The 48,119-nt window shown below is 64.4% G+C and carries 35 protein-coding genes and 5 tRNA genes; 9 read left to right on the top strand and 31 right to left on the bottom strand.

The features are described from left to right. Nucleotides 1-9 precede the first annotated feature (9 nt). The 4 genes from QUW00_RS08565 to QUW00_RS08550 all read left to right on the top strand — a co-directional run bounded on the left by QUW00_RS08565 (nt 10) and on the right by QUW00_RS08550 (nt 759). Nucleotides 10-85 (top strand) — tRNA-Gly (locus QUW00_RS08565). A 44-nt stretch (nt 86-129) separates the two neighbouring features. Further along, nucleotides 130-203 (top strand) — tRNA-Cys (locus QUW00_RS08560). Nucleotides 204-563: 360 nt separating this feature from the next. Continuing rightward, a tRNA-Gly gene (locus tag QUW00_RS08555) sits at nt 564-639 on the top strand. A gap of 46 nt (nt 640-685) precedes the next feature. After that, a tRNA-Cys gene (locus QUW00_RS08550) sits at nt 686-759 on the top strand. 404 nt (nt 760-1,163) lie between these two features. Here the strand turns inward: QUW00_RS08550 and QUW00_RS08545 are convergent. The 26 genes from QUW00_RS08545 to QUW00_RS08420 form a co-directional block, all read right to left on the bottom strand. Beyond that, the gene (locus tag QUW00_RS08545) at nt 1,164-1,919 is read right to left on the bottom strand and encodes an anti-sigma factor antagonist (protein ID WP_289613963.1); all 756 of its coding nucleotides are present in this window, start codon (nt 1,917-1,919) and stop codon (nt 1,164-1,166) included. 90 nt (nt 1,920-2,009) lie between these two features. Further along, a complete protein-coding gene (locus QUW00_RS08540) occupies nt 2,010-4,340 on the bottom strand; it encodes a SpoIIE family protein phosphatase (RefSeq protein WP_289613962.1) in 2,331 nt (776 codons plus the stop codon). Between the two features lie 126 nt (nt 4,341-4,466). Beyond that, nucleotides 4,467-4,556: transfer RNA gene (locus QUW00_RS08535), tRNA-Leu, on the bottom strand. Between the two features lie 120 nt (nt 4,557-4,676). Continuing rightward, the gene (locus tag QUW00_RS08530; protein ID WP_289613961.1) at nt 4,677-6,383 is read right to left on the bottom strand and encodes an ABC transporter substrate-binding protein; all 1,707 of its coding nucleotides are present in this window, start codon (nt 6,381-6,383) and stop codon (nt 4,677-4,679) included. A 181-nt stretch (nt 6,384-6,564) separates the two neighbouring features. Further along, nucleotides 6,565-7,593, bottom strand: a complete 1,029-nt coding sequence (locus QUW00_RS08525) for an ABC transporter ATP-binding protein (protein WP_289613960.1) — start codon at nt 7,591-7,593, stop codon at nt 6,565-6,567. A gap of 1 nt (nt 7,594) precedes the next feature. Further along, a complete protein-coding gene (locus QUW00_RS08520; protein WP_289613959.1) occupies nt 7,595-8,725 on the bottom strand; it encodes an ABC transporter ATP-binding protein in 1,131 nt (376 codons plus the stop codon). A gap of 4 nt (nt 8,726-8,729) precedes the next feature. Beyond that, nucleotides 8,730-9,635: an ABC transporter permease gene (locus tag QUW00_RS08515; protein WP_289613964.1), complete on the bottom strand. Its 906-nt coding sequence runs from the start codon at nt 9,633-9,635 to the stop codon at nt 8,730-8,732. A gap of 52 nt (nt 9,636-9,687) precedes the next feature. Beyond that, nucleotides 9,688-10,725 carry an ABC transporter permease gene (locus QUW00_RS08510; RefSeq protein WP_235422522.1) on the bottom strand — a complete coding sequence of 346 codons (1,038 nt, stop codon included), beginning with the start codon at nt 10,723-10,725 and terminating at the stop codon, nt 9,688-9,690. A gap of 87 nt (nt 10,726-10,812) precedes the next feature. Continuing rightward, nucleotides 10,813-12,483 (bottom strand): peptide ABC transporter substrate-binding protein, encoded by a 1,671-nt coding sequence (locus QUW00_RS08505; RefSeq protein ID WP_289613958.1) that lies wholly within the window; start codon nt 12,481-12,483, stop codon nt 10,813-10,815. 503 nt (nt 12,484-12,986) lie between these two features. After that, the gene (secG, locus tag QUW00_RS08500; protein ID WP_289613957.1) at nt 12,987-13,241 is read right to left on the bottom strand and encodes a preprotein translocase subunit SecG; all 255 of its coding nucleotides are present in this window, start codon (nt 13,239-13,241) and stop codon (nt 12,987-12,989) included. Between the two features lie 213 nt (nt 13,242-13,454). Beyond that, a complete protein-coding gene (locus tag QUW00_RS08495) occupies nt 13,455-14,201 on the bottom strand; it encodes a transposase (RefSeq protein WP_289613956.1) in 747 nt (248 codons plus the stop codon). Between the two features lie 351 nt (nt 14,202-14,552). Then, entirely contained in the window at nt 14,553-16,109 is a 1,557-nt protein-coding gene (gpmI, locus tag QUW00_RS08490) for a 2,3-bisphosphoglycerate-independent phosphoglycerate mutase (RefSeq protein ID WP_289613955.1), read from the bottom strand. A gap of 3 nt (nt 16,110-16,112) precedes the next feature. Further along, nucleotides 16,113-16,880 (bottom strand): triose-phosphate isomerase, encoded by a 768-nt coding sequence (tpiA, locus tag QUW00_RS08485; RefSeq protein ID WP_289613954.1) that lies wholly within the window; start codon nt 16,878-16,880, stop codon nt 16,113-16,115. Next, nucleotides 16,870-18,063 carry a phosphoglycerate kinase gene (locus QUW00_RS08480; RefSeq protein WP_289613953.1) on the bottom strand — a complete coding sequence of 398 codons (1,194 nt, stop codon included), beginning with the start codon at nt 18,061-18,063 and terminating at the stop codon, nt 16,870-16,872. The genes tpiA and QUW00_RS08480 overlap by 11 nt, the downstream gene beginning before the upstream one ends. A 130-nt stretch (nt 18,064-18,193) precedes the next feature. Then, the gene (gene gap, locus QUW00_RS08475) at nt 18,194-19,219 is read right to left on the bottom strand and encodes a type I glyceraldehyde-3-phosphate dehydrogenase (protein ID WP_235422529.1); all 1,026 of its coding nucleotides are present in this window, start codon (nt 19,217-19,219) and stop codon (nt 18,194-18,196) included. A 164-nt stretch (nt 19,220-19,383) separates the two neighbouring features. After that, nucleotides 19,384-20,337 (bottom strand): DNA-binding protein WhiA, encoded by a 954-nt coding sequence (whiA, locus tag QUW00_RS08470; RefSeq protein ID WP_289613952.1) that lies wholly within the window; start codon nt 20,335-20,337, stop codon nt 19,384-19,386. Between the two features lie 64 nt (nt 20,338-20,401). Next, nucleotides 20,402-21,337, bottom strand: coding sequence for an RNase adapter RapZ (gene rapZ / locus QUW00_RS08465; protein WP_289613951.1), 936 nt, complete (start codon nt 21,335-21,337; stop codon nt 20,402-20,404). Nucleotides 21,338-21,422: 85 nt separating this feature from the next. Beyond that, the gene (gene uvrC, locus QUW00_RS08460; protein WP_289613950.1) at nt 21,423-23,408 is read right to left on the bottom strand and encodes an excinuclease ABC subunit UvrC; all 1,986 of its coding nucleotides are present in this window, start codon (nt 23,406-23,408) and stop codon (nt 21,423-21,425) included. Then, nucleotides 23,409-24,683: a carboxylate--amine ligase gene (locus QUW00_RS08455; protein ID WP_289613949.1), complete on the bottom strand. Its 1,275-nt coding sequence runs from the start codon at nt 24,681-24,683 to the stop codon at nt 23,409-23,411. 10 nt (nt 24,684-24,693) lie between these two features. Then, nucleotides 24,694-25,713, bottom strand: coding sequence for a lipid II:glycine glycyltransferase FemX (locus QUW00_RS08450; protein ID WP_289613948.1), 1,020 nt, complete (start codon nt 25,711-25,713; stop codon nt 24,694-24,696). A gap of 177 nt (nt 25,714-25,890) precedes the next feature. Further along, the gene (locus QUW00_RS08445; RefSeq protein ID WP_289613947.1) at nt 25,891-27,075 is read right to left on the bottom strand and encodes a DegT/DnrJ/EryC1/StrS family aminotransferase; all 1,185 of its coding nucleotides are present in this window, start codon (nt 27,073-27,075) and stop codon (nt 25,891-25,893) included. Between the two features lie 36 nt (nt 27,076-27,111). Then, complete coding sequence (locus tag QUW00_RS08440) at nt 27,112-29,181, bottom strand: murein biosynthesis integral membrane protein MurJ (RefSeq protein ID WP_289613946.1); 2,070 nt, start codon at nt 29,179-29,181, stop codon at nt 27,112-27,114. Beyond that, on the bottom strand, nt 29,174-29,683 hold the full coding sequence (gene ybaK / locus QUW00_RS08435) for a Cys-tRNA(Pro) deacylase (protein WP_289613945.1): 510 nt from the start codon (nt 29,681-29,683) through the stop codon (nt 29,174-29,176). The genes QUW00_RS08440 and ybaK overlap by 8 nt, the downstream gene beginning before the upstream one ends. An 80-nt stretch (nt 29,684-29,763) precedes the next feature. Next, on the bottom strand, nt 29,764-31,080 hold the full coding sequence (locus QUW00_RS08430; protein ID WP_289613944.1) for an NlpC/P60 family protein: 1,317 nt from the start codon (nt 31,078-31,080) through the stop codon (nt 29,764-29,766). A gap of 414 nt (nt 31,081-31,494) precedes the next feature. Further along, nucleotides 31,495-34,368 (bottom strand): excinuclease ABC subunit UvrA, encoded by a 2,874-nt coding sequence (gene uvrA, locus QUW00_RS08425; RefSeq protein WP_289613943.1) that lies wholly within the window; start codon nt 34,366-34,368, stop codon nt 31,495-31,497. Nucleotides 34,369-34,506: 138 nt separating this feature from the next. Then, the gene (locus QUW00_RS08420; protein WP_289613942.1) at nt 34,507-35,778 is read right to left on the bottom strand and encodes a sirohydrochlorin cobaltochelatase; all 1,272 of its coding nucleotides are present in this window, start codon (nt 35,776-35,778) and stop codon (nt 34,507-34,509) included. Between the two features lie 112 nt (nt 35,779-35,890). Here QUW00_RS08420 and QUW00_RS08415 point away from each other — a divergent pair, with 112 nt between their 5' ends. After that, on the top strand, nt 35,891-36,439 hold the full coding sequence (locus tag QUW00_RS08415; protein WP_289613941.1) for a GNAT family N-acetyltransferase: 549 nt from the start codon (nt 35,891-35,893) through the stop codon (nt 36,437-36,439). A 147-nt stretch (nt 36,440-36,586) separates the two neighbouring features. Continuing rightward, a complete protein-coding gene (locus QUW00_RS08410; RefSeq protein ID WP_289613940.1) occupies nt 36,587-39,166 on the top strand; it encodes an FAD-dependent oxidoreductase in 2,580 nt (859 codons plus the stop codon). A gap of 125 nt (nt 39,167-39,291) precedes the next feature. On the opposite strand, the gene QUW00_RS08405 is transcribed toward QUW00_RS08410, so the two are convergent. Further along, complete coding sequence (locus QUW00_RS08405; RefSeq protein ID WP_289613939.1) at nt 39,292-39,723, bottom strand: type II toxin-antitoxin system VapC family toxin; 432 nt, start codon at nt 39,721-39,723, stop codon at nt 39,292-39,294. Next, nucleotides 39,716-40,000, bottom strand: a complete 285-nt coding sequence (locus tag QUW00_RS08400) for a type II toxin-antitoxin system RelB/DinJ family antitoxin (RefSeq protein ID WP_289613938.1) — start codon at nt 39,998-40,000, stop codon at nt 39,716-39,718. Before QUW00_RS08400 ends, QUW00_RS08405 begins: the two co-directional genes overlap by 8 nt. Nucleotides 40,001-40,207: 207 nt before the next feature. On the opposite strand from QUW00_RS08400, the gene QUW00_RS08395 reads away from it, so the two are divergent. From QUW00_RS08395 to QUW00_RS08385, 3 genes are all read left to right on the top strand, one after another. Next, nucleotides 40,208-41,053, top strand: coding sequence for an Mrp/NBP35 family ATP-binding protein (locus QUW00_RS08395; RefSeq protein WP_289613937.1), 846 nt, complete (start codon nt 40,208-40,210; stop codon nt 41,051-41,053). Continuing rightward, entirely contained in the window at nt 41,054-42,343 is a 1,290-nt protein-coding gene (locus QUW00_RS08390) for an FAD-dependent oxidoreductase (protein WP_289613936.1), read from the top strand. Between the two features lie 76 nt (nt 42,344-42,419). Next, entirely contained in the window at nt 42,420-44,072 is a 1,653-nt protein-coding gene (locus QUW00_RS08385) for an NAD(P)/FAD-dependent oxidoreductase (protein ID WP_289613935.1), read from the top strand. Between the two features lie 367 nt (nt 44,073-44,439). On the opposite strand, the gene uvrB is transcribed toward QUW00_RS08385, so the two are convergent. The 3 genes from uvrB to coaE form a co-directional block, all read right to left on the bottom strand. Next, nucleotides 44,440-46,671, bottom strand: coding sequence for an excinuclease ABC subunit UvrB (uvrB, locus tag QUW00_RS08380; protein ID WP_289613934.1), 2,232 nt, complete (start codon nt 46,669-46,671; stop codon nt 44,440-44,442). A gap of 17 nt (nt 46,672-46,688) precedes the next feature. After that, on the bottom strand, nt 46,689-47,270 hold the full coding sequence (locus QUW00_RS08375; protein WP_289613933.1) for a lytic transglycosylase domain-containing protein: 582 nt from the start codon (nt 47,268-47,270) through the stop codon (nt 46,689-46,691). Nucleotide 47,271: 1 nt separating this feature from the next. Further along, a partial coding sequence (gene coaE / locus QUW00_RS08370; protein WP_289613932.1) for a dephospho-CoA kinase occupies nt 47,272-48,119 on the bottom strand: 848 nt, incomplete at its 5' end.

Raw genomic sequence — 48,119 nt, 5'->3', positions numbered from 1 at the left:
TCCTCGCAAGCGGACATGGCTCAGTTGGTAGAGCACAACCTTGCCAAGGTTGGGGTCGCGGGTTCGAGCCCCGTTGTCCGCTCCATCGCATGATTCGAGCCGGTTTTCAAATCGGCTCTTTTCATATCAGGCGAAGTGGCCAAGTGGTAAGGCAGAGGCCTGCAAAGCCTTTACCCCCGGTTCGAATCCGGGCTTCGCCTCCAGGGATACTGATAGGGCTCCGGCAGCGGGGCCCTTCTTTTTTGGAAACCGGATTCGAACCGCGCTGGCGGCGCGGAGCAGCCCCCGAAACCCCTACCCCCGTTTAGGGGACGGTTTTCATAGCATCCTTCAAGTAGACGGGTTGATATAAGTACTAGACTCGCTGGTCAAGGCATTGCCCAGTTCGGGTGTACTCGGCACTCGCTTCAAAAACCGTCCCCTAAACGGGGTTACGGTTTAACCCGAGGTGTCGCAATACGCCTTTGGCGCTTCTCCGCACGATCGGATACTTTGAACAACGTGTGCAGAGCAAAATGCTTCTTGCGCCGCCCCCCGAAATCGCGTATAGTACATCCTCGCAAGCGGACATGGCTCAGTTGGTAGAGCACAACCTTGCCAAGGTTGGGGTCGCGGGTTCGAGCCCCGTTGTCCGCTCCATCGCATGCAAGGAGCCGGTTTTCTACAATCGGCTCTTTTCATATTCGGCGACGTGGCCAAGTGGTAAGGCAGAGGCCTGCAAAGCCTTTACCCCCGGTTCGAATCCGGGCGTCGCCTCCAGAGAAACTGACTGGGCTCCGGTGACGGGGCCCTTTCGTTTTTGGAAAACCGGATTCGAACCGCGCTGGCGGCGCGAGCGTGAAGCGGGCGCGCGAGCGCCCGTAGCGAGCGGGCGAGGGCGCGGTCAGCGCCCGAAGCCGGTGCGGGCGCCGCGAGGCGCACGCGGAATCCGGGCGTCGCCTCCAGAGAAACTGACAGGGCTCCGATGACGGGGCCCTTTCGTTTTTTGAGAAACCGGGTTCGAACCTTGAGAAACCGGGTTCGAACCGCGCTGGCGGCGCGAGCGTGAAGCGGGCGCGGCCAGCGCCCGCAGCCGGCACGGGCGCCGCGAGGCGCACGCGGAATCCGGGCGTCGCCTCCAGAACGCATCAGGGGTCCGGAAGGACCCCCTGATGCGTTCGCATCTATGCCGCCCTGTCCGGAGCCCCCGTCTCGTTCAGCAGCTTGATGAGGCGCACCAGGGTACCCGTCGTGTCCCGTCGACGGCGCACCTCGACGCTATCCACCAGCATGCGCATAAGCCTGATACCGCGACCGCGCTCGACGCTTTCGCGCGGCTCCTCGTCCGGAGCGATCTCGTAGCCGCAGCCGCAGTCACGCACCTCGATCACAACGCGATCGGGATAGGCCATCACCATCATCGTGCAGCCGGCGCCGTTTCCACCATGGTCGTAGGCGTTCGAGAGCGCCTCGCCCACGGCAAGCGCCGTATCGAACCGGTCGTTTTGGCTCATGGGCAGCGCGGAGATCATGTCGGCTATGCGGTGCCGATAGTACCCGAGATTTTCCACGCCCTCGCGGACGGACACGCTCTTGCTCCAGAGCGGCAGCTCGCCCGGCTTGAGCACGGGCACCGGCGGACGCACGGCGGCGGTCACATGCAGGGCATCCAACAGACGTGCGATCTGAATGGAACGCGTCACGCCCGGCGATGTGTTGACAAGGGACAGCATGCCCCCCAGCCGAGCGAGTTCGCGGGAGCGCGAAAGCAAGCAGGCGATCCCCGAGGAATCGATATAGGTGACATCCTGGCAGTTCACCAAGATACGGCGAACGCCCGACTCGACGAGTGCGTCGATCTGGCTGCGCAGGGACGCAACGGTCGAGATATCGATATCCCTCACCGGCGAGATGACCGCTATGTCATTCCATTCGTTCATACGCTCATGGTTCCCCGTTCATGCGCACCTATTCATGCAGGAGCCCTGTTGCGCAACCCAAAGGCGCCCAATGGCGCATCGCGGCCGCCATCATGCATCGAACCGCAACGCCACGAGCGCGATGTCGTCATCCAGCGTCGAGGAGGTGAACTCGTCCAGCTGATCGAGCACGCTCGCGCACAGGCCGTGCACACCGGATGCGGACTCGTGAAGCACCAAGTCGAACAGGCGCCGCTCGCCGAAGAACTCGCCCGATGCGTCCCTGGCCTCGATCGCCCCGTCTGTGTACATGAACAGGATGTCCCCGGCGGAAAACGAGAACACGCCGCTCTCGTACGCCATGGACTCAAACGCGCCCACCACACCCGACTGGACGCTGAGAAGCTCCATTTCGCCCACTGCATCGGCATCGGAAGAGCCGGGTACGGCGGGGTGGATGAGCACCGTCGGCGGGTGCCCGGCGGAACAGTAGGTCGCCACGTGCGAGCGCAAATCGATCTTTGCCACGAACATGGTGGCGAACGTCTCGACCCGCGAGAAGCTCATGAGCATGTTGTTGAGCGAGCGCACCATGTGCTGCGGGCTCGCGCCCTCCCACGCGTACGCGGTGAGTGCGGTCTTGACCAAGGCGGACATGGAGGCGGCCTCAACGCCCTTGCCCGACACATCGCCGAGCACCATGACCGCGCGGTCGTCGGGCAGACGGATGAGCGTGTAGAAGTCGCCGCCGACCATGGCCTGCTGCGTGGCGGACGAGTAGAGGGAGTCGGTGGTGATACCCGGAACGCTCCCCAGGCTGTTTCTCATCCCCACCTGCAGCGTCTGGGCGATACGCCGCTCCGAGTTCGCCTTCTGCATGCCCTGGCACATGATCTCGAAATCGTGCGCCAAGCGGACGAGGTAGTCGTACTCAAGATTGTCGATGGGCTCCTGCGTGCTGTCGCGCAGAAGGAGCACCATGCGGGGCACGCCGCCCTCGGCGGCATCCTCCCCCGCCTCGCCCTCGTCGTCTGCGCCCGCGTCGGCAAACGTCTCACGGAGGTCAAAGAACACGCCTTGGCTCGGCAGCCCGCGCGAGGCGAGCCACTCGCCCGCCCAGGTGGTCGTATCGACGCGCACCAGGCGCACGGTCCGCAGGTCCTCGGGAGCGCAGGACCAGGCGCTCTGGTCGTGGACGAGCGGTATGCGGTCCAAGGGGTCCACGCGCGCTGCAGGGGCCGTGGTCGAGAAGAACATCTCCTCGATGGTCCCCGGAAGGCACACGCGACTGCCGCCCTCAAAGTCGAGGACGTAGCAATGGTGCTGGGTATCGGGCAGGATGGCGCACACACGGCACTGCAGAACCCGATGGACCTCATCGGTCATCCCGTCCCACACGGCACGACGGCTCATGTTCTGGGAGAACATGAACTCCCTCGTGCGGTTGAGCGAACGCGTGAGCTCCTCGGTGCGCTGCGAGCGCAGACTGCTCACCAGGCCGACGAGCTCGATCGAAAGATAGTCGCAGATGACCTCGAGCACGCGAGCATCGAGGGCGCGCGGCAGGCGCGGCCGCTTCCACCCGAGCTCGAGGATGCCGAGCACCTGGGTACCGAAAAACACGGGAACCGCGATAAGCGTACGGTAAGGTGGCATGTTCTCGACACGAAGGCGCGTGCTCTCACGGGTATCGATGTCATAAAAGACATTCGAATCGGCGCCCCTCCCATACGACGAGGGAACGATCGCCAGGTTGCACGTGCGCTGCTCGCGCAGCACATAGGTGGGAACGCCGGCGCCGAAGGGAATGAACTCGGGAACGTAGTCGCGCGTCAGGCCGTAGCTGATGCCGCGCAGCTTGAATCCTCCGCTCTCGGAGAAGTAGATCGAGGAGCCATCGGCATCGAGGGTCTCGACGAGCTTGTTGAGAACGGCGTCCAGAAGCGACGGAAGGTCCTTGGAGCCCGCAGCGGTCATGATGACCGAGAGCGTGCCCGAAAGCCTTCTGTTGACGGCCTGAAGCTCTTTGAGGAGGCGCTGCGTCTGCCGATCGTGCGCGTACTGCTCCTCGAGGCTCCGCACGACCATGAGAACGCGCTTGCCCCCATGGGAAAACGGTCCGAACGTGCGCGCCGAGACCTCGGACGCACGCACCGAGACGGGTATGAACGAACCTTCGGGCAGCTTGAGACGACAGGTGGACGCCCGACCGTCCAGCGAGAAGGGAAACGACCCGCCGGGGGCACGCTCGAAAGCCTCGCTGTACAGATAGTCCTTGATGTCCTGCCCGACGATGCGCTGCCGCGCCTGCTCGACAAGCGAAAGCATCTGCTGGTTCACATGGAGCACCGTGCCGTCACGCTCGCAGAGCGCGACGGCATCGCTTGTCAGCTCGACCAGGTTCGCAACCTCGCCGAATGCGCTTTTGTCCTTGGACTCCACTTGAGCACCCCCATCGCACGGCCCACAGGCGCCGTGGCGCTCGGGCCGAGAATCCTCGTGCCGTATATCATGACATGTCCGATGGGTAAAAAGAAAGCCTCCCGAACGGAGGCTCGAAGAATTCGATGGTGTCGGAGGCGGGACTTGAACCCGCATGACCGAAAAGTGGTCACTAGCACCTCAAGCTAGCGCGTCTGCCAATTCCGCCACTCCGACTTGCTTTGCAGCGAGAAAGATATTAACCCAAGTCCGCGACTCTTTGCAAGAACTTTTTTCCAAATCGGGCAAATCGCGTGACGGGTCGCTCCTGCAAATCATAACAGCGCAGGTAGACACCTATACAAGCTCGGCTTCATCCAGATGTGCATAGCCAAAGGAGTCAAAGGGAAGGCGCTCGATGGCCCGCGTGCCCACATGCGCCCGCGCACCGAAGAGATAGGGGATCACCGGGCAGTCGCGCGCCACGATATCCTCCGCCTGCTGGAGCAACGACGTGCGCTCGGCAGCGCGCCGCTCAGAACGGGCCTCGTCAATGAGCTCGTCGACCTGCTCGTCGGCGAAGCGGGAGTAGTTGGAACCCCCGATGCACGACGAGTGGAACAGCGGGAATAAAACGTTATCCATGCTCATGGCATCCATCGTCCAGTCGACGCGGGCGAGCTGGAAGTTGCCGTCGGCAAGGCGGGCATGCAGGTCTTCGAACTCGACCGGCTCGAGGGCGCAGGTGACGCCGACGGCCTCGAGGTCGCGGGCGATCGCCTCCATGGCGTTCTCGTGTCCCCCGCCCGAGCCGAAGACCAACGAGATCTCGACGCCGCGCTCGCCGTCGGCACCGCGCGGGCAGGTGGCGTCGAGCAGATCGGATGCCGCTTGGGCATCGTAGACGGCATAGGGCCACGCCTCAGGGCGATAGCCGGGAACCATGGGCGCGACGATACCGTCGGCGGGCATCCGCGCGTCGCGAAACACGCTCTTGACGAGCCCGTCACGGTCGATCGCCATCGATAGCGCGCGGCGGAAGGCGGGACTGTCAAACGGTTCGGTAGCGGTGTTGCATACCAGATACGAGACGACGGGACTCGCGGCCAAGACGGTATGGCGACCCCGGTTGAGCTCCAGGCGCTCGTCGTCCGAAGACTTCCAGTCTGCGGCGTTGGCGTCCACGTTTTCTATCGGGCAGCCTGAGACGGCGACATCGCCCGCCTCAAACGCGCGGTACACCTCGGAGAAGCGATCGAAGACAAGAAACGTCACGCGCTCGAGCGAGGGCGCGGCGAGCGCGTACCCGTCGTAGCGCACGAGCGATATCTCCTCATCGCCCTGCTCGTACGGCGACTCGAGCATGAAGGGACCGTTACCGATCGGAAGACGGGCGAACCCTTCCGGGTCGTCGTCGGCAGCCGCAGGCACCGGGGCCAGGCACAACGCTGCCGCGACGAAGGGGAAATCGGCATAGGGCTCGGCGAGCTTCACGATGAGCGTCCGGTCGTCGGGACAGGTGACGCCGGACAGCCCCCATGCGTCACCGGCGCGAAACGCCTCATAGCCCTCGACAAGGGAGAGCAGGTAGGAACGGTCCGCAACAGGGGCCGCGGCATCCGAAACCGCGGCGCCCGGGGACGCCAAGCGCTCCCACGCCCGCTTGAAATCGGACGCGCGCACCGGGGTGCCGTCGTGGAACGTCGCGTCCCTGAGCGCGAACGTGAACGTCATTTGGTCCTCGGACGCCTCGTAGCGCTCGGCAGCCAGGCACGTCAGGGTCCCCGTCTCGCAGTCGAAGCGCGTCAGCGGGTCGAACAGCTGGTGGGCAACCTGCTCGCCCGACGCGTCGACCACGCGATAGGGATCGATTGCCGCCGGCGCCACAAGACCGAACGCAAGCGATGCGGCCTTCTGCGCGGCGAGGGCGTCGCTGCCCTCGCTCGCCTGCCCCTCCCCCGCCTCAGTGCCCGTACAGCCCGCAAGCGGAACGAGCGCCGACAGCGCAAGCATGCGGACAAGGGCGTCCCTGCGGCTGATGGGGTGGGTAGCGGGATCGGACATGGCGGATTGCTCCTAACGAATAGGCCTGACGCGGACGGGGCCACGGTTTTTCAGGTATTGTCCCGCACGGCACCGCATCGTTTCAAGCGCGACGGCGCGACCGCGCCCCAAGCATGCAAAATGACCCGAATTCGCACGCGGCGAATCCGGGTCACATAAAAGCTCCTGGGCGCGGCGAGCGCTACAGGTCGATATGGGTCTCCCTGATGGGGAACGGACGGGCGCAATGGCATGCGCAGAAGTGTCCGGGTGCGACCTCCTTGAGCTCGGGCTGCTCGCTGGAGCACGCCGGCTGGGCGATCGGGCAGCGCGTATGGAAACGGCAGCCGGTCGGAGGATCGATCGGCGACGGCGGGTCGCCGGCCAGGATGATGCGCTCGCGGGTCTTCTGCACGTCCGGATCGGGCACCGGGACCGCCGAGAGCAGAGACTGCGTGTACGGATGGTGGGGCTCGGTGTAGAGCGTCTTCCAGTCGGAGAGCTCGACCATCTTGCCCAGGTACATGACGGCCACGCGGTCGGAGATGTGCTGGACGACGGACAGGTCGTGCGCAATGAACAGGTAAGCGGTGCCGTACTTGTTCTGCAGCTCCTTGAGCAGGTTCAGGACCTGCGCCTGGATGGATACGTCGAGCGCCGAGACCGGCTCGTCGCAGATGATCAGCTTCGGCTTGAGCGCGAAGGCGCGGGCGATGCCGATACGCTGGCGCTGACCGCCGGAGAACTCGTGCGGGTAGCGGTTGATGTGCTCGGGGTTCAGACCGACGACGTCGAGGAGCTCGCGCACCGTGCGCATGCGCTCCTCCTTGGTGCCCACGTTGTGGATGGTCATGGGCTCGGAGACGATCTCGCCGATCGTCATGCGCGGGTTGAGCGACGCGTAGGGATCCTGGAAGATGAACTGCATCTCGCGGCGCATCGCCTTGAGCTCCTTGTGGCTCATGGCGGCGATATCCTGGCCCTGGAAGTACACCTTGCCCGCCGTGGGCTTGGTCAGGCGCATGATGCAGCGGCCGGTCGTGGACTTGCCGCAGCCGGACTCACCGACCAGACCGAAGGTCTCGCCGGCGTGGATCTCGAACGAGACATCGTTTACCGCGGAGACGACGCGCTTGGAGAAGCGGCTGGCGAGCATGCCGGCCTCGGCGGGAAACTCCTTGGTGAGGTGCTCGACCTTGAGCAGAGGCATGTTATCGGTGTTCGAGGCCATCTTATGCCTCACCTCCCATCTGGCTCTCATCGAGCGTGTCGGGCGTACCCGTGGCGATCTTGCCACGCGAACGCGAGGTGTCCGGCGCAAGCTTCAGGAAGTCCGGATCGTCGGCGAAGTGGCACGCGGAGTAGTGGCCGGTCTCGGTCACGACGTGCTCGGGCAGCTTCTCATGGCAGATGTCCACGGCATATGGGCAGCGCGGGGCGAACGGGCAGCCGGAAGGCAGGTTCACGAGCGACGGCGGATTGCCGTTGATCGGCGTGAGCGGCTTCTTCTCGTCGGTCGCCTGCTCGGGAATGGAGCGGATGAGACCCCACGTGTAGGGGTGGCGGCTGTCGTAGAAGATCTCGTCTGCCGTGCCGAACTCCACGGGGCGACCGGCGTACATGACCATGATCTTGTCGGCCATGTCGGCCACGACGCCCAGGTCGTGCGTGATCATGATGATCGCGTTGCCGTTCTTGGCCTGCATCTCCTGCATGAGTTCGATGATCTGCGCCTGGATGGTCACATCGAGGGCCGTCGTGGGCTCGTCGGCGATGAGGATGTCCGGGTCGCAGGCGAGCGCCATGGCGATCATGACGCGCTGGCGCATACCGCCCGAGAACTGATGCGGGTACTCGTTGACGCGCTTCTCGGGGTTCGGGATGCCCACGAGGCGCAAAAGCTCGGTGGCGCGCTCGAGCGCCTGCTCCTTGGTGTAGCCGCGATGTAGGCGCAGTCCCTCGCCCACCTGACGGCCGATCTTGTAGACCGGGTTCAGGGAGGTCATGGGGTCCTGGAAGATCATGGCGATGTCGTTGCCGCGCACGTGCTGCATCTGCTCTTCGGTCATGTCGAGCAGGGACTCGCCACGATAGTAGACGTGGCCGCCCTCGATCTTGCCCGGAGGCATATCGATGAGGCCCATGAGCGTCATGGCGGTCACGGACTTGCCGGAACCGGACTCGCCCACCACGCCGAGGGTCTCGCCGCGATCGAGCGTGTAGGACACGCCGTCGACCGCATGGACGATGCCGTCCTCGGTGTGGAAGTACATCTTGAGGTTGTCGACCTCGAGCAGGTGCTTGCCCTCGGGAATGGGCTTCGTCTTGAGGTCGACGTAGTTCGTATTCTTCTTCTTGGCCATGGCGTTACGCGTCCTTCATCTTGACATCGAGGGCATCGCGCAGGCCGTCGCCCAGCAGGGTGAAGGCGAGCACGGTGGTGAGGATGGCGAGACCGGGCATGATCATCATCCACGGAGCCGTCGTCAGGAAGGTCTGGCCCTCCTGGATCATGGCGCCCCACGAAGGCTGCGGCGGCGTCACGCCCATGCCGAGGTACGAAAGGGCGGCCTCGGTGAGGATGGCGGAGCCGATGTTCATCGTGGCGTACACGACGATCGAGGCTACGGAGTTCGGGAAGATGTGACGCGCGACGATGCGGACGTCAGAGGCGCCCATGGCGCGCGCGGCGTCGACGTAGTCGTTCTCCTTGACCGACAGGATCGCGGAGCGGAACACGCGGGCGATACTCGGCCAACCGAGGATACCGATGGCGATGAACACGTTTTGGATGCCGTTGCCGATGACCGCGATCATCGCGATGACGAACAGCGTGTACGGGAACGCCAGGAAGATGTCGGCCAGACGCATGATGATGGTGTCGAAGATGCCGCCGTAGTAGGCCGCGAGCGCACCCATCACCAGACCGATGGCCGTCGAGATCGCCGTGGCGATGATGCCGACGGACAGCGAGATGCGCGAGCCGTAGATGACGCGGCACAGGATGTCACGGCCGGTGACGTCGGTGCCGAAGGGATGCTCGAGCGAGGGCGCGAGCAGTGTGTTCTTGGACATCTCCGCGGTGCTTGCGTACAGCGGGTCACCGAGCAGCTGCTGGGCCCACAGATCGCAGGTGAGCGCGATGATGGCCACTAACACGATCCAGATGACCGCGATGACGGCGAGCTTGTTGCGGCGCAGGCGCTTCCAGGCGTCGCCCCACAGGGTGCGGCTCGCGCCGTCGCCCGTCGTCGCCTTCGAGACCGTATGCATGGTCACCGTCCCCGCCTCGGGGATAGGCTTCGGGTACTTCATGGTTTGCCTCCTATCCCTCGTTCTTGGAGCTGCCCAGGCGGATGCGCGGATCCAGGAAGGCGTAGCTCACGTCGACGATCAGGTTGATGACCATAACCACCACGACGATGATGGTCACGCCGCCCATGACGATGGGCCAGTCGCGCGCCGTGATGGCGCGGTAGATCTCGTAGCCGACACCCGGCCAGTTGAAGACCGTCTCGGTCAGGATCGCGCCGGCGAGCATGCCGCCGAAGTCGATGCCGATGTAGGTGACGACCGGAATCAGCGCGTTTTTGAGCGCGTGGTGCACGATGATGTCGCGCTTGGACAGACCCTTGGCCTTAGCCGTGCGGATGTAGTCCTGGTTCATGACGTCCAGCAGCTGCGAGCGCATGATGCGCGCCGTGTAGGCCGTCGAGACCGCCGCCAGCGTGAAGGCGGGCAGGATGTAGTGCATCCAGTCGTAGTACGGCGAGCTCGGTCCGCCCGCGCCCGAGATGGGCATGGAGAAGGCGCCGCCCGTCCACTGCTTCATGAGGATGCCGAAGAACCATTGCAGGAGCATGCCGAGCCAGAACGCCGGGATCGCCACCATGATGGAGGTGAACAGCGTGACGAGGATGTCCCAGAACGAATAGCGCTTGATCGCCGATAGCACGCCCGCGCCGATACCCATGATCGCCTCGAGCGCGATGGCGCATGCGGCAAGACGGACCGTATAGGGATACTTCTGCGCGAAGATGCTCGTGACGGAGACCTTCTTCTGATACGACGTGCCGAGGTCGCCGTGGAACAGCTTGTTCATGTAGTTGAAGTAGCGATCGACGAGCGAGGTCGGGATGTACTCCCCGTTCTCGTCGCGCAGGGCCTTGCCGTTCTCATCCACCTGAATGAGGTGGTTGTTGATGCGCATGATCTCCTCGGTCTGCTCCGGAACGGCGCGGCCGCCGGTGATCAACCTGATGGGGTCGCCGGGCACGACGTTTTGCAGCACAAAGAGGATGATCGTGACACCGAGGAAGACCGGGATGAACTGAAGCACGCGCTTCGCGATGTAAGTTCCCATGTAGTTCCCCTCTTACCGTAATTCAACAAGCGCGCCGACCCTTCCGGGTCGGCGCTTGCTATCAGGCGTACGTTGTACGCGAAAACACTAGGCCGAAACGAGCTCGGTCTTGGACATATCCGCCTTCTTCTGCGGGTCAAGGTAGAACTTGGCCACGTTATCGCCCACGACCGTGGTGTGGGTGTAGAACATCAGCGGGATCATCCAGCACTGCTCGCCAAGCTCGGCGTCGAGCTTCTGGTACTTGGCGATACGCTCGTCGTCATCGATCGTGGCGCGGGCCTCGAGCAGGGCGGCGTCGATGGCGTCGTCACCGATCTGGGAGTAGTTGTCACCCGAGGTCGAGAAGAACAGCGGGTACATGAAGTTGTCCATGATCGGGTAGTCAGCGACCCAGCCGCAGCGGCCGATCTCGTAGTCGCCGGAGCTGTAGCGGTTGAGGATCGTGGCCCACTCGTTGGTGTCGGCCTCGGCCTCGATGCCGACCTCCTTGAGGGAGGCCATGACGACGTCCATGATCTCCTTGTGGCCGCCGTCCTGGTTGTAGGTCAGCGTGATGGTGGGATAGTTGCCGTCAGGATAGATCTCCTCGAGAAGCGCCTTGGCAGCATCCTGGTCGAACTTGCAGTACGGCCACACGCCCTCCTCGTAACCGGCGATTCCGGGCGGGACGATGTTGTCGGCCGGGGTGCGGGTGCCGTGGAAGACCTCCTCGCAGATGGCCTCGCGGTTGATGGCCATGGAGACGGCCTGGCGGAACTTCACGTTGTCCCACGGAGCCTGCGCGCAGTTGATGGTCAGATAGTAGGTGGAGGGCTCGCCGCCGAGCAGCAGCTGGTGATCCGGAGTGGCGGTGTAGCCGTCCTCGGACTCGCCGTAGGTCTCGCGGGCATCGGGGATCTGGGTGGCGGGCACGTCGCAGACGTCGAGGTTGCCGGCCTGGAACTCGCGGTAGGCGGTCTCCACGTCCTTCTGGATGACGAAGTTCACGCCGTCGAGGATGGCCTTGTCGCCATAGTAGTCATCGTAGCGGACGATGTTGATGTACTGGCCGTCCTCCCAGTTGCCGTCCATCTTGAACGGGCCGTTGCCGATCGGCGACAGGAAGAAGGTCTGGAAGTCCTCGAGCGCGACCTCGGGAACCGGCACGAGCGCCGGGTGGGAGGCGACGTAGGGGAAGTCAGCGTAGCTGTAGGCGAGCTTGACGACGAGGGTGTTGTCATCCGGGCAGGTGACGCCGGTCAGCTCGTCGGCCTCACCGGCGGTGAAGGCGTCGTAGCCGTCGACCATGGCCAGGTGATAACCGATGCCCGAGGGGCTCTCGGGGTTGGTCTCGGGGTTCAGGATGCGCTCCCAGCCGCGCTTCCAGTCAGCGGCGACCACGGTGTCGCCGTTGTGGAAGGTCGTGCCCTCCTTGAGGTGGAAGGTGAACTCGGTGGCGTCGTCGTTGACCTCCCAGGAGTCGCACGCGAGGGCCTTGATCTCGCCCTTCTCGAAGTCGTACTGGGTCAGGGAGTCGAACAGCTGGAAGCCGACCTGCGTGCCCTGGTCCTCCATCAGGTTGTACGGATCGATGGAGACGGGGTTGTTGATGTAGTAACGCAGGGTGCCGCCCGAGGCGCCCTCTCCGCTCGTGCTACCAGCGGCGCTGGGGTTACCCTTCTGGCCGCAGCCAGCGAGTACGCCGAGCACGCCCGTTGCCAGAGCGCCACCGACGAACGCGCGGCGGCCCATCGGCTTGTTCATGAATTCAGCCATGCCATCCTCCTTAATACAGGTACGGTGCGGGGTGGACCCCGCCCATGTAACGTTGGAATCGCATGGGTCCAGGCTGACAGGCCCATGCTTGCAACGTAGGCAATACCTTAACCCAACTTGACCGCAGTAAAGCGCTCATTTTGGGTAAACAGCAGATATTTCTTTAGGCAGAAAAAGCAATTGCGTGCAGGTTTTAAAAAATGACCACCACTTTAATGCATAAAAGCAGCAGTTTTGTGGATGCGTCGTCTGCCCTGCTCGCCCGGCGGCGCCGGTGGCCGTGCCGGACCCTTGAGCAAAGTTTTACAATTCGGCAACATTGCCCGACAAGATGGTGCCAGGTACAAACTTGTCACCCGACAAGATGGCAAGATGGTGCCAGGTACAAACTTGTCACCCGACAAGATGGCAAGATGGTGCCAGGTACAAACTTGTCGCTTCGCAAAACAGGGGCCGCTGTGACGGCCCCTGCCAAGATGCTTGGTTTTTCCAGCGACGCCCGCTTAGATGCCCACGATGCCCTGAGGGAAGAAGAACATGGCGAGCACGACGCACGCGGCGAAGACGACGGCCACGATGACGGTGAGCTTGTCGAGGTTCTGCTCCATGATGCCGGTGGCGGCGCTGGCGTTATACAGCGAGCTGGCGATCATGTCGGACACGCCGGTGCCCTTGCCGGAATGCATGAGGACGAGCGCGATAAGCGCGAGCGTGGACAGTGCCCACACAACGAAAAGCAAAATCTGGAACGGACCCACAGGGACACTCCTTCTACGTACGTACGAACAGTCCGTATGGTACCACACCGCCCGCCCCCGCACCCAATCGCCACATGGGTTGGTTGGGGACGTGGGTTGGTTGGGGACGTGTTCCGTTCAACCCAAAAGGGGTTGGTTGGGGACGTGTTCCGCTCAACCCAAAAGGGGTTGAAAGGAACACGTCCCCAACCGACCCAACCGACCCATAGCGCACTAATCTTTTGTTACACGGGAGATGGTGTTATGACCAATGCCCGTGAGACGTTCCAGCTGCTTCACTGTTATGCCGGCCGCACGAAGCGACCGCAGCGCCTCATTCCGTTGCATCTTTCCCATTTCCTTCAGCTTCGCTGGATCCATATCTCCCAGCGTATAGCGTGCCACCTCGAGTGAGTCTTCATCGGACACCCGTTTCGTCGTCCGATAGCAGCATGAATCGAATCTTCCGTCTTCGGAAAAGCGCAGGAAACCTTCAACTCCCCCGACCATGTCGAGTACCGTCTCCGTATCTGCAACCCCCGCGCAGCTAAGGTACTCTCCATAGCTGCTCCACCGATACGCATCAGCAGAACCCACGCCAGCCTTGGCAGGATTATCATGAATATAGCGAACCGCCTGAAGAAGCTGGCCGTCACTTGTTATGGGAACGCTTGTAAATCTACCTTGAAACACTGAGCCAACATGGCCTGACTTTTCGTTAAAGTAGCGTGCATACGCCGTGGAAATCGCATGCATGAAGTGACTCAGCGAATCCTTTGGGTCATCAACCAGCAAGTGGACATGGTTGCTCATGAGGCACCACGCAATGATTCTCACGCCGTCGGTCGCCGATTTCGCCTTGAGCTGTTTCAAGAACACCAGACGGTCTGAATCGTCTTCAAAAATAAGCTGCTTGCCGTTTCCCCGCAGCACAACATGGTAATAGCCGGATTCCGAATACTCTCGAGACGTTCTTGGCATGGAAACACCCCTTTCCCGACGGCGCCGAGCGCGAAGAATGGGTTGGGAGGAACACGTCCCCAATCAACCCATCCCAAGCTTTCCGAACAGGGTGTTCATACCCTTTATTTCCGCAGGTAGTATGGCGTTTCTATGTGTTGGGTTCCGGTAAGGATTCGCCGGTTTCCGAAAGGTCGAACGGAGCACGTCCCCAACGACCCCAAAATGGGTTGAACGGAGCACGTCCCCAACGAACCCAAAATGGGTTGGAAGGAACACGTCCCCAATCAACCCATAATAAAGGGGGGCCGCCGACTTTGCGCGTCAGCGGCCCCCAAAATGGGTTGGAACGAACACGTCCCCAACGAACCCCTATTCCTCGGTGGCGAGAACGCGGCCGGTCATCTCGGGCGAGGGCTCGAGACCGGCGAGCGTGAGCATCGTCGGGGCGATGTCGGACAAGCGTCCGTCCTCGATGCCGGTGAGCTTGGCGGCCGGATCGACCACGATGAACGGCACGCGGTTGGTGGTGTGCGCCGTGAACGGGTGCTTCTCGCCCTCGGCGTCCACGTCGAACATGTGGTCCGCGTTGCCATGGTCAGCGGTAATCAGAGCGAAGCCGCCCTTGGCGAGGATCGCCGGAATCACACGGGACAGACCGTCGTCAACGGCCTCGACAGCCTTGACCGCCGCATCGAACACGCCGGTGTGACCAACCATGTCGCAGTTGGCGTAGTTGACGATGTAGAAGTCAGCGCGGTCCTCATTGATGGCGGCCACGAGCTTCTCGGTGACCTCGGGTTCGCTCATCTCGGGCTGCAGGTCGTAGGTTGCAACCTTCGGCGAGGGCACGAGCACGCGCTCCTCCCCCTCCTTGGGCTCCTCGACGCCGCCGTTCAGGAAGAACGTCACGTGGGCGTACTTCTCGGTCTCGGCGGTGTGCAGCTGCTTCAAGCCGTTCTGGGCGATGACGTCGGCGAGCACGTTCTCGGGGAACGTCTTGGGGAAGGCCACCTCGACGTTCTTGAACGTGTCGTCGTACTCCGTCATGGTCACGAAATGCGACAGCTTGGGCGCAACCTTGCGCTCGAAGCCATCGAAGTCGTCCTCGGTAAACGCACGCGTCATCTCGCGGGCGCGATCGGGACGGAAGTTGAAGAAGACCATGGCGTCGCCGTCATGCACGCCCTCGTTGTGGCAGGCAAACGGCTCGACGAACTCATCGCCGCGCTCGTCGCGCTCGTAGTATGCCTTCACGCCCTCGACCGGGTCGGTATCGGACTCGCTCGGCAGCGTGATGACATCATAGGCGCGCTCGACGCGCTCCCAACGGTTGTCGCGGTCCATGGCCCAGTAGCGGCCGGAGACCGTGGCGATGCGGGCGTCGACGCCCGCATAGGTGGAGAGCGCCTCGAGGTTCTGCTTCAGGGTCTCGATGTAGCCGGCACCGGAATGCGGGTCGACATCGCGGCCGTCCATGAAGCAGTGGAAGCGGATGCGCTCGACGCCGTGGATGGCGGCGATGGCGGAGAGGTTCTCACCGTGGCGCTGCATGGAGTGCACGCCGCCCGGGGACACGAGGCCCAGCAGGTGCAGGGTGCCGCCGTTCTTGGCGACATCGTCCATGGCGCGGGCGAGCGTCTCGTTCTCCTGGATCGAACCGTCCTTGATGGAGTTGTTGATGCGCGACAGCTCCTGGAACACGATGCGGCCGGCACCGATGTTCAGGTGGCCGACCTCGGAGTTGCCCATCTGGCCGTCGGGAAGGCCGACGTCCTCACCGGACGCGCCGAGGGTGGTGTGGGGATACTGCTCGTACAGGCTATCCAGAAACGGCGTGTTGGCGGCGGCCACGGCGTTATCGGCGCCCTCGGGCGCCAGGCCGCAGCCGTCCATGATCACGAGCAGGGCGGGAAGATGCTTAGCCATGCGCTACTCCCCCGCCTTCTCAACCATGGCAGCGAAGTCATCGGCCTTGAGCGAGGCACCGCCCACGAGGGCGCCGTCGACGTCCTCCTCAGCGAGGAAGCCGGCGATGTTCTCGGGCTTGGCCGAACCGCCGTACAGCACGCGGATGCCACCGGCGAGCTCCTCACCGAAGATCTCGACGAGGGTGGCGCGGATGGCGCCGCAGACCTCCTGGGCATCGGCCGCCGTGGCGGTCTTGCCCGTGCCGATGGCCCAGATGGGCTCATAGGCGATGACCAGCTGGTCGGCGGACTCGATGGCCACGCCCTCCAGGCCGGCGCGAATCTGCGCGGTCACGAACGCGACGTGCTCGCCGGCCTCACGGGTCTCGAGCGACTCGCCGCAGCAGAAGATCGGGGTGATGCCGGCGGCGATGAGCGCTTTGGCCTTCTTGTTCTCGTCGGCGTCGGTCTCATGGAAGTAGTCGCGGCGCTCGGAGTGACCGATGATGCAGTACTCGGCGTCCACGGACTTCAGCATGGCGCAGGAGGTCTCACCGGTGTAGGCGCCCTTCTCCTCCCAGTACACGTTCTGGGCACCGAGCTTGATGGCGCTGTCGGCGATCTTGTGGGACGCGCAGGCCAGATCGATGGTGGGCGGGCAGATGACGACCTCGACGCCGTTGCCCGCGGGGACCTTCTCGACGAGCGCCTCCGCCAGCTCCTTGGCGGCGGGCACGTCGTTGTTCATCTTCCAGTTGCCTGCAATGAGGCGGGTGCGGCTACTCGGCATCGTTGAGGGCCTCCACTCCGGGAAGGGCCTTGCCCTCGACGAGCTCCATGGAAGCGCCACCGCCGGTGGAGATCCAGCTCATCTTGTCAGCAAGGTCGAACTTGTTGATAGCGGCCACGGAGTCGCCGCCGCCGATGATCGAGGTGCAATCGGAGTCGGCCACGGCGCGGGCGACAGCCTCGGTGCCGTGAGCGAACTGATCCATCTCGAACACGCCCATGGGGCCGTTCCAGAACACGGTCTTGGCGCCGGCGATGGCCTCGGCGTACAGGGCCTCGGTCTTGGGGCCGATGTCCATGCCCATGCGGTCATCGGGAATCTTGTCGGAGTCGACGACCTCGCCGACAGCGTCCTCGCCGAAGTGGTCGGCAACGATGTTGTCCACGGGAAGCAGGATCTTGACGCCCTTGTCCTCGGCCTTCTTGAGCATCTCGCCGGCGCGCTCGACCCAGTCCTCCTCCTTGAGGGAGGTGCCGACGGTGTAACCCTTGGCGAGGAAGAAGGTGTAGGCCATGCCGCCACCGATGATCAGGGTGTCAGCGGAGTCGATCAGGTGATCGAGAACGCCGATCTTGGAGGACACCTTGGAGCCGCCGACGATGGCGACGAAGGGACGCTCGGGCTCGGCAAAGATGCCGGTCAGGGTGTCGACCTCCTTCTCGAGCAGGAAGCCGGCGACAGCGGGCAGGTACGCGGCCGGGCCCACCACGGAACCCTGGGCGCGGTGCGCGGTGCCGAAGGCGTCGAGCACGAAGACGTCGCCGTAGGAGGCGAGGATCTTGCCGATCTCGGGGTCGTTCTTCTTCTCGCGCTTGTCGAAGCGGACGTTCTCGAGCACGAGGATGTCGCCCGGCTCGAGGGCGGCGACGGCCTCGGCGGCCTTCTCGCCGTAGGTGTCCTCGACGAACTTGACGTCATAGCCGGTGAGCTCGGCGAGCTTGTCGGCAGCAGGCTTCAGGGACAGCGCCGGCTCGAAACCGTCGCCCTTGGGACGGCCGAGGTGGCTCATGAGGATGATCTTGGCGTTGTGCTCCTTGAGGTACTGGATGGTGGGGATGGCGGCGCGCACGCGGGTGTCGTCGGTCACGACGCCGTCCTTCAGGGGCACGTTGAAGTCGACACGCATGAGAACGCGCTTGCCGTCGACGTCGATGTCGCGGACGGTCTTCTTGGTGAAAGCCATGGCAACTTACCTTTCTCTTTCGGGCCCGCGCATCGCGGAGCCCTAAATAAGAAGGGCGCGGCCTTTGGGGCATACGCCTTCAAGGCCGCGCCCTCTCAACACAAGACGCTGGAAGCTCTAGGGGCGGATGTTAGCCGATGAACTTCTCGAAGTACTTGATGGTGCGGACCATCTGAGAGGTGTAGGAGTTCTCGTTGTCATACCAGGAGACAACCTGCACCAGGGTCTGGCCGTTGCCCAGATCGGAGCACATGGTCTGGGTGGCGTCGAAGATGGAGCCGTGGGTCTCGCCGATGATGTCAGTGGAGACGATGTCGTCGGTGTTGTAGGCGAAGGTCTCGGGGATGGTCTCGGCGTAGGCCTTCATGGCGGCGTTGACCTCGTCAGCGGTGACCTGCTTGTCGACGACGGCGTAGAGGTTGGTCAGCGAGCCGGTCGGGGTCGGGACGCGCTGGGCGGCACCGATGAGCTTGCCGTTGAGCTCGGGCAGGACCAGGCCGATGGCCTTGGCGGCACCCGTGCTGTTGGGGACGATGTTGACAGCGCAGGCGCGGCTGCGGCGCTTGTTGCCCTTGCGCTGCGGGCCGTCGAGCGGCATCTGGTCGCCGGTCCAGGCATGGATGGTGGTCATGATGCCGGACACGATGGGAGCGAAGTCGTTCAGACCCTTGGCCATCGGGGCGAGGCAGTTGGTGGTGCAGGAGGCGGCGGAGATGATATCGTCCTCAGCGGTCAGCTGCTCGTGGTTGACGTTGTAAACGATGGTGGGCAGGTCGTTGCCGGCCGGAGCGGAGATGACGACCTTCTTGGCGCCAGCGTTGATGTGGGCCTGAGCCTTGGCCTTGGAGGTGTAGAAGCCGGTGCACTCGAGCACGACGTCGACACCGAGCTCACCCCACGGGAGGTTGTTGGCGTCGGCCTCCTTGTAGATGGTGATCTCCTTGCCGTCAACGGTGATGGAGTCCTCACCGGCGACGATCTCGTGATCGCGGGAGTAGTTGCCCTGCGTGGAGTCGTACTTCAGCAGGTACGCGAGCATGTCCGGGGAGGTGAGGTCGTTGATAGCGACGATCTCGGAGCCCTCGTGACCGAACATCTGACGGAACGCGAGACGACCGATGCGGCCAAAGCCGTTAATCGCAACCTTTACTGCCATGCTTGTCTCCTTTCGCGAGGCCTCCGCAGGTTCCCTTGCCTGCCGCCGAGGCCTACAAACAAACCTCTTAGAATATACCGTTTTTTCGGTGCGAGTATCACGACAATAGGGGTCGATTTGAGATTTTCAGAGCTTTGATTCGCTTCAAAACCCCAGCGTATGGCCTATTGAAGCGTTTCATCGTTTTTCTGGCGCGCCTCGCCGGCAAGCTTTTCCAACCTGAGCACCCGATGGTACAGCGCGGACTTGGAGAGCGGGGGGTCGCATATTTGCCCGAGATCGCGCAGGGACAGGTCGGGGTGTGCACGGCGAAGCGCGCAAAACGACAGGAGCGCCTCGGGCAAACCGTCGAGCAGCCCCTGGCGGTCAAGCTCGTCGATAAGCTCGATCTGGCGCTGGGCGGCGCCTGCGCTCCTCCCCTGGTTGGCGAGCTCGGCGTTCACCCTTCGGTTCACCTCGTTTTTCACCGACTTGACGCTGCGGGCGTCCTCGATCTCGGCCACGCTGCGCGGTGCCCCCACCTGGCGCAGCAGCAACACGATATCCTCGGCGCTCTTGATGTAGACGGCATATGAAGAGCGGCGCCTGTTGACGCGGGCGTGCACGCCGACCTGACCGATCAGATCGGCCAGGGCATGGGCAAACGCCTCGCCCTGGACCGAGATCTCCAGATGGAAGTCGCCGCGCGGATCGGCAACGAAGCCGCCGGCGATGAGACTGCCCCTGATGTAGGCGAGCCGGCAGCAGTCGCGCGCGACCACGTGGTGCGGAATGCCCGCCACCAGGCCGCCCGAGCGGTCGAGGATGCCCAGAAGCACAAGGGCTTTCTCGAGGTCGGGCTGATCGGGCAGGGCGATGAGGTAGTTGCGCACGCGGTGCAGGACGCTTTTGCGAACGGTGAACTCCGTTTTGAGCTTCAGGATCTGATGGGTGAGCCCGATCATCGTCCGCGCGACGGCGCCCGTTTCGGTCGCGACCTGGAGCCGATAGCGACCAGGTCCAGCGATGCCCAGCGTACCGCACACGCGCGTCAGCGCCGCGAGCGTCGCGAGGTTGCAGTACTCGCAGGTCGGCGCACAGCGAGACAGTTCATCGCGCACCTCGGCCGTAAACGACATCGGCAAGCCCTCCTTCCATCAGATATCCCAGGCGTCCCAAAACGCTCCCACCCCTTTCGGGGTATCAGTGCGGATCCCCCGTTGCCGTCCTGTTCGCCCGCGACAGATCGCGATGGGAGATGCTCACGTGGTACTGCTGGCGCTCGAGGTAGCGCGCCGTGGCCTCTGCGATAGCCACGCTGCGGTGCTGGCCGCCGGTGCATCCGATGGCGATGGACAGCTGCGGTTTGCCCTCGGCGACATAGCCCGGCATGACCGCATCGAGCAGCTGGCACCAGGCGCGCCAAAACTCCTGGGTCTTGGGGTGCTCGAGGACAAACGTCGACACCTTCTCGTCAAGCCCCGTCATGGAGCGCATCTCGGGGTCGTAAAACGGGTTGGGCAGGAAGCGCACGTCGATCATGAGATCGGCCTCCACGGGCATGCCGTGCTTGAAGCCGAAGGAGAACACGTGCACGTCCATGAGCTGCTGGTCGGCAAGCTCCGAGAAGGCATGGCGCAGCTTGGTGCGCAGGGCGCTCGTCGCCAGGCGGCTCGTGTCGATAATCATGTCCGCGCGCTCGCGGATGCTTTTGAGGCCCAGACGCTCGCGCTGGATGGCGTCGGCCGTGGTCTCCCCCGGTTTGGCCAGCGGGTGACGGCGGCGGTTCTCGTTGTAGCGGCGAATGAGGACCTCGTCGGAGGCCTCAAGAAACACCACCTTGCAGCTCATCTCGTGATCCTCGAGCTGCTTGATGGCATCGAGCAGCTCGTCGAACAGCCCCTGGCTGCGCAGGTCGCTCGTCACGGCGAGATGCCGGCCGATGCCCGCGTTGATGCCCACGAGCTCGGCGAGCTGCAGAATCAGACGGGGCGGCAGGTTGTCGATGCAGAAGTAGCCCATGTCCTCGAACACGTGCATCGCCTGGGTGCGCCCCGAGCCCGACATGCCGGTGATGATCACGACATCGGGCACGCGGTCGGCAAGCTCAGCGGAAGTGATGGGATTCATATCGGACATGCGCGGCCTCCTCGCTCGACAGTCTGTCCACCAGTATACCCACCCGCGCGGACGGGCGTGAACGCGGGCGCGGCGGACCTATCCCTTACGCACGCAGGGTATCGTACACCGCTTGGGCGACCGCGGTGGGAATGCCCTTCACGGACGCGATCTCCTCGACGCTTGCCGCCCGCAGGCGCTTCATGGACCCAAAGTGGCGCATGAGCGCCTTCTTGCGCGTCGGCCCCACGCCCTCCACCTCGTCGAGCACCGATACGGTCATGGCGCGATCGCGCAGCTCGCGATGGAACGTGATCGCAAAGCGGTGGGACTCGTCGCGCACCTGCTTGATCAGATAGAGCGAGGCCGACCCGCTCGGCAGGACGACCGGCGTGTCGTCCCACGGGACGAACACCTCCTCGTCCGCCTTGGCCAGACCGCACACCGGGATGTCCAGCCCGAGCTGCTCAAGCTGCCGCATGGCAGCGGTGAGCTGGGGCTTTCCGCCGTCGACCACCAGCAGGTCCGGACGGCTGCCAAAGCGCTCGTCGGCCATGCGCTCGGGCGCATAGCGACGGCCCAGCACCTCGGACATGGACAGGAAGTCGTTCGCCTCGTCGAGCTCGGCACGAATCTTGAAGCGGCGATACTGACTCTTGTCGGGACGCCCGTTCGTAAACACCACCATCGAGGCCACGGTAAAGCGGCCGTGGAGCGTAGAGATGTCGAAGCACTCGATGCGCATCGGCGGGCCGTCGAGCGCAAGGGCGCTCTCGAGCTGCAGCAGCGCCTGGTTCGTGCGGTCGTCGGCATAGCCGGTGCGCACCATGTAGCGCATGAGGGCGTGGCGCGCATTGCGCTCGCAGGTCTCGAGCAGGTGGCGCTTCTCCCCGCGCTGCGGGCGATGCAGGGTGCAGCGGCGACCGCGCTTGTCGGAAAGCCACGCGGCGACCACGTCGGCATCCTCGAGGTCGATGGCGATGTCGACCTCGGCGGGGATATCGGCGGTCTCGTCGTAGTAGCGCTTGACGAATCCGCCGACCAGCTCGTCCTCGGTGACATCGAGACCCTTGTCCAAAATGAACTCGCAGCTGCGGACCGTACGCCCCTCGCGCACGACGAACACGCATGCGCCGGCGATGGTCTCTTCGCGATAGAACCCGATAAGGTCGATGTCCACGCTCGTCGGGAACACGACCTGCTGCCGGTCGTCCAGGCCGTCGATGACCTCCAGGCGGCGTTTGATGCGCCCCGCCCGCTCAAAATCGAGCTCCGCGGCGGCCTCGGCCATATCGTCCTTCAGCTCGCGAACAAGCTCGCTGCGATGCCCCGACAAGAACCGCTCGACCCGGCGGACGCTTTTCGCGTACTCATCGGGCGCAATCATGCCCGCGCACACGCCGGGGCCGCGCCCCACGTGGTAATCGAAGCACGGACGGCCCTTTTGCGCACAGATCAGGCCGATGATGTCCGCATCGTCGGGCCGCTTTTGGATGAGCCGGCGTACGCGCTTCCACTCCGCGCAGGTGGCAGAGCAGATGGGCGTCACCTTGCGCAGGGTGTCGATGGTTTCGCGTGCGGCCTTCGCGTCGGTGTAGGGGCCGAAATAGCGCGTGCCGGGACGGTGTTTCTCGCGGGTGTACTTGATTGCGGGAAACAGGTCGCCATGGGTCACGGCGATATAGGGGTAGCTCTTGTCGTCCTTGTAGTCGACGTTGAAGTACGGGTGGTACTGGCCGATGAGGTTGCGCTCGAGCACGAGCGCCTCGTGCTCGTTGTCCACCACGATGTAATCGAACCCCGCCACAAGCTGCATCATGAGCGGAATCTTCTCGCGGTCGTCGGTGAGCTGGACGTACTGCTTCATGCGGGCGCGCAGGTTTTTGGCCTTGCCCACGTAGATGACCTCGCCCGCAGCGTCCTTCCACAGGTAGCAGCCCGGATCGGTGGGGACCAGCGCCACCTGCGCGGCCAGCGAGAGGCCTCCGCCCTCCCCCGCCTCGGCGACATGGCGCGCCGCCGCGGCGGCATCGTGGGCATCCACGCTCACGCGACGTCCGGGCAGGCCGCCCGGTCCGAGCGGCGTCGTCATCTAGTGCGCCTTCTCGCGGCGAACATCGCCCACGTAGCGCTTGAATTTCTCGATCTGATGGAAATAGGTGATCGTCGACCACAGCTTGTGGGCGAGCGTGTCGCCCTTCCAGTTGTACGGATAGTCCGCCTTGCCCGCACGGTACATGGCAAGGACGCGGCGGCGAAGCTCGGGGTCGGGAACGGACGTCTTGATCACGCGCGCGGGAACGCAGGTGTACAGCACGTCGCCGTACGCCTCCTGATAGGGGATCTCGCGGCCCAAGATGTACTCGTCCACCAGCAGCTTGGCGATGTTGGCGCCGCCCTGTGCCACGTAGTAGGTGTTGCGGCCGGGCCTGGTGTTGATCTCGAAGAACTTGTACTTGCCGTCACGCTCATCGTACTTGATGTCGAAGTTTCCGAAGCCGCGATATCCCACATGGCGGCAGAACCGCTTTGCGGCCTCGATGATCGGCTCGACGCGCTCGGGCAGGATGCACATAGGATTGCCGATGCGCGCCGGGGAGTGGTCCTGGAGCACGACCTGGCCGCCGGACACGACGCGAACCTCACCGGAGGCGTCGGAGAACGTGGTGAGCGATCGGATGGCCGCGTCGTCGCCCGGGATGAAATCCTGGACGACCAGCTCGCGGTCGTAGCCCGCGTCGCGCAGCAAATCGAAGATGCGCACGAGCTCATCAGGGCCCTGCACCTCATAGACTTTCTCCTTGCCAGGAAAATCCATGAGATCATAGCGCGCGGAATTGGACGGCTTCGCGATGAGCGGATAGGTGAACGCCGACGGATCGATGCGGACATCGGGGTCGGAGCAATCGAACGACCACGTCTTCGGGTAGTCGATGCCCAGCTCCTCGCAGATCTCGTAGAAGCGCTCCTTCTGCGTAATCTCGTCGAGCAGCTCGAAATCGTTATAGGGCACCGCGAACCACTGCGAGAGCTCCTGCTTGTTCACGGACAGGATGCGCGCGTGCCAGTCCGCGCTGCCGAAGATGATGGCGACCTTGCCAGCCGCGGCGAGCTCGGCGCCCAGGCCACGCAGGTACTCCATGATGGCCTCGTCGCCCTGTCCCATCGCGGGAACCACGCGGTAGTCGGTCAGGCGGCTCGAGGAGGTCGCGCGCACGTCGACCGCGGAAAGAACCATCGTCTTGACCCCGTACGCCTCGTAAAAACAGCGCGCGAACGAGTAGGACATGATCTCTCCGCCGAGCGCGACCGGAACGAGGCGCTCGGGAAGCTCGGACTCGGAGATGGTGCGGATGGCATCGGTCATGGCGAAACCCCTATTTGTCGTGTTTGGCCGAGCGAAGGGCGTTGCGGGCGGACTTTGCCGCCACGAGCGCACGGTAAAACGTCTTCTTGATGGGAACGTCCCGATCGGGGGCGACGGTGCGAACCCCGTCTTTGGCGAACTTCGTCTTGAAGGTGTTGAGCCCCATCGTCGCGGGCTGGAACTCGCTTCCGATACCCATCTGATCGTATTCGGCGCAGCCCATGCGTCCAAGCTCGCAGCACTCGAAATAGATGAGGCGGTCGGTGGCGAGGTTGCGCGCCGCACCGGAACGCGAGGCGCCGTAGTAGCGCGTCGCATGCGTGCCCGCGATGGTGGCGATGGTCCAGGTGATCACCCGGTCATCCTCGTCGCGACCGGCGAACAGACGGCAGTGATCGTGACCGAGGATCTGCAGCATGTTGCGGTAGTCCTCCGCAGGAGCGGGGGTAAAGCCATCGCGCGCGGCGGTCTCGACCATGACCTCGTAGTACTCGTCGAACGACGCGATGGCGCGCTCGGTCTCATCGGAGAAGGTGAGCGTGCACTCGCGCAGGGCCTTTCGCACATCGCGGCGGCCACGCGGCTTCATGCGGGCGAGAATCTCGTCGTCGCCGCCGGTGAGGTCGATCACGACGGTCGTGTCGTAGGGAAGCGTCGACAGGCACGGTGCGGTCAGGGGCAGCTCGTGCGCGACCGCCAGACGCATGAACACCTGCTTGCCGTCGCGACGACGCACGAAATCGGCCAGCGCCTCAAGCGCCTCGGACTCCTGCTCGGGCGTGGGCTCCTCCGCCCACACGGGAGCGTGATGGGCACGCAGATACCGGTAGCCGTGGGTCTCGTACTGGACGAGCGAGATCAGGGCGAGCTCGCGCTCCCCCTCCATGATCGCGGCGTACCCCCAGGCCGAACGGCCGGGAACGGTATCTTCCAAGTCCTGCCACACGGGCAGCTGCTCTATGGGTACGGGTACGGGAAAAGCTGCGGCCCGCTGCTCGTAGTCGGTGCGCGAGAGCTCTATAACCTGCATCGCGTCGTACTCCATCCTTCGATGACGTTTGGTTACCAACAGCTCATCATACTTCATGGAGCGCATGGCCCCGCGGATGCAAGGCTCAATCTATGAAGAGACCACGGCCCGTCGCATAAGCCCCGCAGGCATCCGGCCATCCGGAAGCCTGCGGATGGCAGCGCGAAACGCCCGCCCCTATCTTGCGGCGATATCGCGTACGACCTCTACGACCGCGCGTGCGCCCTCGGCGCCCGCATGGCACGGCAGCGTGGCGAGCGTATCCACGATATGCAGGCACACCGCGACCGACGACGTGTCCTCGGGGACGCAATACACCTCCTCGTCGAGGACGCCCGGGCCCAGGTACGGGCGATACCAGGCCTCGGTGTAGTACCCCGCCTCGCAGGCACCCGATACCGCGCGCTCGGCACGGTCGCGGTCGGCCATGAGCACCGGAAACTTAAGAAGCGGCTGCACCGGACCGGACATCGCGGACGAGAAGGTCTCGACGCCCGGCATGTCGGCGAATGCATCGCGGTACACCTCCACGGCCTCGGCGCGCACGCGCTCGCGATCCTCGAGCCCCGCGAACGCCTCGATGGCGCGACGGCACACCTCGGCGCTCGGACGAAGCGGCTCGTGAGACACCCGACCGCGGCGCTCCTCGTCCGACACCGCCGGCTCGAACAGCCCGGCTGCGGCAACCGTACGCCTGAGCCAGCGCGACACCCCGGTCGGCAGATGGTTGAAGACGCGATTCCAGAAGATGAAGGTCTTCGTACGCGCGGTGAGGGCAGCGCCGGCGACAGGCAACGACGCCAAGCGGTCGCGAAGATCGCGGCACACGTCGGCAAAGGGCGAATCCGGGTTCACCCACACCGCGCCGCCGTACTGCGAGTCAAGCATCTTGGCGACGCCGAAGGAGTGCACCGAGATATCGGCGAGCGGGGCCGAGCCGCGTCCGCGCGCCATGCGCCCTACGCAGTGGGCGCAGTCCTCGATGACCGGAAGCCCCGCTTCGTGGGCGATGCGAACCAGGTTCTCGCTGTCCGTCTCGTCGATCAGACCGTAGGTATGCTGCAGGACGACCGCCCGGTCATCCGGGAGCAGCGACAGCTTCTCCGGACAGATCGACGCCGCGCAGCGGGACACCTCGGCATAGCGCGGCGTCAGGTCCGCCGCGATGATGGGATCCACCGCCGTGCAGCACGTCAGCAGCTGCGTGACGACCGTTCCGGGACCCATCTGCCCGCGCACCGCACGAAACGCCAGGAGCATCGCGTGGCGCGCCTTGAACGTCAGGTACCAATCCTGCGGTCGCGTTCCGGTGAGGCCGGCCAAAATCTCGGCGATGCGATCCTCTTCGGGCAAACGATTCATCGGGTGTCCTTTCCTTGCGCCGTACGAAGCGGGGCCTTATGAGCGGCGCGGCAAAACGCTCGACACGAGCGAGCTGATGAACGAGACCTCGGGAAGCTTGAGAGCGATGCCCGCACCGAACGTGATCAGCACGGCGGGCACGCCGCCGGCGACGGCATAGGCGAGCGCGCGCAGGATTCCGCCCTCGGCGAGCGGACCCACGAACATCTGAAGACCGGTGAGTATCGCCAGGCCGACACCGGCTCCCAGAAGGCCCAGAGCAAGGGCGCGCACGCCGGCGACGATCATGGACATAAAACCGATGTGGCCGAGCTCATGGCGCAGGAACAGCAGGGTGACCAGGTCGATCGAAACGAAGAAGAACGTCGAGCTGAAACCGACGACGTTGAAGCCGAACACCGGGGTGAACACCAGGCACATGACGATCTGGATGGTGCCGGCGATGCACTCCGCGACCGCGAAGAGCTTCATCTTGCGCAGCGAGGAGCACGCCTTCTGCAGATACGTGCACAGACCGTACCCGGGAAGCGATATGGACAGCCACACGATGTACGTGGAGAGGATGTCGACGTCCTCGGCGGACATACGGCCGCTCTTGAGGATATTGGACAGGCACGGCGCGAACACCATGAGGTAGAGGGCGAAGGGAATGAGCAGGAACAGAATCTGTCCCGACCCGTTGGCAAGGCCGTCGACAAAACGCTTCATGCGACCGCTTGCCACATACGAGGACAGCTCGGTGAACATGGCCGTCGTGATCGGGATGGCAAACACCGAGTACGGAAGGATATACCAGATACGAGCGTAGTACGTGATCGACGCGCCTCCCGGATTGACCGACAGGGCGCAGGCGCTCTGCACGGACGTCGTCGCGAACGACACGACCGCCACGACAAAGGTCGGGATACCGATGGAGAGCGTCTCGCGGATGAGCGGGTCATGGATGTCGATGCGCGGCGACAGGTGCACGCCATGGCGCGCAAGGGCGGGGACCTGCATGAAGACCTGCACCGCCACACCGAGCGGATTGGAGATGGCGAGGACGAGGATGCCCGCCTGGGGATTCGATTCGACGATCAGTCCGTAGATGAGAAACGCCACCGTGATCACCACGTTGTTGGCAATCGGCGCCGCTGTCGACCAGAAATAATCGCGCTCCGCGTTGAGGATGCTCGAGATGACCGAGGACAGCGCGTAGAGCACGATCTCGATGGCGAAGAAGCGGAAGAAATACGTGGCGAGGTCGAAGTTGAACTCAGAGGACGCGTTGAACGCCTGTGTCCAGATGATCTCGGAAGCGAAGATGAACGACAGGACCGACAGCGCACCCATGAGCAGCGTCACAAGCGAAAGGAGATTGGACGCATACGCGCAGGCTCCCACGCGCCCCGCCTTCTTCTTGGTCGACACGTACACCGGCAGAAACGCCGTGACGAGCATGCCGCCCATGACGAGCTCATACAGGGCGTTGGGCATGTTGTTGGCGACGGTGAAGGCGCTGGCGACCAGCGTCGTGCCCATACCGAACGCCTGGGCCCACGTCCGGAAGAAACCGGTGATGCGGCTGATGATGACCAGGCCGCTCATGAGCGCAGCGGAACGGCCGACATCGGCAACGCTCGCCTCCTCATCGTCATGGTGCTCAATCGCCTCGTCTACGCCTTCGTGCGATTCGGTCTCTATGCGCGCGCTGTCGACGAAGGGGCCGTCGTCGTCCCACGCGTCGGGCGTGGGGTCTCCCACGAGCGCGAACTGCGCGGACTCGTCGGGGCGCGGCGCGTTGAACCCGACGGAGGCGGCAGAATCGTATTGGGTTGCCGCCATGAACGCCGCCGTCGTTTCGGGCGAAGGTGCAGGGGCGACCCCGAAGACCTCGTCGTCGGAGGCGCAGGGCCCGTCAGCCGGGGTGGCGCCTATGCGTGCGGGGTCGACGCCCGCAGAGATCAAGAAAGCAGTCGTCTCATCGGGTGAAGCGCCCGGGCGCGCGGCGACATGCGCGCGCGCAGGCGCCGAGCCGTCATCGCCCGCCGACGCAGCAGCATCCGTCGTTTTGAAATGACGGCCAGGGGCTTTCCGCTCGATCTTGGTATCGAACTCATCAGTCATGCGAACTCTCGCCCTTTCTGCACAGCGCGACGACGGTCGCGCCGGTATGGGAAATCAGGTCATGCGGATCGAGCATCAATTGTATGCCGCGCCTGCCGCCAGAGATGAAAATCCGCTCATAGCGCATGCAACCCTCATCGATCAGGGTGGGGAACCGCTTCTTCATGCCCACCGGTGAGCATCCGCCGCGAACGTAGCCGGTCGTGTCGAGCAGATCGCGAACGTGCATCATCGCCAGCGACTTCTCGCCCGCAGCGCGTGCGGCGACCTTCAGGTCGAGCTCTTCGGCGACCGGTATGCAGCACACGACGTGATTCCCGTTCGGAGCGACCGTGACCAGCGTTTTGAATCCCTGCCCGGGATCCTCTCCTAGCTGTTCGGAAACGTGGATGCCCGACAGGTCGTCCTCGTCGACCTCATAGGTTTTGACCTCGAAGGGGATGCCGGCTCGCTCCAGCTCCCGCATGGCATTGGTCTTCTGGACCTTCTCTTTGCGACCCATGGTCCTCCCCTCTCATATCAAAACGGCCCCAAGGCGCGATGCCCTGGAGCCGTCTGCGTCCACGTTTGCGGCCCGAGCTGCTAGACGATGGAGCCGCCGCCGATGAAGCCGCCGATGTAATCGAGCGTGCGGTAGCCGACGCCAGCGCCGGGGATGGAGTCGATCATGGAGCCGCCGCCGATGTAGATGCCGACGTGGCCGCAATAGCGACCGCTCGAGGTGAAGAACACGAGGTCGCCGTATTTCAGGTTGCTCACGCTCGTGGTCCACGTGCCGCGCCTCTGGACCTTGCCCATAAGGGACTCAGGGCTGTTCGACCACGGACCGAGGCCGAGCGCGTAGTCGACAACGCCCGAGCAGGTGAACCAAGAGGTGCTCGGGTCGCCCGTCCAGCTGTAGCCGGAATAGGAGTAGCCCGAGCCGATGATGCTCGTGGCGCGGCTGACCATGGCGCTCGCGCTCGAGGTCGGACCGCTCGAAGTTGAGCCACCGCCGGAGCCGGAACCGCCGCCGGAACCCGAGCCGCCGCCGGAGCCGGAACCGGAACCGCCGCCGGAGTTGGAACCGCCGCCGGAGCTCGTGTTGCCACCGGAGCTGGTGTTGCCGGAGTCAGAACCGCCGTCGGAGTCGGAACCGGAGTCAGAATCATCGTGCGAGCTGTCGGAGCCGCCGCCCTGGTTGTCGCTGCCGCCGTCGGTCGAGGAGTCCTCGGAACCGCCATTGGCCGCAGCCTGCTGCGCGGCCTGCTCGGCCGCAGCGCGGCGAGCGGCCTCCTCCTCGGCAGCCAGCTGCTCCTTCAGCTCATCGGAGAGCTGGTCGTAGTAGGCCTGCGCCTCAGCCGCCGCCGCGTTCGCCGCATCGGATTTCTCCTGCTGCTCGGCGACGAGCTTCTCCTGCTTCGCCTTCTCCTCCTCCAGGCTCTGCCTGTTCTCCTCGAGGGAGGTCATGAGCTCATGGGTGGTCGTGATGACGTCCTGCTTGTGCTCGGCCGCCTTGTCGGCATAGTGCAGGTTGGAAATCAGGTTGGTGAAGCTGCCGGAGTTGAGCAGCACCGAGACGATGCTCGCGTTGCCACCCGTCTTGTACTGGTTGGTCACCAGCTCGCTGAGCTCCCCCTGGGAGATGGCGAGCTGCTCTTCCTCCTCAGCGATCTGGGCCTTCGTGTCCTCGATCTTCTGCTTGGTCTCGTTCAGGTCGTTGTTGACCGTGATGAGGTCGTTCCCCGCCTGCTCGGCGGCGGAATACAGGGAGTGAAGCTGCTCGGAAGCGACATCCAGCTGCTGTTGGAGCTCGGCCGACGATGCCGCCATAGCGGGAACGGGGCCAAGCCCTGCCATGAGCGCGAAGCTCAGGCCGAAAACGGGAATGGCGGTGAGGCTACGTTTAAAGTGCGCCATGAAGTACATCTCCTAACGGTGCGCTGCGCTTCTGTCTGCGAGCGCTCGTGTCGGTCATCGTCCTTTCTCGTGCGAAAGACTCAATGTAGGCCACATTCTATCAGCAGCCGGCGCCATCCCCAAAACGATTCATCCGCACTCCACACCAAGTTAAGCTTCAAGTTGAGCTTCAACCCCAGTTCGCAGGGGGTGTCAGGCGAACAGAACAGTCGCCAAACAGACCCTTGTCCCTGCGCATACGGGCAAGTCGAACCCCTCGGGTCGGCCGGTGACGTGGGCTGGTTGGGGACGTGTTCCGCCCAACCCATTTCTCAATAACAAAAGGCCTCTGGGGCATTTTCACGCAAAAATGGGTTGGATGGAACACGTCCCCAACCAACCCATGGAACACGTCGCCGGCCAACCGCGGCGTCTCTAGATCAAGCCCGCCTGCCGCTCGCGGTCGCGCGCAAGAATCGGACCCAGGAACCGTCCCGTATAGCTCTCGGGGCACGCCGCGACCTGCTCGGGCGTACCTGCCACCACGATGCGACCGCCGCCGTTACCGCCTTCGGGACCAAGATCGATGATGCGGTCGGCGACCTTGATGACGTCGAGGTTGTGCTCGATCACGAGCACCGTGTTGCCGGCATCGACCAGGCGCTGCAGCACGTCGATGAGTTGACGGACGTCTTCGAAGTGCAGACCGGTGGTCGGCTCGTCGAGGATGTAGAAGGTCTTGCCCGTCTGCTTGCGGTGCAGCTCCTTGGCGAGCTTCACGCGCTGCGCCTCGCCGCCCGACAGCGTCGTGGCGGGCTGTCCCAAACGGACGTAGCCCAAGCCCACGTCATACAGCGTCTGAAGCTTGCGCTTGATCTGCGGGATGTTGCCGAAAAACGCCAGCGCCTCGGTCACGGACATGTCGAGCACGTCCGAGATGGACTTGCCGCGGTAGAGCACCTCGAGCGTCTCGCGGTTGTAGCGCTTGCCGCCGCAGACCTCGCACGGCACGTAGATGTCGGGCAGGAAGTGCATCTCGATTTTGATCTGGCCGTCACCTTTGCAGGCCTCGCAGCGGCCGCCGGAAACGTTGAAGCTGAAGCGACCGGGCGAATAGCCGCGTGCCTTGGACTCCGGTACGCTGGCGAACAGCGCGCGCAGGTCGTCCCACAGCCCGATATAGGTCGCCGGGTTCGAGCGCGGCGTGCGCCCGATGGGCGACTGGTCGATGTCGATGACCTTGTCGATCTGCTCCATGCCCTCGATGGCGCGATAGGGACCGACCGGGCGGGCGGAGTGGTGGATGGCGTTGGTGAGCGCCGGCGCGATGGTGTCGGTCACCAGCGAGCTCTTGCCCGAGCCGGACACGCCGGTGACCACGGTGAACGTGCCAAACTCGATCTTGGCCGTAACGTTTTTGAGGTTGTTGGCGCGCGCCCCGCGGACCACGAGGGCCCCGCGGCCGGGATTCCTGCACTCGTCGGGCAGGCGCACCATGCGCTTGCCCGTGAGGTAGGCTCCGGTGAGCGAGGCCGAGCAGGCCATGATCTCGTCGGGCGAGCCGGCGCACACCACCTCGCCGCCGTTCTCGCCGGCGCCCGGTCCCATGTCCACCACGAAGTCCGCCGCGCGGATCGTATCCTCGTCGTGTTCGACCACGATGACCGTATTGCCCAGGTCGCGCAGGCGCTCGAGCGTGGCGATGAGGCGCTCGTTGTCGCGCTGATGCAGGCCGATGGACGGCTCGTCCAAAATGTAGAGCACGCCCATGAGGCCCGCGCCGATCTGCGTTGCCAGGCGGATGCGCTGCGCCTCGCCGCCCGACAGCGTCGCCGAGGCGCGGTCGAGCGTGAGGTAGTCCAGACCCACGTCCACCAGAAAGCGCAGGCGCTCCATGATCTCCTTGACGATACGCCCGCCGATGAATTGCTGGCGCTCGGTGAGCTCAAGGGCCTCGAAGAACTCGAGCGACTCGCGGCAGCTCATGCAGCACACGTCGTAGATGGACTTGTCCCCCACCGTGACGGCGAGCATCTCGGGACGCAGGCGAGCTCCATGGCAGGCGTGGCACGGCTCCTCGCGGATGTACTTCTCGAGTCGCGCCTTGGTGTTGTCGTTGGTCGTCTCGATATAGCGCTCGTACAGGATGTTGCGCACGCCGGAGTACTTGGTGAACCAGTGGGTGTCGCGCCCGTCCTGCGTGTGATAGTCGACGCGCATCTTCTTGTCGCCCAGGCCGTCGAGGAAGATCTTGCGCACGCGGGCGGGCAGGTCGCGCCACGGCGTCGTGGGGTCGACCTTCAGGTGCTTGGCGAGCGCGCGGAAGATCTGCGGGTAGTAGTTGGACTTGCCGAAGAAGCTTCCGAACACGCCCTCCTCGATGGAGAGGTTCGGGTCCTCGATGAGCGCCTCGGCATCCACGACCTTCTTGAAACCCAGGCCGTCGCACTCGGGGCACGCGCCGTAGGGAGCGTTGAAGGAGAAGTCGCGCGGCTGCAGGTCGTCGATGGAGTGGCCGTGCTCGGGGCACGCGAGCGCCAGCGAGTACGAGAGCAGATCGCCCGGCGTCCCTTCCGGCGCGTCGCGGTCGGGCAGCAGGTACACCGCCACGCGACCGCTCGCGAGCTTCGTCGCCTGCTCGACCGCCTCGGCGATGCGGCCGACGCTGCCCTCGCGGATGACGATGCGGTCGACCACCACCTCGATGGTGTGCCGGTACTTCTTATCGAGCTCGATGGGATCGTCCAGGCTGTGGACCTCCCCGTCGATGCGCACGCGGGAGAAGCCCTCGCGGCGCAGGTCGTCGAGGAGCTTGGCGAACTCGCCCTTGCGGTCGGTGACGACCGGCGCGAGCACCAGGGCGCGACGGCCCGAACCCGCCGCCATGATCTTGTCGGCGACCTGGTCGGTCGTCTGGCGCTCGATTACGCGGCCGCACTCCGGGCAGTGCGGCGTGCCCACGCGGGCGAACAGCAGGCGCAGGTAGTCGTAGATCTCGGTGACCGTGCCCACCGTGGAGCGCGGGTTTTTGCTCGTGGTCTTCTGGTCGATGGACACCGCCGGGGACAGGCCGTCGATGGAATCGAGGTCGGGCTTGTCCATCTGCCCCAGAAACTGGCGCGCGTAGCTGGACAGGCTCTCGACATAGCGGCGCTGGCCCTCGGCGTAGATGGTGTCGAACGCCAGGCTCGACTTGCCCGAGCCCGACAGGCCGGTGATCACGACGAGCTTGTCGCGCGGGATCTCGACGTCGATGTCGCGCAGGTTGTGCTCGCGGGCGCCGCGGATGACGATGGATGATTCTGACATGGGAATCCTTTCGGAACGCCATGGGGATATGCGGGCACCAGTCTACCCGTTTTGATACCGGACATGTGTTCGTATGCGCGTTCGAACACGGGAAGCCCATGTCGTGTTCGGCGCACATCGCCCGTACGCGATCCGTCTCTAAGGCAGGATGGCGCGGATCTGCGCGGCGACCCGCGCGGTCAGGGCATGGCCGTCCGGCGTGGCATCGCGCGAGACGACGCCCGCGACCGCATGGGTCCCCTCGCAGAGGGCGGGGAAGAAAAACGTGCACTCGTCGGGCGCGTCCGCCACCGACACCGGTATGCCGAGGCGGCGGCAGCGCTCGCCCAGCATGCGGTTGACCGCGCGATCGTCCGTGGCGGCGACCGCCAGCGCGCACCCGTCCTCGTCACCCGCACGATAGGGACGTGCGAGCAGCTCGGCGGCGACGCGGCGGCCCTCGTCGCGGAAAGCGGGGTCCACCAGCGTCACACGGGCCCCGAAGCGCGCGAGCGCGGCGGCGCGGCGGCATCCGACCTCCCCGCCCCCGACCACCAGGCAGCGTGCGCCCGCAAGGTCGACAAAGAGCGGGAACCGGCTCGCGCCGCATGGCGACACGGGCCCATCCTCACCCGCGACGACCTGAACCGAACGGTCCAGGTGCTCGCACGCCAGCGCCCGGACCTCGGGCCACGCCCCCAGGCCGTCTGCCGCCGCCCGCACGGTGAACCCGGCAGCCTTGAGACAGCTAGCCCAGCTCTCGCATTCAGTGCCGAGGACATCACGACGCGCATGGCGTCCGGCGGCAACCATGAGCGGGACAAGCGTCACGGTCTCGACGCCAGCGGTCGCGAGCTCGGCTGCCACCGCAGAACACGACGGGTCCCCGCGAAGCACCCCGATCGCCGCGTCACTGCGGCCCCGGGCATGCAGCTCGTAGCCGAGCGCCAGGTACGCAAGCTGCCCCGCCCCATCGGAACCGTGCCCGACGAGCACGACCGCCTCGCGCTCCCGACGCGGATAACGGCTGTCGACGGCTCGCGCGAGGGCGGCCGCATCGGACGCGGACGAGAGCAAGGGAGGCATCAGGCGCACCGCGTCGAACAGACGCACCTTCGTGCGCACGGCTCGCCGCACCCCCTCATACGATGCGCCGTCGATCAGGTGCGTCGGGGCGACCGTCACATCGCGCACGCCCGCAGCCCAAAGCTCCTCGAGCGCGGCGGCGACGTCCAGCCCCGCAGGGCCCGCCCCTGCGTGCGCATGGGTGCCCGCAGAGGCGATGCGGACCGGTACCGCGTCGGTCGTATCGCGGTAAAAGGCGTCGATCAGCTCCCGCTCGAGCGGCTCGACGTAGGTAGCGCGGACATGAGAATCCGCATACCCGCTCTCGACCACGAGCAACCCGCGATGCCCTTCCGGCCGCTCCATGGCAGCACCTCCCCCGTGTTACATCCTGAAGCCAATTCCGTCGGCAGGATGGCTCTACCTTACTCCTCAACTAGACTGAAGGCCATATCGCAACCGTCACGGGAGGAGCTGCATGGATACCGCAGCGAACACCCTTCATCTGCCGGGTGCGCCGGCGACTTTCGAGGCCGTCGCGTTCGAGCAAGCCGATGCGCTCGCCGCGCTCGCGGGCACCATCTGGCGCGCGTATTGGCCGGCGCTCATCGGTGCGGACCAGACCGAATACATGATCGAGCGCTTCCAGAGCCCCTCCGCGATCCGGCGCGATATGGTCGAGCACGCGTACGAATACTGGTTCGTGCGCGCCGCCGACGACGGCCGCATCGTCGGCTACACGGGCGGACACGTCGAGTCCGAGACGTCGCGCTTCTTCATCAGCAAGATCTACCTGCGCGCCGACGAGCGCGGCAAGCACTTCGGGAGCGCCGTGGTCGCCTTTTACGAGCAGCTCTGCCGCGAGCGCGGCCTGCGCGCGATGTACCTCACCGTCAACAAGGGCAACGAACTCGGCATCCGCGCCTACAAGGGAACGGGTTTCGAGACGATCGACGCCGTGCGGACCGATATCGGCTCCGGTTTCGTCATGGACGACTACATCATGGAGAAACGCGTCGCCGGCTGACACGCCTCCCTTACAGCCCGACGCGCTCCCCCTTCGGAGTATTTCCCACCCGTCCCGACCGCGCCGCGGGCCTATCATAGACACACGGGTATACGGGCGCGCACGGCCAACCCGACCGCGCGTCCTGTCTCAGAGAGGGGACGTCATATGAAGTACCTGGTCGTCGGCGGCGTGGCAGCCGGAACCAAGGCCGCCGCCAAGATCAAGCGCTGCGATCGCTCCGCCGAGGTGAAGGTCGTCACCAAGGGCGCTGACATCAGCTATGCGGGCTGCGGGCTGCCCTATTACGTAAGCGGCGACATCCCCGCGCGCGAGGACCTCATCGTCAACACGCCCGCCGCGTACGCCGGCCTCACCGGCGTCGAGGTGGAGACCGGCACGGAGGCCACCGGGCTCGACGCCGCCGCGCATACGGTGCGCGTCCGCCGCGCGGACGGAAGCGAGGGCACCGAGACCTACGACAAGCTGGTCATCGCCACGGGCGCGGCGCCGTTCGTGCCGGATGTGGCGGGATGCGACCTTGCGGGCGTCTTCTGCCTGCGCACGCCTGACGATGCCTGCGGCCTGCGCGACTATGTGGAGCAAAACGCGTGCCGGCACGCCGTTGTGGTGGGTGCCGGCTTTATCGGCCTTGAGGTCGCCGAGAGCCTGCTCGCCCGTGGCCTCTCCGTCACCGTGATCGACGCGATGCCCCAGATTCTGCCCAACGTCTTCGACCCCGAGATGGCCGACTTCGCGAAGCGTCAGCTCAAGGCGGCGGGCGTCCGCGTGGTCACCGGCGCCGCGCTCACCGGCATCGCGGGCGACGGTCGCGTTGCAAGCGTGCAGACGGCAAACGGCTCGTTTGCCGCCGACGTCGCGGTGCTCGCCATCGGCATCCGCCCCGCCACGGCATGGCTCGAGGGCTCCGGCGTCGAGATGCTCAAGGGCTGCGTGCTCGTGGATGAGCACATGGCAACCAACCTGCCCGACGTCTACGCCGCCGGCGACTGCGCCGAGGTGAGAAACTTCATCACCGGCAAGCCGCAGTGGAGCGCCATGGGGTCCACGGCCAACATCTGCGGCCGCGCCCTCGCCCGTACGCTCACGGGTGCGCCGACCGCCTATCCCGGCGCGCTCGGCACCGGCGTGGTGCGAATCCTCCCGACGCTCAACGGTGGCCGCTGCGGCCTCACCGAGGCTGCGGCGCGCGAGGCCGGCTTCGATCCGGAGTCCATCGTCTGCATCGTGGACGACAAGGCCCACTACTACCCCGGCTCGGCGAGCTTCTTCATCAAGCTCATCGCCTGCAAGCAGACGCATCGCCTGCTCGGCGTACAGGTGCTCGGCGCGGGCGCGGTCGACAAGGTCGTCGACGTCGTGGTGGCCGCCCTGTATCAAAAGCTCGCGGTCGAGGATCTCGACATGATGGATTTCGCCTACGCGCCGCCGTTCTCAACCGCGATCCACCCGCTCGTCACCGCCGGCTACATCCTGGAAAACAAGCTCGCCGGCGAGCTCGAAAGCTTCACCCCCGCCGAGTACGCCGCGGGCGCCGCCACAGACTACGAGGTCATCGACGTTCTGCCCGCGCCCACGATCCCCGGCGCACAATGGGTGGACCTCACCAAGATCGGCCCAGACGGGCTGCCCGGTCACGAAAAGGACGAGAAGCTCCTGCTCGTGTGCGCCAAGGGCAAGCGTGGCTACTTCGCGCAGAACCGCCTCAAGGCGGCCGGCTACACCAACACGCGCGTGCTCGAGGGCGGCATGACCTTCAACGAGGTCAAGGTCGCCCGCAAGCCGGGCAACAAGCTTCCCGCCGCCGAGATCAAGCGCCTGAAGGGCTTGGGCTGCCTGCAGGACAAGCGCTTCGACGACGTGTTCAACATTCGCGTGATCACGCGCAACGGCAAGCTGACCGCTGCAGAGCAGAAGATCGTGGCCGAGGCGAGCGAGACGTTCGGCTCCGGCGAGGTCACGATGACCACGCGCCTCACCCTCGAGATCCAGGGCGTCCCCTACGACAACATCGAGGCCTGCATCGCGTTTTTGCAGGACCACGGCCTGGATGCCGGCGGTACCGGCTCCAAGGTGCGCCCGGTCGTGAGCTGCAAGGGCACCACGTGCCAGTATGGTCTGATTGACACCTTCGAGCTGTCCGAGAAGCTGCACGAGCGCTTCTACGTGGGCTACCACGGCATCGAGCTGCCGCACAAGTTCAAGATCGCCGTGGGCGGCTGCCCCAACATGTGCGTCAAACCCGACCTCAACGACCTGGGCATCGTCGGTCAGCGCGTGCCGCAGATCGATCTTGAGAAGTGCCGCGCCTGCAAGGTCTGCCAGGTCGTGAAGGCATGTCCCATGGGCGACGCGCAGGTCGGACCGGACGGAAAGATCACCATCGACGGCTCTGCGTGCAACCACTGCGGGCGCTGCATCGGCTCCTGCCCGTTCGATGCCGTGACCGAGGGACTCGCCGGCTACAAGGTCTACATCGGCGGCCGCTGGGGCAAGAAGACCGCGCATGGCCGAGCGCTGGATAAGATCTTCACCAGCGAGGACGAGGTCATGGACGTCGTGGAGCGCGCCATTCTGTTCTTCCGTGACGAGGGAATCTCAGGCGAGCGCTTTGCCGACACCGTCGCGCGCCTGGGCTTCGACTATGTGCAGGACAAGCTCCTGACCGCCCCCATCGACAAGGAGGCCATCCTCAACAAGCAGGTCGTGGGCGGGGCAACCTGCTAGGACCCGAGCGGGCGATCGACACGGAAGGCGGGGTGCAGTCCACGATCCGGACTGCACCCCGCCTTGTATCCCGCCTTATGCTACCGACAGAAGGGCGACCGCCTTGCGCCGTGCCACCCTCGCCGTCACCCTTCGCAGATCTCGAGGTACTTCGAGCACGTCATCGCGCGCACCTTGGATGCACGATACGCCGCAGCATCACGCGTGAGGATGAAATCGACGTTGTTCAGCTCGGCGCATGCCCGCACGAGCCCGTCCTCAAAATCTGGCTCGTTCGAATGGATGGAAAGCTCGCATTCCTCCACCCCCATCGGCGCGATGACGAGCAGCTCCATGAGCGTCTTGACCGCCTGACGCGCCTCGGCTTCCTTCCCATAACGGCAGAGCACATAGTACGCATCCTTAAGGGAACCCGAGGTGACCATACCCAAATCCCCGCCGCCGTTGCATCGACACAAGACATCCCACGCCTCATGGGATTCAGGCCTGCCCTCGACGATTGCATCGAGCAGTACGTTCGTATCGAAAAGCAGCGTTCGATCGTTGAAGTTACGCATATCTGCTCGCAATCATCTCTCTCATCTGTTCATCGGTAAGGTGCTTGAGCTCCTCCGACGAACCGAACGATACGCGAAGCGCCATGAGCTTCTCAAGCGGGTCTTCTTCGACAGCTGCCTCACGCCCCTCGTCGACGGGAATCTCCCCGGTACGGGCGATGCGCTCCCACACCTGGCGGATCACGTCTCCCGCCTGGAGCCCGGCAGCACGGAGGTACGCATCCGCGCGCTCTTTGATGCGCTCGTCAACCCGACCGGAAATAACAGCTGTGGCCATGGCTCCTCCTTTGTATACACGTCTACACCATACAAACACTGCCTGCATCCGTCAAGAGCGTGCACTGGGAAAGTCCGCCCCGCCATCGCGATGCATCCCGCGCGCAATCGCCCGCTGCGGACGGGTACAATGGACCCGTGCCAACCATTGAGTGCCCGGCGCCGCGCACGGTATCGTCGCGCCGGGTTCTATCGAAAGGATCATCCCATGAGCACCTGTGAACACGCCCAGGCTGCCGGCGGGCAGAGCGCCCCGATGCAGTTTGAGGAGAACAACCTCTCCGAGGTCAAGCGCGTCATCGCCGTACTCTCCGGCAAGGGAGGCGTCGGCAAGTCGCTCGTGACCGGTTCGCTTGCCGTCGAGCTCGCCCGCGGCGGCGCCAAGGTCGGCATCCTCGACGCCGACATCACCGGCCCGTCCATCCCCCGCATGTTCGGCATGGGCGATCGCCGCGCCCACGGCCTGGGCAAGCTGCTGCTGCCCGAGATCTCCGAGGGCGGCGTCAAGGTCATGTCGTCCAACCTGCTGCTCCAAAACGAGACCGACCCCGTGCTCTGGCGCGGCCCGGTCATCGCCGGCGCCATCAAGCAGTTCTGGAGCGACACCTCCTGGGGCCCGCTCGACTACCTGCTCGTCGACATGCCCCCGGGCACGGGAGACGTCGCGCTCACCGTGTTCCAGTCTCTGCCGGTCGACGGCATCGTCGTCGTCACGAGCCCGCAGGACCTCGTGTCCATGATCGTCGCCAAGGCGGTCAACATGGCTGACAAGATGAACGTGCCCGTGCTCGGCATCGTCGAGAACATGAGCTACGTGCAGTGCCCCGACTGCGGGCGCGCGATCGAGATCTTCGGCGCAAGCAAGCTCGACGACGTTGCCGCCACCTACAGCCTGCCCGTTCTCGACCGTCTGCCCATCGACCCGGCGCTCGCCGCCGCCTGCGATGCCGGCACCATCGAGACCGAGCTTCTGGCCGGCACCCTGCCGCTCGCGCTCGCCGCGGTCAAGGCCGTCGAGTCCCATGAGGGCGACGAGCCCTCCGAGCAGGCCTAAGTGCCCGCACCCATCACATACGACGTCGCGATCGTCGGCGGCGGCGCCTCCGGGCTCGCCGCCGCCATCGCTGCCGCGCGCGCGGGGGACTCGGTCATCGTCATCGAACGCGATGTCGAGCTCGGGCTGCCCATCTTGGCTACCGGCAACGGGCGCTGCAATCTGTCGAACGCCCACCTCGACCCCGCGCGCTACCGCCATCCCGACATCGCCCGCACCGTCATGGGCGAACATCCCGAGGACGAACTCGCCGCCTTCTTCGACTCGATCGGCCTTTTGACCTGCGAGGTCGACGGCAGGCTTTACCCCTACAGCAAGCGAGCCGACTCCGTGCGCGACGCCCTGCTCATGGCGGTGGCGCCGCATGCCGAGCTGCGCACATGCACGGATATCGTCGGTGCCGGCTTCGATGAAGCGGATGCTTGCTGGCGTCTCGAGATCTCAAGACCGACCAAGCCCCTATCGCCGCCGAAAAAGCCGATCACCGAGTTCAAAGCTCTTGTTCGCGCGCTGCGCAAGGAGCTTCGCTGCGCCGAGCGCACGCGCGAGACCGTATGCGCGCGCCGTGTCATCATTGCCTGCGGAGGATCGTCGGAACACATGGCCGAGATGTTCGGTCTTCCCCATATCGCTGAGGAACCTGTGCTGTGCCCCGTCGCCTGTCGACCCGCAGACTTCCTCCGACACGATCCTCGCTCCATCGCATTCGATCATCTCGACGGTCTTCGCGTCGACTGTCGGCTCTCCCTCATCCGCGACGGCGCGCCGTTATGGACAGAGGACGGCGAGGTCCTCTTCCGCTCGTACGGCATCTCGGGCATCGTCGTCTTCGACCTCTCACGCCGCTGCTCCGCCGGCGATGTCGTGGAGATCGATCTGTTTCCCATCTATGGCGAAGCGGAGCTTGTGCGACTTTTCGAAGCGCGCGCCGCCGTCTTCGGCGATCCCGCCCAGATGACTGCCCCCTGGTTTTGCGGCCTGCTCGACGGCCGACTCGGCGCGTATATCGCCACCATCGCCGAACCGGACGGGCACACCTGCGGCGCCTACGCGCACCTTGCCAAGCACCTTGCCCTCGAGGTCCTGGGCACGTCCGAGCACGCGAGCGCCCAGGTGCGGCGCGGCGGCATTCCCTTTAGCGCCGTCACCCTGTCCGACCTCACGGTTCGCCCCGACATCGCCCCGGCGCTGACCATCTGCGGCGAAGCCCTCGACATGGATGCCGACTGCGGCGGGTTCAATCTTGCCTGGGCATGGCTTTCCGGCCTGCGCGCCGGTGCAGGACGGTAGGCACGCGCCCAGCAAACGATATGCGGTACCATCGGTACCATGACCGCTTGGCACCGATGCAACAGAAAGGCGATTCATGCTCGAACTCTCGCAGATTCGCGCGAACCTGGACGAGGCGACGACCGAGGCGTCCTGTCTTGCGGTGTGCCGTGCTGCTGCAAAGCGGCTTCTGGGGCTCCCAGAGGCTGATATCGCCCGTATCGAGCTCCATCGCAAGTCAGTGGACGCCCGCAAGAAGCATGACGTCCATTTCGTTCTGAGCGCCCGTATCGGGCTTGACAAGCATCTCAACGAGCAGGACGTCCTGTCACGCATCCCCGCCGAGCAGCGCAAGAACCTGCGTATCGTCGACGACGACGCGCCCGCGTTTCCGGCATCTGCCGCACATGTGCGAGCAGGCGCCACGCAGCCTGTCGTCGTTGGCGCCGGGTGCGCTGGCCTCTTCGCCGCGCTCACACTCGCCCATGCCGGGCTCAAACCGCTACTCATCGAGCGCGGCGATGACGCAGCGCGGCGTACCGAGACGATCGAGCGCTTCATGCGCACCCGCACGCTCGACCCCGAAAGCAATATCCAGTTCGGCTTGGGCGGCGCCGGCACCTTCTCGGACGGCAAGCTCAACACCGGCACGAAAAACCCCGCTCATCGGCTCATCCTCCAGACCATGGTCGAGGCCGGCGCTCCGCGCGAGATCCTCTGGGACGCCAAGCCCCATGTGGGGTCCGACATCCTGCCCGCCGTCGTCACGCATATCGTCGACGAGATTCGTGCACACGGCGGCGAGGTCCGCTTCCGCTGCCGCATGATCGACATCGAGCGCGCTGCCGACGGTTCGCCGCGCGCGTTGAGCGTCGAGCAGGGCGGCAAGACCGAGCGCATCGCGACCTCGCAGGTCATTCTCGCCTGCGGCCATTCCGCACGCGACGTCTTCGAGCTTCTGCGCCGGCGCGGCTTCGCGCTCGAACGCAAGACGTTCGCCATGGGCGTGCGCATCGAGCACCTCCAGGCCGATATCGACCGAGCGCAATACGGGCGGGCGGCGGGACATCCCGCTCTGGGAGCAGCGCCTTACAAGCTTGTGGCGCACCTTCCCAACAACCGTAACCTCTTTACGTTCTGCATGTGTCCGGGCGGCGAGGTCGTGGCGGCCGCATCGGAGGCCGGCGGCGTGGTCGTCAACGGTGCGAGCCTGTACGCACGCGCCGGGCGAAACGCCAACGCGGCGCTGCTCGTGAACGTCAACCCCGCAGATCTTCCGGGAACCGATCCCCTCGCCGGCATCGAGCTGCAACGCGCCTGCGAACGCCGCGCTTTCGAACTCGGAGGCGGAGACTACCATGCCCCGGCACAGCTGGTGGGAGACTTCATCGCGCGCCGGGCGAGCACGACGGGCGGCCGCATCAAGCCGACCTATGCACTCGGCGTCACGTGGACCTCTCTCGATGAAACCCTGCCCGCGCATATCATCGACACCCTCCGTGCAGGCATCCCCGCCCTTGGCCGCCGTCTGCGCGGCTACGATAACCCTGAGGCCGTGCTCACCGGCGTCGAGACGCGCTCGAGCTCTCCTGTCACCGTTGTGCGCGACCGCGCCTGCGCGGCGATCGGAGCGCCGGGTCTCTATCCGTGCGGCGAGGGCGCGGGCTACGCAGGCGGCATCATGAGCGCCGCCACCGACGGCATTCGCTGCGCTGAGGCCCTGATATCCGATCTCCAGACCATCTCATAAGGCGCCCTGCGGCACACGGCTGCGTTGTCGCGATGCTTTGACCCAACGAGCAGGATATTCGATCGCCTTATGCACCGTCCGGCGCGCTTTGGACGGGCACGGAGCGCTCATGATCGCAATCGTGGTCACGAGACGACGATTCCTGTACGCCCCCGACGATGGATAAGCAATTTCATAATGCCTTATATTTCATCCGAGCACGTCATCGAGTTCCTGTCCCCGTGCGAGCAGCCAGAGCGAAGCGGTACGGGAGCTCAGGCTGCCGCAGAACGCACGCGCAAGACCTTGAGCCGACAGGAATCGGCGTGTCGTGACCAGATCCGCGAAAACGAACCGATTCGGATGCGCTGGACGGCCCTCTCCGGCGTTAGTGCTTGCCCTTCCAGCCCTGGCGTTTGCGCCCGCCGCCGAACACACTGCCCTTGCGCGCGTCGCGACGCAACCGCTCGATAACTTCCTCCTCGGTGCCGCCTTCGACCACCGCCTTGAGATGCACAAGCGCGTCGCGCAGACGCGCCGCCTCCTCGAAGTCCATAGCCTCCGAGGCGCTGCGCATGTCCTCCTCCATCGTGGCAATAATGCGCGCGATCTCGTCGGCAGGCAGGCCAGCGAGCTCCTCGGCGAGCTTCGCACCCGGCGTGATCCCGGACTCGTCGGCACCGTCGGCGGGCGTGAAGAACTCCCCATGGCCGAGTGTGTCGCCGCGGCTACGGTTGCGCTTCCCCACGTTCTCTGTCGCCTCGGCGATAAAGCTCGAGATGTCGTTAATCGCCTTGCGGACCGTCTTGGGCTCGATACCGTGCTCCTCGTTGAACGCCATCTGGATGCCGCGACGTCGATTCGTCTCGTCGATCGCCTCGCGCATCGAATCGGTGACGGTGTCCGCGTACATGATGACCTCGCCGTCGGCGTTACGCGCGGCGCGCCCGATTGTCTGGATGAGCGAACGCCGGTTGCGCAGGAAGCCCTCTTTGTCGGCATCGAGGATCGCCACAAGGGAAACCTCGGGCAAGTCGAGGCCCTCACGTAGCAGATTGATGCCCACGAGCACATCGATTTTGCCCTGGCGCAGGTCGCGCAAGATGTCGACGCGGTCCATCGTCGCGGTGTCCGAGTGCATATAGTTGACCTTCACGCCCGCATCGAGCAGATGGTCGGTCAGGTCCTCGGCCATGCGCTTCGTCAACGTCGTGACCAGCACGCGCTCATGGCGCGCCGTGCGCGTGCGGATCTCGTCGAGCAGGTCGTCGATCTGCCCGCGGACCGGCCGCACATCGATCTTGGGATCGAGCAGACCGGTCGGGCGGATGATCTGCTCCACGTTGTTCTGGCTCACGCGCAGCTCGTAGTCACCCGGCGTCGCGCTCACGTAGATGAACTGCGGAATCCGCGCCTCGAACTCATCGAAGCGCAACGGGCGGTTATCGAGGGCCGACGGCAGGCGGAACCCGTGCTCCACCAGCGTCACCTTGCGCGAACGGTCGCCCTCGTGCATACCGCGGATCTGCGGCACCGTCACATGGCTCTCATCGATGATGCAGAGCATGTCCTTCGGGAAGTAGTCGATGAGCGTGTAGGGCGGCTCGCCGGGCTTGCGGCCGTCCAAGTGACGCGAGTAGTTCTCGATACCCGTGCAAAAGCCCATCGTCTCGAGCATCTCAAGATCGTAATCCGTACGCTGCTGAAGACGCTGGGCCTCGAGCAGCTTGTCTTGGGCCTTGAGCTCGGCCACGCGATGCTCGCACTCTTCCTCGATGGTCTTCAAGGCATGCGTCACCTTGGGCTTCTCGGTTACGTAGTGCGAGGCGGGCCACACGGGAATGGCATCGTACTCGCGCAGCAGCTCGCCGGTCACCTCGTCAATCTCGGCGATGAGCTCAACCTCATCGCCGAAGAACTCAAAGCGCAGGGGATGTTCCGCATAGGGAGGGAAGACGTCCACGACGTCGCCGCGCACGCGGAATGTTCCGCGTGCCAGGTCGAAATCGTTTCGGTCGTACTGAATGTCGATGAGCTCATGGATGAAGTCGTCGCGCTCGAGCGGCACCTTCTTGTCCACGTTCGGAGCCAGACCCGCATAGTCCTCCGGGCTACCGATGCCGTAGATGCAGGAGACGGATGCGACCACGATGACGTCTCGCCGTGACAGCAGGCTTGCAGTCGCCTGATGCCGCAGCATCTCGACCTCCTCGTTAATCGAGGAGTCCTTCTCGATGTAGGTATCGCTCGAGGGCACATACGCCTCGGGCTGATAGTAGTCGTAGTAGGAGACGAAATACACCACGGCGTTATGCGGGAAAAACTCCTTGAGCTCGCTGGCGAGCTGTGCTGCAAGCGTCTTGTTGGGAGCCATGACGAGCGTCGGCTTGCCGAGCGCCTCGATCGTCTTTGCCATGGTGAAGGTCTTGCCCGAACCGGTCACGCCCAGCAGAACCTGGTAACGATCTCCATCTCTCACGCCCTGCACAAGGGATTCGATAGCTTGGGGCTGATCTCCCGAGGGCTCATAGGGCGCAACGACCTCGAAACGAGCACCCTCGCCGGCAACTCCGAAGCGCTTCAGCTCGCCGCCGACACGCTCAACCTCGAATGCAGGCATACGGTCACCTCAAATCCCTAAAAGGCTTCTGGATACAGCTGCTGGTAACGATCGTGGGCGGACGTGACGCGCGCGAGATACGCCTGGGTTTCAGGGAAGGTGATGGCATCCTCAAGGTCAGCGCCCTCGCTCGTCCACGAGTCGACATTTCCCATGCCGGCATTGTACGCGGCAACGGCATGATCGGTCGCCCCGTTGAAATACGACGTCAAATAGGAAAGGTAGGCGCAGCCGATCTCGATATTCGTCTCCGGATCGGTAAGGTCGTCCGCATCATATCGTGACCCATCGACGAGACCCTTGGCAACCATATCATGAGCGGTCTCGGGCATGAGCTGCATAAGCCCACAGGCCCCCCTATTCGAAAGAGCGGACGCATCCCAGCCGGATTCGGTGTCGATAACAGCCGAGACCAGATAGGGATCGATGCCATGCGCCGTTGCCGACTCAAGAATCTGCTCCTCATAATCGAGGGGATACAAAAGTCGGAAAAGCGGCGCGGGCGCGTAGGCGTAAACCCACGAAAAGGCGCCGAACGCGAATACGATGAGAAGCGGCAATACGCGGTACCAGGCGAGGAAGTGAACTCGTCTCTTCATATCAGCGCTCACCGCCCTGAAGAAGCCCGCGCTCGTGGAGCCAAGCATCGAGATACGCTATGAGCCCGTGCTCATCACCGGAATTATCGAACACCGTGTCAGCAAGCGTGCACAAGGTGTCCTCATCGGGTTGACAAAGCGCTCGGGCCTCGAAATCCTCCTGAGACATGCCGCGAGCAAGAGCGCGTGCGCGCCTCACGTCAAAGGGTGCCGTTATGGCAAGCACCTCATCAGCAAGACCGAAAGCATCGGTAAACGTCTCGGGAACAGAGATCTCGACGACGGCGAGCTCATAGTGCGGCGTGACAACAGAACAGCAATTCGAAGGAAGAAGCATCGCGCCCAGCCGTTCAAGCAGAACGGGATGCACGATCGAATCGAGCAGACGGGCATGCTCGGGAACATCGAAGGCACGCTGAGCAAGAATGTCGGTACGCAATGCACCGAACTCGTCAAGGATATCCCATCCGAAGGCATCGGCGATATCGTTGACCACCTGAGACCCAGGCGTATAGAGTCGTTTGGCAAGAGCATCCAGATCAATGCGAAGCGCACCGCGCCGCTCAAGGTACCGCGCAGCCGATGATTTTCCAGAAGCTATGTTGCCGATGAGAAACAAGGTAAACATGGACGTCATTGTGACGCAACGAGTGGGCATACGAGTGGAGAAGCGAAGAGCGCATCCCATCTCCATGCCAGAAACGAAAAAAGGCCCCGAAGGGCCTGAAAAGCCAAAGGTCCGTGTGAGCTTCCTCACACGGACCTTATGACAAAACGCCGTCCACCGGTCAGCGGCGCCCTGCTCTCCCACGGGCTTACCCCGCAGTACCATCGGCGCTGGCCGGCTTA

This window comes from Collinsella tanakaei (assembly GCF_030373545.1).
Lineage (GTDB): Bacteria > Actinomycetota > Coriobacteriia > Coriobacteriales > Coriobacteriaceae > Collinsella > Collinsella tanakaei_C.
Note: the sequence above shows the minus strand (reverse complement) of the source record. Positions and strands in the feature narration are given on the sequence as shown.

Excerpts from the sequence above, each read along its gene's own strand:
- QUW00_RS08405 (WP_289613939.1), bottom strand. The coding sequence starts at position 39,723 with ATGCGTAACTTCAACGATCGAACGCTGCTTTTCGATACGAACGTACTG.
- uvrB (WP_289613934.1), bottom strand. The coding sequence starts at position 46,671 with ATGCCTGCATTCGAGGTTGAGCGTGTCGGCGGCGAGCTGAAGCGCTTC.
- QUW00_RS08445 (WP_289613947.1), bottom strand. The coding sequence starts at position 27,075 with ATGAATCGTTTGCCCGAAGAGGATCGCATCGCCGAGATTTTGGCCGGC.
- QUW00_RS08410 (WP_289613940.1), top strand. The coding sequence starts at position 36,587 with ATGAAGTACCTGGTCGTCGGCGGCGTGGCAGCCGGAACCAAGGCCGCC.
- QUW00_RS08450 (WP_289613948.1), bottom strand. The coding sequence starts at position 25,713 with ATGCAGGTTATAGAGCTCTCGCGCACCGACTACGAGCAGCGGGCCGCA.
- QUW00_RS08545 (WP_289613963.1), bottom strand. The coding sequence starts at position 1,919 with ATGAACGAATGGAATGACATAGCGGTCATCTCGCCGGTGAGGGATATC.
- QUW00_RS08440 (WP_289613946.1), bottom strand. The coding sequence starts at position 29,181 with ATGACTGATGAGTTCGATACCAAGATCGAGCGGAAAGCCCCTGGCCGT.
- QUW00_RS08520 (WP_289613959.1), bottom strand. The coding sequence starts at position 8,725 with ATGGCCAAGAAGAAGAATACGAACTACGTCGACCTCAAGACGAAGCCC.
- QUW00_RS08385 (WP_289613935.1), top strand. The coding sequence starts at position 42,420 with ATGCTCGAACTCTCGCAGATTCGCGCGAACCTGGACGAGGCGACGACC.
- ybaK (WP_289613945.1), bottom strand. The coding sequence starts at position 29,683 with ATGGGTCGCAAAGAGAAGGTCCAGAAGACCAATGCCATGCGGGAGCTG.
- QUW00_RS08480 (WP_289613953.1), bottom strand. The coding sequence starts at position 18,063 with ATGGCTTTCACCAAGAAGACCGTCCGCGACATCGACGTCGACGGCAAG.
- QUW00_RS08415 (WP_289613941.1), top strand. The coding sequence starts at position 35,891 with ATGGATACCGCAGCGAACACCCTTCATCTGCCGGGTGCGCCGGCGACT.
- gap (WP_235422529.1), bottom strand. The coding sequence starts at position 19,219 with ATGGCAGTAAAGGTTGCGATTAACGGCTTTGGCCGCATCGGTCGTCTC.
- QUW00_RS08375 (WP_289613933.1), bottom strand. The coding sequence starts at position 47,270 with ATGAAGAGACGAGTTCACTTCCTCGCCTGGTACCGCGTATTGCCGCTT.
- QUW00_RS08495 (WP_289613956.1), bottom strand. The coding sequence starts at position 14,201 with ATGCCAAGAACGTCTCGAGAGTATTCGGAATCCGGCTATTACCATGTT.
- QUW00_RS08510 (WP_235422522.1), bottom strand. The coding sequence starts at position 10,725 with ATGGGAACTTACATCGCGAAGCGCGTGCTTCAGTTCATCCCGGTCTTC.
- uvrA (WP_289613943.1), bottom strand. The coding sequence starts at position 34,368 with ATGTCAGAATCATCCATCGTCATCCGCGGCGCCCGCGAGCACAACCTG.
- uvrC (WP_289613950.1), bottom strand. The coding sequence starts at position 23,408 with ATGACGACGCCGCTCGGACCGGGCGGCCTGCCCGGACGTCGCGTGAGC.
- QUW00_RS08430 (WP_289613944.1), bottom strand. The coding sequence starts at position 31,080 with ATGGCGCACTTTAAACGTAGCCTCACCGCCATTCCCGTTTTCGGCCTG.
- QUW00_RS08515 (WP_289613964.1), bottom strand. The coding sequence starts at position 9,635 with ATGCATACGGTCTCGAAGGCGACGACGGGCGACGGCGCGAGCCGCACC.
- QUW00_RS08455 (WP_289613949.1), bottom strand. The coding sequence starts at position 24,683 with ATGACCGATGCCATCCGCACCATCTCCGAGTCCGAGCTTCCCGAGCGC.
- QUW00_RS08420 (WP_289613942.1), bottom strand. The coding sequence starts at position 35,778 with ATGGAGCGGCCGGAAGGGCATCGCGGGTTGCTCGTGGTCGAGAGCGGG.
- QUW00_RS08525 (WP_289613960.1), bottom strand. The coding sequence starts at position 7,593 with ATGGCCTCGAACACCGATAACATGCCTCTGCTCAAGGTCGAGCACCTC.
- QUW00_RS08400 (WP_289613938.1), bottom strand. The coding sequence starts at position 40,000 with ATGGCCACAGCTGTTATTTCCGGTCGGGTTGACGAGCGCATCAAAGAG.
- QUW00_RS08505 (WP_289613958.1), bottom strand. The coding sequence starts at position 12,483 with ATGGCTGAATTCATGAACAAGCCGATGGGCCGCCGCGCGTTCGTCGGT.
- QUW00_RS08395 (WP_289613937.1), top strand. The coding sequence starts at position 40,208 with ATGAGCACCTGTGAACACGCCCAGGCTGCCGGCGGGCAGAGCGCCCCG.
- QUW00_RS08530 (WP_289613961.1), bottom strand. The coding sequence starts at position 6,383 with ATGTCCGATCCCGCTACCCACCCCATCAGCCGCAGGGACGCCCTTGTC.
- tpiA (WP_289613954.1), bottom strand. The coding sequence starts at position 16,880 with ATGCCGAGTAGCCGCACCCGCCTCATTGCAGGCAACTGGAAGATGAAC.
- rapZ (WP_289613951.1), bottom strand. The coding sequence starts at position 21,337 with ATGTCCGATATGAATCCCATCACTTCCGCTGAGCTTGCCGACCGCGTG.
- whiA (WP_289613952.1), bottom strand. The coding sequence starts at position 20,337 with ATGTCGTTTACGGCCGAGGTGCGCGATGAACTGTCTCGCTGTGCGCCG.
- gpmI (WP_289613955.1), bottom strand. The coding sequence starts at position 16,109 with ATGGCTAAGCATCTTCCCGCCCTGCTCGTGATCATGGACGGCTGCGGC.